Here is a 55797-nt window from a genome sequence, read left to right as displayed (position 1 = left end):
CCGGGTGGACGGCCTGGTCAAGACCGGCGGGGTGGTCACCGGGGTGCGGGGACGCACGCTGGCGGCCAGCGGGGTCCGGCGCGGCGAGTCCAGCTCGCGGGAGGAGACCGGCGATTTCTCGTACGAGGCGCAGGCGGTGATCGTCACGTCGGGCGGCATCGGCGGCGACCACGACCTGGTCCGCAAGGCCTGGCCGGACCGGCTCGGGACCCCGCCCAAGCGGATGGTCGCCGGCGTCCCGGCGCACGTGGACGGCCGGATGCTGGGCATCACCGAGCAGGCCGGCGGGCGCATCGTCAACCCGGACCGGATGTGGCACTACGTCGAGGGCCTGCGCAACTGGGACCCGATCTGGCCGCAGCACGGCATCCGCATCCTGCCCGGCCCGTCGTCGCTGTGGCTGGACGCGACCGGCCGCCGGCTGCCGGCGCCGCTGTTCCCCGGCTTCGACACCCTCGGCACGCTCAAGCACCTGATGGCCACCGGCTACGACTACAGCTGGTTCGTGCTGACCCAGAAGATCATCGAGAAGGAGTTCGCGCTGTCGGGCTCGGAGCAGAACCCCGACCTGACGAACAAGAGCATCCGGCAGGTGCTGGGCCGGGTCCGGGCGGGCGCGACCCCGCCGGTGGAGGCGTTCAAACAGCACGGCGCCGACTTCGTCGTGGCGCCGAGGCTGGCCGAGCTGGTCACCGGCATGAACAAGCTGGCCGCGGAGAGCGACGGCCCGGCGTTGGAGCTCGATGCGGTACGCCGCACGATCGAGTCCCGCGACCGCGAGCTGACCAACCCGTTCAGCAAGGACGCACAGGTCACCGCCATCCACGGGGCCCGGCGCTACCGCGGCGACCGGCTGATCCGGGTGGCGACGCCACACCGGCTGCTGGACCCGGCGGCGGGCCCGCTGATCGCGGTCCGGCTCAACATCCTGACCCGCAAGACCCTCGGCGGCCTGCACACCGACCTCTCGGCGCGGGTCCTGCAGGCGGACGGCTCACCCCTGCCGGGCGTGTACGCGGCCGGCGAGGTGGCGGGGTTCGGCGGCGGGGGCATGCACGGCTACAACTCGCTGGAAGGCACCTTTTTGGGCGGCTGCCTGTTCTCCGGCCGCACCGCCGGCCGGGCCGCGGCCGCCGCGACCGCCTGACGCCGCGACCGCCGCAACCGCCTGACGACGCGGCCCGCCACGCGGCGGGCTGCGTCGCGGTCGCCTGGCCGCCCCCGGTCGCCTGGCCGCCCCCGGTCGCCTGGCCGCCCCCGGTCGCCTGGCCGCCTCCGGCGGCCTGGCCACCCCCTGGATCCGCTGGGCGATCAGCCGGCGGCGCGTCCGGTAGCGCGCCGCCGGGAGCCGTCGGACCCGTCGCGCCGGTGGTGCGGTTGTCAGTCCCGTTCGCCGTACCGTTGGGGTGCGGGGCAGTTTCCCGGCGCGATGCCGCGCAGCACCCGCTCGCTGATCTCGCCCAGCTGGCGCAGCTGCGCCGGGGTGAGCGCGTCGACGACCATCCGGCGCACCCCGGCCACGTGCTCCGGCGCGATCTCCACGATCTTGGCGTAGCCCTCGTCGGTGAGGATCGCGTTGGTGTAGCGCCCGTCGGCCGGGTCCGGCTCGCGGCGCACCCAGCCGCGCCGTTCCAGCCGCTTGATCAGGTGGGACAGCCGCGACAGCGAGCCCTGGGCGAACTCCGCGAGGGCGCTGATCCGCATCGTGTGCCCGGGGGCCTCGGACAGCCCGGCCATGACGCCGTACTCGAACTGGGTGATGCCGGCCAGGCGCTGCATCTCGCCGTCGAGCGTGGCCGGCAGGACGACCAGGAGCGCGGCGAAGTTCTTCCATGCCCGTAGCTGCTGCTCATCGAGCCAGTTCACCTCGTCGCCCACCCGGCCATCGTAGCTGAACGTTCACGTCACCCTGGGTTGACCGTTCAAGTTCGAGGGCCTACGGTTCACTAGAACGTTCAACTCTCGAAGGGCTCTCCATGAACATCGTGCTGTGGATCGTCGCCGGTCTGCTGGCTGCCGCCTTCCTCGCCTCCGGCATCATGAAGGTGCTGCGGCCCAAGGAGGAGCTCAAGAAGGCCGGCATGGCGTGGGTCGACCTGTTCTCGCCCGGCGCGGTCAAGGCCATCGGTGCCGTGGAGGCCCTCGCCGCGATCGGGCTGATCCTGCCCGCGGCCCTCGACATCGCCCCGATCCTGGTCCCGCTGGCCGCGCTCGGCCTGGTGCTGGTGATGATCGGCGCGGCCATCACCCACGCCCAAATGAACGACTACAAGGGCATGGTGCCCAGCATCGTGCTGTTGCTGCTGGCGGCCTTCGTCGCCTGGGGCCGATTCGGACCGTACGCGTTCTGAACGGTTCCAGTTCGCGGCAAGCCGCTTCGATCCGTGCCACGATGAACGCGATAGTTCTGGTCCAGGCGGGAGTCAAAGGCAATGAGCGAACACGTTTCCGACAGCGCCGAATGGCAGGCAGTGCAGGGGCACGCCGAGAAGTTCTCGAGTGTGCACCTGCGCGAACTGTTCGACAGTGATCCCCGGCGCGGCGAGCGGCTCACCGCCCAGGTGGCGGACCTCTACGTGGACTACAGCAAGAACCTGGTCACCGATGAGGTCCTGGCCGCGCTGGTCGCGCTGGCCGAGCGGGCCCGGCTGCGCGAGCGCACCGCGGCCATGTTCGCCGGCGAGCACATCAACCTCACCGAGGACCGGGCGGTGCTGCACACCGCGCTGCGGCTGCCCCGGGAGGCCACTCTGGTCGTCGACGGCCAGGACGTCGCCCACGACGTGCACGAGGTGCTGGACCGGATGGGCGCGTTCACCGACCGGGTCCGCTCCGGCGAGTGGACCGGCGCCACCGGGCAGCGGATCAAGACCGTCGTCAACATCGGCATCGGCGGGTCGGACCTCGGGCCGGTCATGGCGTACGAGGCTCTGAAGGCGTACGCCGACGCGGGCCTGGAGTGCCGCTTCATCTCCAACATCGACCCCACCGACCTGTACGCCAAGACCCACGACCTGGACCCGGCGACCACCCTGTTCGTGGTCGTGTCCAAGACGTTCGGCACGCAGGAGACCCTGACCAACGCCACCGAGGCCCGCAACTGGCTGCTGGCCGGGCTGGGTGGCGACCAGAGCGCGGTGGCCAAGCACTTCGTCGCGGTCAGCACCAACGCCCAGCGGGTGGCCGACTTCGGCATCGACACCGAGAACATGTTCGGCTTCTGGGACTGGGTCGGCGGGCGCTACTCGCTGCCCTCGGCGGTCGGCCTGTCGGTGATGCTGGCGATCGGCAAGGAGCGCTTCGGTGAGCTGCTCGCCGGCTACCACGCCGTGGACGAGCACTTCCGCACCACGCCGCTGGAGCGCAACGTGCCGGCCCTGCTCGGCCTGCTGAACGTCTGGTACGACACGTTCCTCGGGGCCCAGTCGCACGCCGTGCTGCCGTACTCGCAGTATCTGCACCGCTTCCCGGCGTACCTGCAGCAGCTGACCATGGAGAGCAACGGCAAGCACGTACGCCTGGACGGCTCCGCCGTGGACTTCCAGACCGGCGAGGTCTTCTGGGGCGAGCCCGGCACCAACGGCCAGCACGCCTTCTACCAGCTGATCCACCAGGGCACCAAGCTGATCCCGGCCGACTTCATCGGCTTCGCCGTGCCCAACCACGACACCGGCGAGATGCACGACCTGTTCATGTCGAACTTCTTCGCCCAGACCAGCGCGCTGGCGTTCGGCCGCACCGCCGAGCAGATCGAGGCCGAGGGCGTGGCCGCGGAGATCGTGCCGCACAAGGTGATGCCGGGCAACCACCCGACCACCACCATCCTGGCCGAGAAGCTGACGCCGTCGGTGCTGGGCCAGCTCATCGCGCTCTACGAGCACATCACCTTCACCCAGGGCACCATCTGGCAGATCAACTCGTTCGACCAGTGGGGCGTCGAGCTGGGCAAGGTGATGGCCAACCAGCTCGCACCGCTGCTGACCGCGGCCGAGGCCCCGGGCGCGGACAACGACTCCTCGACCGACACGCTCATCGCCCGGTACCGCACCCAGCGCGGCCGCTGATCGCTCAGGGCGCCCCTTTCTGTCGGAGGGGCGCCCTAAGCTGCGTCTGTGGATCTGACGACGACGCAGGCGCTGGCCCTGCGCATGCGCAGCTTGCTGCTCACCCCGCCGCACCCGGTCACGGACGTCGCCGGGGTGGTCGAGTGGTTCGGCGCCATGCAGGCGCAGGACATGGCGAGCGGCCTGTGGTCGCTGGGCGTGCGCCTGCCCGGCTGGACGGTCGGCGACGTCACGGCCGCCCTGGAGCGCCGCGAGGCGATCAGGACGTGGCCGATGCGCGGCACCGTGCACCTGGTCCCGCCGGCCGACGCGCGGTGGATGCTCGAGCTGATGGGCGTGCGCGCCCTGGCCGGGGCGGCGAAGCGCCGCGAGACGATCGGCCTGTCCGAGGCGACGGCCGAGCGCGGTGTCGAGGTCCTGGCCACGGCCCTGAAAGGCAACCGGCTGACCCGCGCCGAGTGCCTGGCGGCCCTCGCCGACGCGGGCGTCGAGCTCGGCCCGCAGATGGGCTACCACCTCCTCTGGTACGCGAGCCAGCAGGGCGTGTCCTGCATCGCCCCGCACATCGGCAAGGAACAGACGTTCGTGCTGCTCGACGAGTGGGCACCCGAGCCCAACCGGCCGGAGCGCACCGAGGCGCTGGGCATCATGGCACTGCGCTACTTCCGCAGCCACGGCCCGGCGACCAGGGCCGACTTAGCCCGCTGGACCGGCCTGACCATGGCCGACACCCGGGCGGGCATCGCGGCGGCCGGCGACCAGCTCACCACCGTCCGGGTCGACGGCACCGAGATGGTCGCCGACCCGGCCCTGCTCGACGTCACGCCGGCCGACGTGGCCGACGACTGGGCCGCGCTGCCCGGCTTCGACGAGTACATCCTGGGTTACAAGGACCGCTCGCTGATGATGGACGACGAGCACCTGGCCGCGGTCGTCCCGGGCGGCAACGGCATCTTCCGCTCCACCCTGGTCCGCGGCGGCCGGGTGGTCGGCACCTGGACCCGCACCCTGGGCAAAAAGGCCGTGACCGTCGAGATCCAGCCGCTCACCGACCTCGGCCCGGCCGAGCGGGCCCGGGCGGAGGAGGCCCTCCAGCCGTACGCGGCCTTCGTCGGCCTGCCCGCCCAGATCCGCTGGCCCTAGACCAGCGTCCGGACGATCTCCAGCACGCTGTCGGCGCAGCCCCACGAGAGGCTGACTCCGGCGCCGCTGTGCCCGTAGTTGTGCACCACGTGCCGTCCACCGAGCCGCACGTGCTCCAGCCGGATCTCCGGCCGCTGCGGCCGGATGCCGGTGCGATGCCCGAGCACCTCGGCCTCGGCGATGGCGGGCACGATCCCGGCGCACCGGGCGATGATCCCGGCGGCCACCTCCGGATCCGGCTCGGGGTCGCTCTGTCCTTTGTCGGCATTGCCGCCCAGCAGCAGCACGTCGCCCTGGGGGAGCAGGTAGGTCATCTCCTCCAGCTCCTCGGTGTGCTCGGCGAAGAACTCCCGCACCCCGGGATTGCGGACCGCCACGAGCTGGCCGCGGATCGGCTCGACCTCCGGATCGGGCACCAGCTCACGCGCGCCGATCCCGCTGCAGTTGACCACCACGGGCGCCGGCCCCTCGTCGAGCGACCGCACGTGCCCGATCTCCACCGTCCCGCCCGCGGCCACCAGCCGCCGCTCCAGATGGGCCAGGTACGGCGGCATGGCGATGATCGGCGCGGTGTACCGCCAGCCGCTGGCGAAGCCGTCGGGCAGCTCGGCGGCGGCACACTCACGGAAGCCGGGCAGGTCGTGCGCCCAGCCGGGGGACGGGATGCGCCGTCGCGAGGCCTCCACGCCGGCCACGAGCTGCACCTCCGGCCGGCCCGCGTGGACCATGTCGCGGAAGACGTCGTAGCTGCGGGTGCTCCAGCGCAGCACCAGCGGATGGTTGGCGTAGATGGGGTCCCAGATCGCCCCGGCCGCGGCCGAGGTGGTCTGTTCGGGTCTGCGCTGCGCGCGGACCTGGACGTGGAGTCCCGCCTCGGCGAGCCGGACGGCCGTGGTCAGGCCTGATACACCGGCGCCGATGATCAGGACATCGGGTCGGGCAGAGGTCATCGTCCGACGCTAACCGGGTACCGGCCGTTGTCCCGTCGAGGAACGTAAATGTACGGCGATTGCGGACAATGGCCTGCGAAGGTTGTCCGGCCCGCCCATCAGGTGCTAGCGAACTCTACCGGCTGTTTGATTCCGGATACTGAGCGTGTTGCATTCCGGGATCGGATGCGGTGCAATCGACAGGCTGGCGACACGCGTGGCACGGGGCCGCGCCGCTGGGGAGTCATCGGTCACCGCTGACCCTTGCGCGCCGTCCGGTGACTCCCCGGTGCTCCGTACCGCCGTGCATGGGGGAGCCGAATGCTGATCGCGGGCGAGGTGCACACCGGACTGCTCCGGGCACCCGACCCGGTGACCGCCGACCAGGCCCGCCGCCTGGTGGACCTCGTGGTCGGCGAGCCGGTCCTGGTGTCCCACCGCCCGATCGCGTATGCCCGTTCACCGGAGATACCCGTCGGGGTCGACTGTGGACTGGGTGCAGCGGCCGACACCCGACGGGTGCGCGGCGTCGGCACCGCCCTGCAACGGGCCGCGATCACCGGTGGCCATGTCGTGCAGGGTTCCGCGGTGACCACGCTCGTTCGGGGTGAGGGCAGTGCAAGGCAGCCGTGGTCGCACTATCTGACCCGTCCGGGCGTCATCGAGACGCTCGGCCGTACCCGGTGGGACGAGGTCGCCGCCGCGCTCGGCGGCCCCGACCGGCCGGGCGACTCCCTCGACCTGGGTGCGATGGCCGGCCGGGTGGCCGACCGGGTGCAGCGCTCGGCCTCGCGCGGCGGCACGGTGCGGTTGCGGGCGCCGCGGACCCGGCTGCGCTGGACGGCCCGGTTCGATCCCGGTCCGGCGGCCACGCCCCGGGTCCGCTACTCGGTCCGGTCCGACGACCTGCGCATGCTGGAGCTGTCGGTGCCGGACGGCCAGCCGGCGCCGGTGCCGGAGCTGACCGCGCTCGCTGAGGACGTCGCCCTGCACGACTGGCTGCTCAGCACACTGCTGGAGATCGTCGGCAAGAGCGCCATCGGGGTCGTCGAACGCAGCGCCGCCCTGGAGCGGCTGTTGCCGGCAATCGACTATCTGCTGCACCTGTGGATGCCCACCGCCCGGGGCGAGGAGATCTCGGCCGCCGTCTGGGCCGCCCTGGACCGCCGGCCCGGTTTCAGCCGGCAGTGGGACACCCTGGTGCACCGCATCCGCGACCAGCTCTCGGTGGGCGCGGTCACGGCGCTGGCCGCGGCAGGTCCGCGGTGATGTCGCTGGTCGGACAGTCGTCCGAGCATTCGAGCGTCACCCGCAAGGCGCTGCTGACCGTCGGCCTGGGCGGGGCGACCTTCCTGATCACCAACGCGCTCAACCAGCCGCAGCACGTGCAGATCACGCTGTCCATCCTCATCGGTGGCATCGCGCTGATCCTGCGGTTCCTGGTCGACTTCGAGAACAGGCTCGCGGCGGTGGAGCAGCTCGAGAAGGACGGCATGACCGAGATGCGGGCGATGGTCGGCTCGGCCTTCTCCGAGATCAGCGAGGCCACCGAGCTCTTCGGACTGATCGAGGCGTCGGCGCTGCAGACCGACCTGGTCACCCAGCTGGTGCGCAACTCGACGCAGATCTCGCCGGCCTCGCCGCCGATCGTCTACCACTTCGTGCAGAACAAGATCAGGGAGACCTCGGACTTCCTCAAGCAGCTCGCCGAGGGCGGCACGGTCACCTACTACGGCGAGGACCGGGACTGGCTGCTGGGCCTGACCCGCAACGCCACGATGAGCATCGACGCGATCAGCATGACGGCAGTCGACCACGACCTCTGGCAGAGCGAGATCGGCCAGCGGTATCTCGACGCCCAGCGGCGTGCCGCCGGCAGCGGCAAGCGGGTCCGGCGCATCTTCGTGCTCGACTCGCCCGCCATGGCCGACGATCCGGCCATCCGGCGGGCCTGCGAGGAGCAGCGGGAGATGCGCATCGACGTGCGGCTGCTGGACCGGGCGGCGGTGCCGCCACCGCTGCGGGTCCAGGTCCGGGACCTGATCATCTTCGACGACACCCTGGCGTACGAGACCAACCCGACCACCACCGCCGACCCGAAACACGCCCAGATCGCCGAGACCCGCCTGGTGCTGACCGACTCGCGGGTCAAGGAGTGCGCGCAGCTCTTCCGCGAGCTGTGGGAGGTCTCGCGCGGCGCCGACGGCGGACCGGCGCCCTACAGGAACGCGTAGCGGATCCGGTCGACGACCTCGCCGGGCAGGTCGACGCCTTCGCCCGTGGCCCGCTCCCGCACCTGCTCCGCGACCGCGGCGTCCACCGCCACCTGGCCCAGGATCGTGCGCACGGCCAGCTCGATCGGCAGGAACCGGGCGGCCATCGCGGTGAACGTCCGGTACGCCCGGAACGGCGCCGCCCGCGGGTTGAGCTGCACGACGGCCGGCATCCGCTCCCACTCGGCCGGCACGTCGGCCACGCTCATCAGCTGCGGGTCGCCGACCGGCTCGCCCAGGTGCCGGATCAGTCCCAGCCGCTGCAACTGCCAGACGGCCGCCAGGAACGGGCACGACCAGTACGGCTGATCCGCGGGCCCGCTCCACAGCTCGATGTCGACGAAGATGGAGTGGTTCCGCACCGCGCTCTGCCGGGGTGGCCGCCACGCGCGCGGGGCCGCCATCGCCGACGCCGGCGCCGTGCCACCGCGTTCGCCGTTGCTCAGCCAGCCACTCACGGCCGTCGGTGGCCGGCTGCCGTTGTCACCCTCGGGCGGCTCGGCCACCAGGTGCTGGCGTACGAGCGTCGCCACGTCGACGCCGTCGGCGGTGGCGCACCCCGACTCGCGGGCCACGTAGTCGATCTCGACGCCCGCCGCCTGCGCGGCCTCGACCAGGTCACCGATCACTGCCCGGGGCGTGCTGAAGCGGGTGAAGTAGTCGTCGATCAGGAAGCAGGTGCTCACCCGGGGCGGCCGCTGCCCCAGCTCCTCGGCGCACGCCCCCCGCGCGGCGTGGGCCCACGGGCGGACCGCCTCGAACTGGGCCGCCAGCCGGGCCCGGCCGGCGGTGAAGTCGTCCATGTAGAGGTGACCCAGCTCGATGGACAGATGCGCGAGCGGGACCCGGCGCACCACCGGTGTGGCGCTCTGCTCGACGAACACGCCGTCGTAGGCGGTCACAGCCCGATCCAGGCGGAGTCGTCCACGACCTTCTTCGCCAGCGCGTCGAAGGCGTCCACGGTGCGCTGGTTGGCCGTGCGGTGCAGCCACACGTCGTCGTCGGACAGCAGCTGCTCCTGCCACTGCAGCACCGGGTCGAGCGGAATCTCGCCCAGGACCGTGGTGCGCCCGACCCTGTGCCGGCTGGCCAGCTCCTGCAGCCGCCCGTTGCAGACGTCCAGCCAGGCCAGCTGCTCGGGGCGCAGGCCGGCCTGGTCGGGGGAGGCCAGGTCGACCACCGCCGTACGGACGAAGCGGATCGCGTCCTTGAGAGCCGAGGGGTCGTGGCCGTGCTGCACGCCGGACTCCAGGATGCCCTGCTTGCCGTGCACCAGGCCACTCGCCGCGATGATGTGCTGGCGCGTCCAGCGGTGGTACACCAGCCAGCGGGCCTCGACGTCGGGCAGCGCCGCGGTCGCGGCGAGCACGATCTCGGTCGCGTACGACCGTCCGGCGCTGAGATCGACGATGACCAGGTCGAACTCCTCGTCGGCGCGGACCAGCAGCTCGATACAGCGCTCCACGATGCCGGGGTGGGCCTGGAACTCGCCCTTGCCGCGGTCACCCGGGAACAGCGTCAGCCGCCCGGCTCCCGCGGGCCGGCCGCGCAGCACGTCGCGTTCGGACTCGGTCCAGATGTCGATCCGGCGGGGCGGGGCGACGCCGTCCACGAGGTAGCTGTGCAGGCCCTCCTCCGGCACCCCGGCGAACGCGCCGGGCAGGTCGAAGATCGCGCCGGAGGTCGGGGAGCCGAAGTCGAAGTCCAGGTAGCAGCAGTCGCCGCCCTGCAGAGCGTGCCGGTAGGCCACGTTGCTGCTGGTGACCGTACGCCCGGTCCCGCCCTTGTCGGAGGTCGCGAAGACGAGCATGGTCAGCTGCGCCCGATAGTGGCTCGGCGGGCCGCGGACAGGTGATCGAGACGGCGCAGGACCTCCTGGGTCACCGCGACGGCCACGCCCGGACGCTCGCGCCGTACGGTCCGGGCCCGTTCCAGCTCCACGCCGATCTGCTTGAGCTCCTCGCGCAGCGACTGTCCACTGTAGGTGGAACCGTTGAGCCGCTCCCGGTCGTACAGGTGGTCGGCCTCGTTGAGCAGCTCCGCCGCCAGCTGGGCCAGCACCTCGCTGCGCAGCGGCGGCTCGTTGATCACCCGGGCCGCGGTGACCAGGCAGTCGACCACCCGCTTGGTGTAATACCAGGAGGCCTCGGTCATCTTCACGTTGAGCTGGGGGTAGGCGCCGGCCGGCTGGTCCCACAGGCCGTGCTGCGGGCCCTCGGCGATGAGCCGTTCCTGCAGGTGCTTCCACAGCTCGCCGGAGAGGTCGAGCAGCCGGCTGCGGGACGTGCCGTCCGACAGCAGGCTCGCGAGGTTGAGCGTGCGCTTGAGCAGCAGCGGCGAGATGTCGGCGACCGTCCAGGCCAGCCGGGGCCCGCCCACACTCTCGCTGCCCTCCAGCACGAAGCGCAGGCCGGGGTGGTGCACGTCCAGCGCGGACTCGCGTTCCGAGGAGCGGCGGGTGATGCGGCTGCGGTTGGCCAGCTCGTCCAGCACGCCCGCGACCCGGGTGAGGTCGGCGTTGGTGGCGCGCACGGCGACCATGTTCTGCACGACCATGCCGCTGACCAGCAGGCTGAAGTAGTCGAACTCCACGCCGTCGGTGGTCCGCCAGGGCAGGTCCTCCAGCGGCCAGCGGCCGGAGCCGAAGGTGGCCACCGTCGCCCAGTACGAGCGGGTCAGCTCGAAGCGCAGCTGCAGCGCCTGGGCCAGCTTGAGCTGGGCCTCGTCCAGCAGGCCGAGCAGCCGGGTGCGTTCGGAGGACAATGCCTGGATCGCGTCCAGCGCCACGGTGGTGAAGTAGAGATAGGGGGCGTTCTGCGCCACGCCGGCCCGCTGCACGCCGACGTCGGAGGTGGTCTCGATCTGCGGGGCGTCGCTGACCAGGCCCCAGCTCCAGCCGCACTCGAACAGCCGGTTGGGCAGGTCCAGCTCGCTGCCCTCGGCGGCACCGGAACCGATGGTGACATCGTCGCGGAGCCGGGCGTTGATCTCCCGCAGGGCCTCGCGCAGTTCCTCGACCACCTGCAGGGTCGGGCGGCGCTCCTGGTTGACCGTGCGGATCAGCTCGCGGCCGTACGGTTCGTCGGCCGGGAAGACGTTGACGGAGAAGCTGCGCAGCAGGCCCACCATCGCGGCGGTGAGGCGCTGGCTGGCCCGCTCCTCCAGCTCGGTCACCTGCTCGATGAGCCGGGGCCGGCTGACGATCTGCCGGAAGACCTGGGTGAAGCCGAGGATCGCCAGCATCAGCGTCACGGAGATGGAGAACGAGTCCACCACGTCGAGCTCGCGCTGCTGGATCTTGATCTCCTCGCCCTCGAACTCGGGAAGGAAGTACGAGCCGCCGGAGAAGCTCGGTGTGCCGTCGGGTGCGGTGTAGCGCTTGATGTACGAGGTCAGGGCCTCCATCAGCCGCTGCGGCACCTGGATGTCGTCACCGAGGGCGTCCAGCGCGTCGAGCACGTCGCGGTTGGCGGCGTCGGGATTGTCCAGCCGGAAGATCGGGATCTCCGTGGCCGGTGCCATCAGGCACAGCAACTGCTCGGCGTCGCTGATGGAATTGGCGCCGTCGCGGCCGCCGAACCGCCAGTCACCGTCCGCATAGGAGACGCGGGCGATCGCCCGCCAGATGTCGAGGAGCTGTTGACGTGGCTGGATCTGCATCGGTGCGCCGTCACCTACCCGTCCGTGGGTCTGGTTACGCCTTCTTGAAGCCGGTGGCCACCATCATTCCGCAATAGCCGTCGCGCAGGCTCTTGCTTTCCACTGTCTGGATGGTGACACCGGCGGCCACCGGTGCCAATGCCGACCGGACGTCGTTCTCGTCGACCGAGCACGCCGGGAAACTGCGGTTGCCGACCCGGTAGCCGGACGAGTCGCGCATGAATGCCGCCGCGAACGGGGCCCTCGGCTTCAGGGAGCCGATGAACGAGCGGGTCGCGCGGACGAACTCGGACTCGCGGTTGGTGATCGACTCGGCGACGAAGAACATCGTGCCGATGTCGTAGCGGCCGGGCCGGAGGCTGAAGATGTTGCCCTTGGTCACCTGCGCGCGCCGTCCGAGCAGATCGAACGGGCTCTTGATCGGCTGGTAGGCCGGGCGCCCGGCGTTGATGTGCGACCAGAACTGCCACCACGACGGGTGCGGCGTGAAGATCTCGGCCTCGAGCCACTGCCGGTTGGAGAAGGCGCGCTCGCAGAGCGTCAGCTCGGCGGCGAAGGGCAGCATCGTGAGGGCCGGATAGAGATTGGCGCCGGCGCCCACATCGATCGCCTGGGCCCGCAACCGGCGCTGCTCGTTCGCCTGGAAGAAGCCGGCGACGATGTCGATGATCTGCTCGTCGTCGCTGCGCAGGGAGCTGTAGTTGTGCTCGAAGTACGCGTCGGAGTCGAAGGCGTCCCAGGGAAAATCGGCATTGACCGACGGCTCGGCATCGACCCGCGGCGGCGCGATGTCGATCGCCGAGTCGAAACGCGGATCCCGTATGGGCACGAGACTTCCTCCGGCGATGGTATTGGTCGCGGTCGTGGAAGCTGCCCCGAGAAGGCGACCTACTCCACTCTAGTACCTCGGTACACCCCGAGTTCTGCGGTGCAACTTACGACATAGGCGCGTGCGGTAGCACGCGCCGCGCAGCACGGTTTCCTTACATCTTGGACTACCACCCCAACGGGCGTCGCCCACTCGGGCGAACTGCTCCCGAGATCGGGGCAGCGAACCAGAAAACGGCGGTGTCGTCAATGGAGATCATCGGGGCGACCGCTTCTGTTAACAACCCTTGATATTTAAGTTCATGACCGTGAGGATAGGGAGGACCGGGCAGGTCATCGATGGGTCAGGAGCGGCCATGAGCAGACGTCGTACCCTTGTCGCGCTGGTAACCGGCGCGGCCGTGACCATGGCGACGGCCGTGGCCCTCGCACCGAGCAGCATGGCGTCGGTGACCGCCGCTCCGGTGCGCGCCGCCGCGGTGGTCTGTTCCGCGCCGGGGTGGGCCGAGGGCAACACCTACCCCGCCGGCACCCAGGTGACCTACGCCGGCAAGCTCTATTCGGCCCTGGTGACGCACACCGCGTACGCCGGAGCGGGCTGGAACCCCGCCGCCACCCCGTCCCTCTGGCGCGACCTCGGCTCCTGTACCGGCGGCACCCCGACGACCCCGCCGCCCACCACCCCGCCGCCCACCACTCCGCCTCCGACCACTCCACCGCCCACGACCCCGCCGCCGACGACCCCGCCGCCCGGCAGTTCCACCTGCGCGGGGAAGTCGCGGCCGGCCGGCAAGGTGCTCGTCGGCTACTGGGAGAACTGGGACGGCGCGAGCAACGGCGTGCACCCGGGCCTGGGCTGGGTCCCGATCAACGACAGCCGGCTCGGCCAGCACGGCTACAACGTCATCAACGCGGCGTTCCCGGTGATCCGCTCCGACGGCACGGTGCTGTGGGAGAACGGCATGGACGCCGGTGTGAAGGTCTCCACCCCGGCCGAGATGTGCGCGGCCAAGGCCGCCGGCGCGACCCTGCTGATGTCGATCGGCGGCGCGGCGGCCGGCATCGACCTGAGCTCCAGCGCGGTCGCCGACCGGTTCGTGGCGACGATCGTGCCGATCCTGCAGCAGTACAACTTCGACGGCATCGACATCGACATCGAGACCGGGCTGACCGGCAGCGGCAGCATCACCACCCTGTCGGCCTCGCAGGCCAACCTGATCCGGATCATCGACGGCGTGCTTGCGCGGATGCCGGCCAACTTCGGGCTGACCATGGCGCCGGAGACCGCGTACGTGACCGGTGGCAGCGTCACGTACGGCTCGATCTGGGGTTCCTACCTGCCGATCATCAAGAAGTACGCGGACAACGGCCGGCTCTGGTGGCTGAACATGCAGTACTACAACGGCAGCATGTACGGCTGCGCCGGTGACTCGTACGGCGCCGGCACGGTGCAGGGCTTCGTCGCCCAGACGACCTGCCTCAACAGCGGCCTGGTCATCCAGGGCACGACGATCCGGGTGCCGTACGACAAGCAGGTCCCCGGCCTGCCCGCGCAGGTCGGAGCGGGCGGCGGCTACATGACGCCGGCGCTGGTCACGCAGTCGTGGAACAGCTTCAACGGCAGTCTCAAGGGCCTGATGACCTGGTCGGCCAACTGGGACGGCTCGAAGGGCTGGACCTTCGGCGACAACGTGAAGCGCCTCCAGGGTCGCTGAGTCACCTCCGCCGCCGGGCGATCACCAGCCCGGCGGCGAGGAGGGCTACCCCCGCCCCGGCCGCGAGCCACCACCCCCAGGTCGAGGACTCGGCGGCGGGCGCAGCCACCGGCGCGGCCGCCGGAGGCGCGGACACAGCGGCCGGCAACGGGCTGACGCCGGTGCACAGTCCCGTGGCACCGTCGATCGAATTCACCCGGTAGCGGCCGCCGGCCCGGAAGTCGTAACCGCAGCTCGCCTCGCCGCGGCCCACCTTCAGGCGCAGGCTAGCCGCCGCCGCGGCGCCCTTCTCGACCGACTCGACCGTCATCCGGATCCCGGTGTCCGAGACGTCGGTGACCGTGCCGACGACGATCAGCTCGGCCCGTTCGTCCTGTTCATCGAAGGACACGCAGGAGCAGGCCCAGGCCGGCGGGGCGGGGGAGACGAGGACGACCAGGCCGAGGCTCAGCAGGATCAGGGTGAGCAGGCTCGAGAGGCGCAGTTTCATACCGGCACCGACGCGCGCGGGCGCCGGGCGGTTCCGCCGCGGGTGTGACGGGGACCCCACTTCCCCCGAGTTGTTTGAATCTGAAATAGTTGACGAGTCAAAGGCGTTGTGCGGGGCAGTGCGGGACGTCAGGTTCCGCCCCGGAGCTCAGGAGCGGTCATGCAGTTCGGGATCTTCACCGTCGGCGATGTCACGCCGGACCCCACCACCGGGCGGCAGCCGACCGAGCACGAGCGGATCAAGGCCATCGTCGCCATCGCGGAGAAGGCCGAGGAGGTCGGTCTCGACGTCTTCGCGCTGGGTGAGCACCACAACGAGCCGTTCGTGCCGTCGTCGCCCACCACCCTGCTCGGCCACGTCGCCGCGCGTACCCAGCGGCTGCTGCTGTCCACGTCCACGACGCTGATCACGACCAACGACCCGGTCAAGATCGCCGAGGACTACGCGATGCTGCAGCACCTCGCCGACGGCCGCGTCGACCTGATGATGGGCCGCGGCAACACCGGCCCGGTCTACCCCTGGTTCGGCAAGGACATCCGCGCCGGCATCCCCCTGGCCATCGAGAACTACGCCCTGCTGCACCGCCTCTGGCGCGAGCACACCGTCGACTGGAAGGGCAAGTTCCGCACCCCGCTGCAGTCGTTCACCTCGACCCCGCGCCCGCTGGACGGCATCCCGCCGTTCGTCTGGCACGGCTCGATCCGCAGCCCCGAGATCGCCGAACAGGCCGCCTTCTACGGCGACGGCTTCTTCGCCAACCACATCTTCTGGCCCAAGGAGCACACCCAGCGGATGGTCGCCCTTTACCGCCAGCGCTACGCCCACTACGGCCACGGCTCCGAGGACCAGGCCATCGTCGGCCTCGGCGGCCAGGTGTTCATGCGCAAGAACAGCCAGGACGCGGTCAAGGAGTTCCGGCCGTACTTCGACAACGCGCCGGTCTACGGCCACGGCCCGAGCCTGGAGGACTTCACCCGGGAGACGCCGCTGACCGTCGGCAGCCCGCAGCAGGTCATCGACCGTACGCTGGGCTTCCGCGACTACGCCGGCGACTACCAGCGCCAGCTGTTCCTGCTGGATCACGCCGGACTGCCCCTGAAGACCGTCCTGGAGCAGCTCGACCTGCTCGGCGAGGAAGTCGTACCGGTGCTGCGCAAGGAATTCGCCGCGCTGAAGCCGGCCCACGTGCCGGACGCGCCCACCCACGCCTCGATGCTCGAAGCCGCGGCGGAGACGAAGGAGAAGGTGCAGGCATGAAGCAGCGCACCCTCGTCGTGGTCTCGGCGGGGCTGAGCCAGCCGTCGTCCACCCGCCTGCTCGCGGACCGCCTGTCCGCGGCGGCGGAGACGGCGGCCGCCGGCCTCGGCGTCCAGCTGTCGGTCCAGGTGATCGAACTGCGCGACCTGGCCCACGACCTGATGAACCACCTGCTCACGGGCTTCCCGCCGGCACCGCTGAAGCGAGCCCTGGACACCGTCGAGTCCGCCGACGCGATGATCGCGGTCACGCCGATCTTCAACGCCTCCTACAGCGGCCTGTTCAAGTCGTTCTTCGACGTGCTGGGCCAGGACGCCCAGACCGACAAGCCGGTACTGATCGCGGCGACCGGCGGCTCGGCCCGGCACTCGCTGGCGCTCGACCACGCGGTCCGGCCGATGTTCGCCTACCTGCGGGCCGTCCCGGTCCCGACGGCGGTCTACGCGGCGTCCGAGGACTGGGGTGGCGACGAGAGTGAGGGTCACCTGCGCGGCCGGATCGGCCGGGCGGCGCTCGAACTCGCCCGCGAGATCGAGCGGCGCGAGCCGGTGACGGTCCAGGACCCGTTCGCGCTCACGACCTCGTTCGAGGATCTGCTGGCCGGCGGCTGAGAGATCCGCGAGATCAAGATCTGAGATCAAGATCTGACGGCGGTCGTGCCTGGTTGCATGGTTCTGACCGTCGCTCCCGCCGAATGCCAGGTCCGTGCGTGGTCGGCCGGTGGCCGCGCCCACCGACCCGCCGCCGGCACGCGCCCGCCTCGGGCACGGGTGCGGCGCGGTTGGCGGGTGCGGGACCCGGCGTCTTCGGCCTGGCAACGGGATGGACGGGGCGTGGGCGGGGTAGGAACAAGCGGGACCGAACAGGGGGCGTCATGGCGGAGATCGTGCTCATCCGGCACGGGCAGACCGAGTGGAGTGCGGTGGGTAAGCACACCTCGTACACGGATCTGGATCTGACCGGAACGGGGGAGCGGCAGGCCCGGGTCGCCGGTGAGCGCCTCGCCGGCCGCAGCTTCGCGGCCGTCATCTCCAGCCCGCGCAAGCGGGCCCTGCGCACCGCCGAGCTGGCGGGGCTGGCCGTCACGGAGACCACCGAGGACCTCGCCGAGTGGAACTACGGCGAGTACGAGGGCATCACCAGCGCCACCATCCACGAGACCAGCCCGGCCTGGTCGCTGTGGACCGACGGCGCGCCCGGCGGCGAGTCCCCGGCCGAGGTCGGCGAACGGCTGGACCGGGTGCTCGCCCGGGCCCGCACCTTCCTGGACCGGGGCGACGTGGCGCTGATCGCCCACGGGCACTCGCTGCGGGTGGCGGGCGCCCGGTGGATCGGGCTGCCGGCCAGTGGCGGCGGGCTGTTGAAGCTGGGTACGGCGACCCTGTCGACGCTGGGTTTCGAGCACGGCAACCAGGTCATCGACACCTGGAACGGTTGAGCCTCAGTCGAGCAGTTCGCCGCAGGTCACGTTGGTGATCGAGGCGGTGACCGCGGCGGCTTGGTCGCTGGCCAGCCACACCGCGACCTGAGCGACCTCGGCCAGGCTCGGCAGGCGCCGCAGCAACGTCCTTCCGGCCTTGGCGGCGTCGAAGTCCTCGCGGGTCGTGCCGGCGTTGCGGGCGTGGACGTCGAAGACCCGGTCGACGCCGCCGGCGTCCGGCGAGCCCGCTGACCGCAGGCAGGCGACCCGCACCCCGTACGGGCCCAGCTCGATCGCCAGCGCCCGGCTCAATGACTCGACGGCCGCGCACTGCACCCCGAAGCTGCCCGCCATCGGGATGCCGGTGCGGTCCGGGCTCGCGGTCAGCATGAGGATCGTCCCGCCACCGCGCGCGGCCATGGGCCGGGCGGCCGCGGTCGCCGTGATGAAGTGGGTGCGCGCCCGGGCGTCGAGGCCGCGGGCGAAGTCATCGGCGGACATGTCGACGAGCGCAACACCCTGCACGTGGTCGACCGAGATGAGGTTGATCGACACGTCGAGCCGCCCGTGCCGGTCCACGACGTCGCGCACATCGCGGTCCACCGCCGCAGGATCCAGCGCGTCCACCTCGGCGATCTCCGTGCGTCCGGCGATCTTCGCGGCGACCTCCCGGAGCGCCTCCGGCCTGCGCCCGGCCAGATGTACCAGAGCCCCTTCGACGGCGAATGCCTGCGCCACCGCGCTTCCCGCTGCGCCCGCCGCCCCGTAGACGACGGCGACCTTGTCCTTGAGCATCATCACGCCATGGTTGCAGAGAAGGACTTGTTAGTACAGATCTAGGACTAGATAGTATCGGGGGATGACGACGACGGCGCGTTCGTACGGTGACGGGTGCGGTATGGCCCACGCGCTCGACCTCATCGGCGAGCGGTGGGCACTGCTGGTCGTGCGGGAGCTGCTGCTGGGCCCGTTGCGGTTCAGCGATCTGCGGACCGGCCTGCCCGGGGCGAGTCCGAACGTGCTGTCGCAGCGGCTGCGCGACCTCGAGCACGTCGGCGTGATCCGGCGGCGGCGCCTGCCGCCGCCGGCCGCGGCCAACGTGTACGAGCTGACCGAGCACGGCGCCGAGCTGGAGCCGATCCTGATCGCCCTCGGCTCCTGGGCCCTGCGCTCCCCGCTCGCACCGGCGGGACACCTGAGCGCCGTGTCGGCCATGCTCACGTTGCGGACCTACTACCGCGCGACCGACGACTGGGCCACGACGCTCCAGGTGCACCTCGGCGAACGGTCCTACGTGGCCCGGATCGCCGGGGAACAGGTCGAGGTGAGCGCCGGCCAGGCCGCGGCGGAGACCACTGTGGATACCGACCCGGCCACGCTGGTCGCACTGCTCGTCGGGGAACGGGAGCTGGCGGACGCGGGGGAGGTGCGGGTGACCGGGGACGTCGGCGCGTTCCGGCGGGTGCTGGCCGGCATCAGCATGGCCGGCAACCGGTGAGCCCGGCCGGCCTTGGCAGCGATCGGCGCGGTGAGCCCGGCCGGCCTTGGCGGCGATCGGCGCGATGAGCCCGGCTCATCGGCCGACCGCGTCGCTCGTCGGAGCCGCTGCGGGCGACGGACCGGCCGACGCGGTGTGTTGCGGTCCGCGCGCCAGGACGTAGACGAACAGCACCGCCATGACGCCGACGCCAGCCCACATGGCCTGCTGCCAGCCCTCCACGAAGGACTCCTGGGCGGCCCGGATCAGCGCCGGCGCCTGGCTGCCGGCGCTGTCGGCGGCGGCGAGGGCGTTGGCGATGCCCTCGCGGGCGGCGCCGGCCGGGACCGCGTCGAGCCGGGAATCGACAGCGTTGCGGTAGCCGGCGGAGAGGACCGCTCCCAGCAGCGCGACGCCGAGTGCCGTACCGAATTCTCTGGTGACGTCGTTGAGCGCGGACGCGACGCCTTGCCGTTCGCGGGGCAGGGCGGACGTGATGGCTTCGGTGGCGGGCGTCTGGGTCAGGCCCATGCCGAGCCCCATGGCCAGCATGCCGGGCAGCACCGAGAGGTAGCCGTCCTCGATGGAGACCGAGGTGGCCATGAGAGCCAGCCCCACGCCGCCCAGCAGGATGCCGGTCGCCATCGTCGAGCGGCCACCGAGACGGGCGGCCACCCGCGGGGCGAGACCGGAGGCCAGCATCATCATCGCCGCCATCGGCATGAGCGCCAGCGTCGAGCGCAGGCCGGACCAGCCGAGCACCGCCTGCAGGAACGGGAACAGCACCACGAAGATCCCGGCCGGCACGCCGAACACCGTCAGCAGGGCCAGCGAGCCACCGGCGAGGCCACGCTCGCGGAACAGACGCACGTCCAGCAGCGGAGCGGTCCGGCGCAGTTCCCACGCCACGAAGCCGGCCGTGCCGAGGATGCCGATCAGCAGGCTCACCACCGTCACCGGGGCGGTCCAGCCCCGTACCGGGCCCTCGTGGAGGACCAGGACGAGGCCGACCACGGCGACCACGGAGGCCAGCGAGCCGACGATGTCGAAGCCGTGCGCCGACTCCTCGCGGGAGTCCGGGACCGACCGCAGCGCCAGGGCGACGGCCACCGCGACGAGTGCGACCGGCAGCACGAACAGCCACCGCCAGTCGGCCAGGTCGACCAGGACCGCCGACAGGTACATGCCGAGGATGCCGCCACCGCCCGCGACGGCGGTCCAGACGCCGATCGCCTTGGAGCGTTCCTCGTCCGGGAACGTCGAGGTGATGACGGCCAGGGTGACCGGCATGATCATCGCGGCGCCCACGCCGCTGAGCAGCCGCGCCACGATCATGACCTCGGTGGACGGGGCCAGGCCGGCCACCGCGCTCGCCGCGCCGAAGACGATCAGGCCGGCCAGCAGCACCGGCCGGCGGCCCCAGCGGTCGCCCAGGGCGCCGAGCGGCAGCAGCAGCGCGGCGAGGCTGATCGTGTACGCGTTGATGATCCACAGGACCGTGCTCTGCGAGGCGTCGAACGCGACCGCGATCTGCTGCTGCGCGACGTTCAGCCCGGAGACCGAGGCGATGACCGCCATGAGAGCGATGCACACCGCGACCAGGATCGCGCGGCGGCGGCGCGGGTCGTGGATCGTCGTGCCGGTGGCGCTCATCGTCCGGACCGCCGGGTGGCCCGTACGACGACGTCCTGCAGCGGGTGCTCGCTGACCGTACGCACGTGTTCCTCGGCGGTCGCGATGTGCCACTGGGCGCTGTCCAGGCTCGCGGTGATGTCGGCGAGCTTCACCACCGCCTCGGCCGGCGGGTGGTGCCCGTGTCCCGGCGCGGCCGAGGTGTGCAGGTGGCCGACGATCAGCAGCGTGCCGCCGGGCGCCACCCAGTCGGAGATGCGCTGGTAGAACGCGAGTTGCGGCATCGCCGGGTGCGCGTAGTGGGTGGTGACCAGGTCGAACCGCGTGTCCGGGTGCCAGGTGGTCAGATCGGCCCGGACCCAGCGCACGTTCTCGGCGGCCGGCTGCTCGGCGGCGCGGGCGAGGGCGGCGGCGGAGATGTCGGCCGCGGTGACCTGCCAGCCGTGCGACGCGAGCCGGACCGCCTCGGCGCCGGTGCCGCATCCGGCGTCCAGTGCCGTGCCGGGGATCAGGCCGCTCGTCTCGCGGTCCAGGTAGGGGTGCATGGCCGGAGCCCCCGGGTGTGCCCGGTGCCAGTGGTGTTCCCAGTAGTTCCTGTCGAATTCCATACCGGTGAGCGTGCGGCGTGACCGAGCAGATGTGCAAAGATCTTTGCCGAATGGAAAACTGAGGGCATGGATGAGGAACTGGACCGCACCCTCGACGCCGTCGGGCCCCGGCTGAAGCAGCTCCGGATGCGGCGCGACATCACGCTCACCGCGCTCGCGGAGGAGACCGGCATCTCCGTCAGCACGCTGTCCCGGCTCGAGGCGGGGCTGCGCCGCCCGACGCTGGAGCAGCTCCTGCCGCTCGCCCGCGCGCACGGCGTCACGCTCGACGAGCTCGTCGACGCACCCCTGACCGGCGACCCGCGGGTCAACCTGCGGCCCATCGCCGGCGGTGACGGGTCGGTCGTGCTGCCGCTGACCCGCAGGCCGGGCGGCATCCAGGCGTACAAGTTCGTGCTGCCGGCCGGCGACGACGACCGCGAGCCCGACCTGCGCACCCATGAGGGCTACGACTGGGCCTACGTCCTGAACGGCACGCTGCGCCTGGTGCTCGGCGAGCACGATCTGATCCTGCGGCCCGGGGAGGCAGCCGAGTTCGACACCCGCACACCGCACTGGTTCGGGGCCACCAGCGCCGGGCCCGTCGAGTTCCTCAGCCTCGTGGGCCGGCAGGGGGAACGGGCGCACATCCGCGCCGCCCCCCGGTCGGCTCAGGCCGGGTGAGGCGTCCGGGCCCCGCTGACTCCGGCGGAACCAGATCCGGGATGCCGTAGCGGGAGTCCAGGACCTGCATCGCGGCGCCGGCCGCGATCACGTCCGCGCCGAGGCTCGACAGCGTGATCCCGGCTGTCTGCCAGTCGGCCCGGGGGACCTGCGTACGGATCGCCTCCTCGGCCTCGGCCCGGTAGATCTCCGCATGGGTGAGCAGGTCCGCGCCGGCCAGCACGACGTGGGCCACGTCCAGGGTCTGCACCAGGTTGACGATGCCGACAGCCAGGACCCGCGCCGCCGCCCGGATGTCGCCGTCCGCCACCGCCCGGTCGTGGACCGCCTCCAGGCAGCCCCGCCGCCCGCACACGCACGGCGGGCCGGACAGCTCGACCACCGTGTGGCCGAACTCGCCCGCGTTCGTGTGGGAGCCGCGATGGGCCGCCCCGCCCAGCCACAGACCCGCACCGACACCCGACTCCACCATGATCAGGGCGGCGTCCCGGAAGGCCGGGCCGCGCCGCCACGCCTCGGCGGTGACCCCGGCCGTGACGTCCTTGTCCAGGTGCACGGGCCGGCCCAGGGCCTGCTCGGCCAGCTCCCGCAGCGGTACGTCGTGCCAGTGCCGCAGCCGGTGCGCGTCCCGGACGGTGCCCTGGGCGTGGTCCAGCGGCCCGATCATACCGATGCCCACCCCGGTCAGCCGCGCGCCGAGCTCGTGCGTGGCGGCGATCCGGTCCACGCCGGCGGTGAGCTCGTCCAGCAGCGTTCCGGGAGTGAAATCCGCCGGCAGGGGAGTCACCACCGAATGCCGGACGGCGCCGGCCAGGTCGGTGAGGACCAGCCGCAGGGTACGGCGGGCCACGTGCGCGCCGATCGCGTACCGGCTGTGCGGGACCAGCTCGTACCTGCTCGCCGGTTTGCCGATCGCCGGTCGGCGCACGCCCGCGGGCGCGATCAGGCCGTGCTCGGCCAGCCGGGCCAGCACCTTCGACACCGCCTGCGGGGTCAGCCCGGTGGCGTCGGCGATCGTCGCGCGTTCGAATGCCGGCCGGGTGCGGGCGACGGCCATCACCAGGGCCTCGTTGTAGCCGCGCAGGAACGTGAGGTCCGCCATGTCGACACCCTATTACGCAACGGCGTTGCTAAAGTCGGCGCTCGTGGAAGATCTGAGCCGTAGGCACCGCTGGGCCGCCCTGCTCGCGCTGGCCCTGGGCGGGGTGGCGATCGGGCTGACCGAGTTCGCCGCGATGGGACTGCTGCCCGAGGTGGCCCGCGACCTGCTGCCCACGGAGTACGCCCGGTCGGCGCCGGACGCGGTCGCGCAGGCGGGGTGGACGATCACCGCGTACGCGCTCGGGGTGGTGGTCGGTGCGCCGACGATCGCCGCGCTGTCTGCCCGCGTACCCCGCAAGAAGCTCGTGCTCGGCCTGCTGGTGCTGTTCGCGGCCGGGACCGTCGCGTCGGCGATCGCGCCGACGTTCGAGCTGGTGCTGGTGGCGCGGTTCGTGGCGGCGCTCCCGCACGGGGCCTACTTCGGTGCGGCCGGCCTGCTCGCGGCCACCCTGATGGGCCCCGGCAACGCCGCCCGCGGGTACGCCGCCGTGCTCAGCGGGCTGACGGCGGCCAACGTGGTCGGCGTACCGCTGATCACCCGGCTCGGGCAGGCAGCCGGCTGGCGGGTCGCGTACCTGGTCATCGCCCTGGTCTTCGGGGCGACCCTGGTCGCCGTGCTGATGATCGTGCCCGCGGTGGCCGCGGTGGCCGACGGCTCACCGCGGGCCGAGCTGCGCTCGCTGCGCAAGCCGCAGGTCTGGCTGGTGGCGGCGACCGCCGCGGTCGGCTTCGCCGGCTTCTTCGCCGTGGACAGCTACATCGCGCCCGTCACGACCGACGTCACCGGCCTGGCCGCGAGCACCGTGCCGTGGGTGCTGGTCGCGGTCGGGCTCGGCATGACCGTCGGCAACGCCCTGGGCGGCTGGTTCGCCGACCGGGACCTGCGGCGCAGCATGCTGATCGGCTTCGGCTCGGTGATCGCCGCGGTGATCTTCTTCGGGCTGGTCGCGGACACGACCCCGGGCCTGTTCGCCGGGGCGTTCCTGATCGGCGCGACCAGCCTGTTCCTGGGCCCGGCGCTGCAGGCCCGGCTGATCGCGGTGGCCCCGGGAGCGCAGCTGATGGGCGCGGCGGTCAACCAGTCCGCGATGAACGTGGCCAACAGCCTGGGGGCGGCGCTGGGCGGGGTGGTGATCGCGCGCGGGTACGGCTACCTCGCGCCGACCTGGGTGGGGGTGGGTCTAGCGGCGGCCGGCCTGGGGCTGGCCGCGCTGAGCTTCACCGCCGAACGCCGCGCCCGCCGCCCGGTCCCGGCCACCGCCTGACCACGAGCGAGCCCGCCAGGCCCCGCCGGGCCCCCGCCCGGCCGGGCCTCGCCCGGGCGATGCGGCGGGAACCCGCGGGGCATCTCGCGGTGTCACTCGTGGAAAGCTCACACACCAGGGGTGACCATGCGACGAATGGGATGGGCGGCGCTCACCGCCGCGAGTCTCCTGCTGGTGACGGCTGGATGCACGTCCGACAGCAGCGCGGCCACCGCACCGACGGCATCGCCCACCCAGGGACCGTGCCGGTCGGAGGTCACCCGCGACGCGCTGCCGGCCTGGGCCAGGGCCGGGTTCAGCGACGACGGTTCCGGCGTACCCCATGTCTTCAGCGAGCACGGCGACCTGCTCGCCGTGCTCCTCAAATATCCGCCCGCCTCCTCCGCCGATCCGCAGGACGGCACGAAGATCCTCTGGGTGTCCCGGCTCCCGCGGGAGCCGGCACAGCCGCTGGTCATCGAGGCGACCCTCGAGGGCACGACCACCACCCTGACCCGCGAGGTCCCCGGCGGCCCTGGCCCCTCCTCGATCCAGCTGCCCACCGCCGGCTGCTGGCGGCTGGCCCTGAGCTGGTCCGGGCATCAGGACCGGATGATGCTGCAGTTCAGCTGACCGGCAGTTCGATGGTGGCCCGGATGTCGCCGAGACCCCGCGCGATCAGCAGTTCGCCGCCGGCGCCGACCGAGTCCCATGCTCCGGCCGCGGCGTCCCACCGGCGCCACATCCGGGCGTCCGGCGTGATCGTCACCCGGGTCGAGGCGCCCGCGGGCACCTCGACGCCCTGCCAGCCGACCAGGCGCACCGGCTCGTCGGGGCCGGCCGGCTGGAAGTAGACCTGCACGACCTCGCGGCTGTCACGGGCGCCCGTGTTCGTCACCGTCACGGTCACGGCCGGGGCGTCGCCGGAGATCAGCCGGGCGTCCGCGTACTCCCAGGTGCTGTAGCCCAGGCCGTGGCCCAGCCAGAACGCCGGGGCCGCCGGTGCCCGGCCCGCGTAGTGGCCGCGGTAGCCGATGAACCGGCCCTCGGCGTACTCCAGTTTGCCGTCGACCGGGGTGACCGACCACGCGGGTGATGTGCCGTCGGCGGCCGGGAACGTGGTGACGAGCCGGCCCGCCGGCTCGATCTCGCCGAGCAGGGCCGCCGCGATCGCGTGGCCGCCTTCCTGGCCGGGCAGGCCCGCCCAGAGGACGGCGTCGACCCGCGACAGCCACGGCATGATCACCGGCGTGGCCGCGTTGACCACCACGACGGTACGGCGGGCAGCCCCGGCCACCGCCTCGATGAGGGCGTCCTGCGCGCCCGGCAGCTTCAGGGTGCTCTTGTCGACGGCTTCGGTCTCCTGCTCCTCGGTGAGGCCGACCACGACCACCGCCACGTCGGCGCCGGCGGCGGCCCGGACCGCGTCGTCGATCACGTCGACGGTCTCCCGGGAGGCCTGGTGGCCGATGAGCCCGAACAGGCCCGCCCCGGCGAACTGGTCGCCGTTGAGCAGGGTGACGGTCGCCTCCAGCAGCTCGCCCTCGCCGACCTCGTAGAGCTGGGTGTGCAGTGGCGGCGTGAGCACCTCCTCGCCGAAGCCCTTGCCGGACACGCGCAGCTCCGGACGCGACTCGGTGTGGCCGACCCGGATCCACCAGTCGCCGACGCCGAGCACGCCGAGCTCCACCCGGCCGGCCCTGGTGATCCGGCCGTGCAGGACCGCGGAGGCGACGGTGCCGGTGAAGTCGTCGTCCATGCCGACCATGGTCGTGGCGTTGGCCGCGTGCCGTTGCTCCAGCTCGTTGCCGTCCGCGTCGAGCAGCGTGACCCGGATGCCGGGCTCGCCGGTGACCGGGTCGACCAGGAAGCCGCCGCGGGCCGGCACCGGTTTGGTACGGACCTCGACGCCGTCGACCACCGTGACGCGGTCGCCGAGCCGGGCGCTCAGGCCCTCGGCCACGCTGACCTGGTACGGCGGGTTGACCTGGGCCGAGCCGCCACCCATGTCGATGGTCTCGACGGCGTGCCGGCCGATCAGGGCCACGGTCTGCGCCGGCTCCAGCGGCAGCACGTCATTGTTGTTGGTGAGCACGGTGATGCCCCGCGCGGCGAGCCGGGTCAGCTGTTCCTTGCGGACAGCGCTGTCCGGCGCGGGCAGGTCGGCCGGGTAGTCCCGCGGCGTGCCCAGGGCGCCCACCCGCTCGGCGAGCAGCAGCAGCCGGCTCAGGTGGTCGTCGATCACCGCTTCGTCGACCTCGCCGGCGCGTACGGCGGCCACCAGCGCGTCGCCCCACGGGCCGCGCGGGCCGGGCATCACCAGGTCGAGGCCGCCGTTGGCGGCCGGGCCGGCGCTGCGGGTGGCGAACCAGTCGGACATGATCAGGCCGCGGTAGTCCCACTCGCCCTTGACGATCTCGTTGTTGACGTGGGTCTGCTCGGTGGCGGCCCGGCCGTTCACGTCGTTGTAGGCCGCCATCATCGACCACGCGTCCGCGTCGGCGACGGCGATCTCGAACGGCAGCAGGTACAGCTCGCGCAGCGTCGCCTCGTCCACGACGCTGTCCACGGTGTTGCGGTCGGTCTCGCTCTCGTTGGCCACCAGGTGCTTGAGGGTGGCGCCGACGCCGAGCGCCTGCATGCCGCGCACGTACGCGGCCGCCAGCCGGCCGGTCAGCAGCGGATCCTCGGAGTACGCCTCGAAGAGCCGGCCGCCCAGCGGGGTGCGGTGCAGGTTGATGGTCGGGCCGAGCACGACGTGGATCTGCTGGGCCAGCGCCTCCTCGGCGAGCAGCCGCCCGGTCTCCTCCAGCGCGCTCTCGTCCCAGGAGGACGCCAGCAGGGTGGCGTTCGGGAACAGCGCGACGATCCGGCCGCCGCTGAACTTCAGCCCGCGTACCCCGGTGGGCCCGTCGGAGAGGCGCACCTCGCTCAGGCCGATGGCCGGCTCGGCGGCCAGGGTGAACGAGGTGGCGCCGGTGAGCAGCGCGACCTTGGCCGGCAGATCCAGCGACTTGAGGAGCGGGGCGTGCTCGGACACGGGTGCTGTGGTCATGGAAGCCTCTTCGCCAGGGGGAGCTGACACGTGTAACTTGCTCGTGTCAGTAACGTAAACGGCAGCGGCCGCGCACGGCAAGAGGTGTCCGTCATGACAGACAGCACGACCCGCCGGGTGACCAGCGCCGACGTCGCCAAGCTGGCCGGGGTCTCCCGGGCCACGGTCAGCTACGTGCTCAACGACACCCCGCACCAGACCATCTCGGCGGCCACCCGCGGCCGGGTCATCGACGCGGCGACCAGCCTCGGCTACGCGCCCTCGGCGGCCGCGCGGGCCCTGCGCACCGGCCGTTCCGACGTCGTGCTCTGCCTGCTGCCGGACTGGCCGATCGGCCCCGAGGTCGGCACGCTGCTCGGCAACCTCTCCACCGAACTGGCCCGCAGCGGCATGACCTTCGTGGCGCACCCGGGCAGCCAGGCGGACCGGCCGATCGCGGACCTGTGGAAGGCGATCACCCCGGCCGCGGTGCTGGCGTTCACCGACTTCTCCCCGGCCGAGATCGCCGCCATGCGCGCGGCCGGGGTCGCGCTGGTCGTGGGCCTGCTCGGCCGCAGCACCTCCCCGCGCCGCGAGCTGGAGGTGCCCCAGCAGCGCGTCGGCCGCCTGCAGGCGGAACACCTGGTGGCGGCCGGGCACACCACGATCGGGTACGCCTACCCGGACGACGACCGGGTGCGCATCTTCGCCGAGCCCCGCCTCGAAGGCACCCGGCTCGCCTGCGCCGCCCGGGAAGTGGCCGAGCCGTCGGTCCGCGTCGTGCCCCTGGACGCCGAAGCGGCGGCACCGGCCGTGCGGGCCTGGCACGACGAGGGCGTGACGGCGGTGTGCGCCTACAACGACGACGTGGCGATGGCGGTGCTGGCCGGGATGCGCCGGCTGGGCCTGCACGCCCCGGCGGACCTGGCGGTCATCGGCGTCGACGACATCCCGGCGGCGCGGCTGGCCGTACCGGCGCTGACCACGGTGACCACCGACCAGGCGGCGGTGGCCGCCCACCTGGCCACGACGGTGCTGGCGGCGATCAACGGCCGCCCGGTCCCGCCGTCCGAGCTGGCCGGGATCGTCCAGGTCGTCCAACGCGAGTCCGCCTGACCGGCGCAGCCCCAGGAGGTGTCAGACGGCCTCGGCGAAGGCAGCCGCGACCTGCTCCCGGTCGCCGCCTCCGGCCAGGACGGCGAGCAGCAGGATCCGGGCCTTGGCCGGATCGAGGAAACCGGCCGGGATCAACGCCCGCCCGATCAGGTCCCGCTCGGATCCGGGATAACTGTAGGTGCCGGTCAGCACCGGCCCGGCCAGCGTCCGCGAAGCCAGCACGACCGGCATCCGCCCGGCCAGCTCGGCCAGCGGCTCCGCCCACCAGTCCGGCAGGTGCCCGGCCCCGAGGGCGGCCACCACCAGCCCGTCCGCTTCGAGGTCCCGGTCCGGCGCGTCGGCGCCCAGGGCCGCGACGATCAGCGGTACGCGGGGCAGCACGTCCCCGTCCGGCCGGGGCAGCACCACCCGGTGCCCGGCCGTTCCCCAGAACCGCGCCCGCCCTTCGACGACCTGTCCCACCGGCCCGCCCGGCGCCGACACGAAGGCCGCCACGCTGGTCGTGTGCGTCTTGCGGACCCGCGCCGCCGCGTGGATGTCGTCCGCGAACGTCACCAGCACACCTCGCCCGCGCGCTTCCGGTTCGGCCGCGACCGTCAGGGCGGCCAGCAGGTTCGCCGGCCCGTCCGCCCCGGCCACCAGCGCCGGGCGCATCGCCCCGGTCACCACCACCGGTTCCAGCCGCTCGTGCAGCAGATCCAGCAGGTACGCGCACTCCTCGAGCGTGTCGGTGCCCTGGGTGACCACCACGCCGTCCGCCCCGCCCGCGAGCAGGTCGCTGATCCGCCGCGACAGCGCCACGATCTCCGCCGGGCGCAGGGACGCACTGGGTACGTTCGCGACGTCGACAAGCTTCAGGTCGAGTCCCAGGGCGGCCGCTCCGGGCACCGCCGAGACCAGGTCGCCCGCGCTCAGCGCCGGTGCGGCCCCGCCGTCCGGTGTCGCCGTCATCGCGATGGTTCCGCCCAGCCCGCACACCACGATCTTCGTCACGGCCGCCACCCTACGCACTGACAACAGACGCACAGGCTGGGCACATGGCCGGCCCAGGCGGACAGCGTTGGGTGGGTGGTAGCACGCGAAGAGCGAGACCTGGGGGTCATTGAGATGCTTGTGCAGCTGAACCGGAACGAGACCAACCGTACGTTCACCCCGAACTCCACCGCGGTGCCGGTGCCCGACCTGAACTCGCTGCGGCGCAGTCCGGTCGTCGCCGTTCTCGGGCAGCGGGGCCGGGTCGCCGCGCTGCGCGCGCACCTGCCGGCCGGGTGGGTGCTGCGTTATCCCGGCAGCCTGGACGGGGTGCGGCCCGGCGAGATCGTGCTGTTCAGCGGGGCCACCGAGGCCGATGTGCTGGCCGCGCGGGCGTTGCTGCCGGGGCGTACCCGGGTTGTCGCCCTGGTCAACGAGGACGCCCCGGCCGAGCTGGTCGCCGCCGTGCTGACCGCCGGCGCGGACGTCTGCGTCCGCGGCGGGCTGGCGGCCATCCTGGCCAGTCACCTGGTCGCCTGCCGCCGCCGGCAGCTCGCCGAGCGGTGGAGCGACCTGCGGGACTCCCTGCCGGCCTCCTGAACCGGACCGGCGCCGCACGGGGCGACGCCGGTCCGCTCGGGGCACCGCGCGATCAGGACGCGGGAGCCGCGCTCGCAGTGGGGGCCAGCGCCTGGCAGGCCTCGACCGCCTTCTGGACGGCCGGGTCATTGGTGGCCGGTGCGCCCTGACCCAGGGTGACGCCGTTGTCCTGCAGGCAGTTGCGGTAGGCCGCGCTCATCCCGTTGCCCCGGCCGTTGCCGCCCGGGCGTCCACTCGGCAGCACCGATGCGCACGCCTGCCGCGCCTTCTCCCACGTCGCGTCGTCGACTCCCTCGGGCTTGCCGAAACCGCCACCGGGGAAGCCACCGCCACCGGGGCGGGCGCTGCCGGAGGGTCGCGGCATGCCGGACGGGCCGCCCGAGGGGCGGACGCGGGGGCCGCCGGAGGGCATGGTGATCGTGACGCCGTTCCTGGCCAGGCACTCGGTGTACGCGGCGAAGGCGGTGTTGCGCCCGCCGCCGTCCTGGTTGTCACCTCCGGTGGCCGGGGTGCCGTCCGACCCGCCGCCACACGCGGCCACGGAGAACAGCAGCGCCGCGGATGCGACGACCAGCCCGGCGATGCCTCGGGGGGACGTGATTCTGAGCTGCGGCACGGTCTCTCTCCTCGTTCAAGCGGACACGACGGTCCAGACAAGACTGCTGACCTCGCCGCAACCTTCGACCGTCCTCGGAATCGGCTATGAGAAAGCGGCTCGGCTCCGAGGCAACTGTGAGGTGGGACCGAGCCGGCGGCGAGGACGTGCGGCAACACTTCCCGACCATGGGTAACGGCCTGACCGCCTGGCGCGGAGTGAACCGGCGGTGGGGGTGGCTGGTGGCCGCGGTCGTGGTGGCTCTGCTGCTCGCCGCCGGAGTGACCCGCGCGTTGACCGCGGGAGCGGACGAGCGGCCGGTGGCCGTGAGCACGGTGCAGGTGGACCGGGGCGCGGTGACGACCGAGGTGGCCACGACCGGCACCGTCGAACCGGCGCAGACCCGCAGCCTCTCGTTCGCGGTCGACGGCACCGTGGAGAGCGTCAAGGTCCGGGCGGGCACGGTGGTGACGGCCGGGCAGCAACTCGCCTCGATCGACGACACCGATGCGGCCGAGGCGGTCGACTCCGCGCAGGACACGCTCGCCGACGCGCAGGACGCCCTGGCCGACGCCAAGGAGAGCGCCACGGCGAGCCCGGACTCCTGCGGGGTGCAGCCGGCGGCGTACGCCGTACCGCCGACCACCACGAGCAGCCCGGCGCCGGCCACGACGAATACACCGACCCCGACCCGTACCGCGGCACCGACCCGGACCGCTTCTCCCACCCGCACTGCCTCTCCCACCCGGACCGCCGGGCCGGCCCGCACCACCGCGCCGGCCCGGCCGGGCGGCACCGCGACGACCTGCGCCCAGGGCGGCGGCGCGAACTCAAGCGGCCAGAATTCCGGCGGCCAGAACTCCGGGGGCGGGGGAGACCCGGTGCTCAGCGCCCAACAGCGGGTCAACCAGGCCGAGGTGGCGTTGCGCACCGCCGAGGACCGGCTCGAGGGCACCACCATCACCGCGCCGATCGCCGGGCGGATCCTGTCGGTCGGCGGCAAGGTCGGCAGCCAGGTCAGCGGGGGCAGCGCCTTCCTCACCCTGGCCGACGTCTTCGACATGCAGATCAGCGCCGACTTCCCGGAGGCCGACGCGGACCGGCTGGCGGTGGGCCAGAAGGCCACCGCGACCCTGGCCGACCGGGCCGGCGAGGACTTCGGCGCGACGGTGGTGCAGGTCGACCCGGTCGGCACCGATGACGGCACGATGGTCCGGTACGGCGTGCTGCTCTCGTTCACCGACGCCCCCGAGAACCTGCTCGTCGGGCAGAGCGCCGCGGTCCGGGTCACCACCGGCTCGGCCGATGACGTGCTGCGGCTGCCGAGCACCGCCGTGCACGACATCGCCGGTGACACCGGCACGGTGCTGCGCGCGGGACAGCGGGTCACGGTCGGGGTGGGGCTGCGCGGCGACCAGTACACCGAGATCACCTCGGGTCTCGCCGAGGGTGCCGCGGTGGCCCGCAGCTGGTGAGCGTGGTGCGGCCCAGCTCCCTCCAAGCGGATTCATACGCAATTCAAAGGAAGCGCTGATATTCCTTTGCGGTGCATTCCGATAACCGTGGTTCCGTGGCCCTCAGCGATCCGCCGGCCGACCGGGCGACCCGGGTCCTGGTCGTCGACGACGAGCCCAACATCTCCGCGCTGCTCTCCGCCACGCTGCGGCTGGTCGCGTTCGACGTGCGGGTCGCCGAGTCCGGGCACGGCGCGCTGGTCGCGATCGAGGAGTTCGAGCCGGACCTGGTGGTGCTCGACGTGATGCTGCCCGACCTGGACGGCTTCGACGTGGCCCGGCGGCTGCGCGCCTCCGGGCGGGCCACCCCGGTGCTGTTCCTGACCGCGCGCGACGCGGTCGAGGACCGGGTGGCCGGGCTCACCGCGGGCGCCGACGACTACGTGACCAAGCCGTTCAGCCTGGAGGAGGTGGTGCTGCGGATCCGGGCGATCCTGCGGCGCAGCCGGCCCGAGCTGGTGCCGGGCGACGCCGGGGTGCTGCGCTACGCCGACCTGGAGCTCGACGAGGACGCCCACGAGGTGCGCCGGGCCGGCCGGCTCGTGGACCTGTCGCCGACCGAGTTCAACCTGCTGAAGTACCTGCTGATCAACGCCGGCCGGGTGGTCAGCAAGGCGCAGATCCTGGACCGGGTCTGGAAGTACGACTTCGGCGGCGACGGGCGCATCGTCGAGTCCTACGTGTACTACCTGCGCCGCAAGATCGACAAGACCGATCCGCCGCTGATCCACACCGTCCGCGGTGTCGGGTACGCGCTGCGCCTGCCCCGCGGCGGCGAGGAGTGAGCAGGCCATGAGGGCCGGGCTCCGCTGGCGTCCGCGGCGGTGGGGCCACTGGACCCTGCGCTCCCGGCTCGTGCTGGTGGTCGGCGCGCTGGCCGCGATCGCGCTGATCGTGGCCAACGTGGCCGGCCTGGTGCTGATCCGCGGCTACCTGCAGGACCGCATCGACGAGCAGCTGGTCGCCATGTCCCGCCCGTTCGCCGGGTCGCAGCGCCTGGCCCTGCCACCGCCGAACGGCGCCACGCCCCGCAACCGGCAGCTGCGCCTCGGCGCCGACTCGGTGGTCTACGTCTACACGCCGGCCGGCCCGCTCGACCCGGACCGCAGTTCCGTCGCCGAGGCGCAACGGCCCGCGGTGGCGCCGCTGGCCGAGGTGCTGGCCCACGCGCGGACCGGGCGGCCGTACACCGTCGCGGCCTCGGACGGCAGCGCGGACTGGCGGCTGCTCGCGGTGGCCCTCGCCGACACGGGCGGGGTGGCGGTCATCGGATCGTCGCTGGTCGAGGTGGAGGAGACCGGCGACCGGCTGCTGCTGATCGACGCCGGGGTCACCGTGCTGATCCTGGTGCTGCTCGGCGCCGGGGCGGCGTTCGTGGTGCGGCTCGGGCTGCGGCCACTGACCGAGATGGAACGCCTGGCCACCGACATCTCGGCGGGCAACCTCTCCGGCCGGGTGGCCGACACCGATCCGCACACCGAGCCGGGGCGGCTCGGCGGCGCGCTCAACCTGATGCTGGCCCGCATCGAGGCCGAGGTCTCCGCCCGTACGGCCTCCGAGCAGCGGCTGCGGCAGTTCGTCGCGGACGCCTCGCACGAGCTGCGGACCCCGCTGACGTCCATCCGGGGTTTCGCGGAGCTCTACCGGCGCGGCGGCGCCCCGCCCGGACCGCAGCTCGACGAGACCATGAGCCGGATCGAGGGCGAGGCCGGCCGGATGGGTGTCCTGGTCGAGGACCTGCTGATGCTGGCCCGGCTCGACCTGGAACGGCCGCCGGTGCTGCGCCCGGTGGACCTGCTGGAGATCGCCGCCGACACCATCCGGGACGCGTACGCGCGGATGCCGGACCGCCCGGTGCGCCTGGCCGCCCTCGACGACGACTCGGACACGTTCGTGCCGCCGACGGTGCTGGGCGACGAGCACGGGTTGCGCCAGGTGGCCACGAACCTGGTCGCCAACGCGTTGCAGCACACCACGGCCGGGGCCCGGGTCACCGTACGGGTGGGACGGGTCGCCGGGCACCGGCCGGCGCCCGGGGCCGTGCACGCGGGGACGGTCGTCACCGGCGTACCGCTGGCGGTTCTGGAGGTCGGCGACGACGGCCCGGGCGTGCCCGCCGAGCACGCCCCGCGGGTGTTCGAACGGCTCTACCGGGCCGATTCCAGCCGCAGCCGGGGCCGGGGCGGCGGTTCCGGGCTGGGCCTGTCCATCGTCGCGGCGATCGTGCGCGGTCACGGCGGCTGGGTCGAGCTCGACCCGTCCCGGGGTCGCGGGGCCACGTTCCGGGTCCTGCTGCCCACCTCGGACGCCGACGCGGGCTGACCCGATTTCCGAGGTGGCTCCCAGCCAACCCCGAACCTCCTCCGAGCAGGTGTCGCCACAGTGTCCGTCATGCCTGCGCCCCGTCTGGGTTCCCTGCGCCGTCCCTCGGTGGCGATCAACGCCGTCCTGGTCCTCGCGCTCGTCGCCGGTGCCTTCTGGGCGTACGAGATCGTGTCCGGTCCGGACACCGGAAACGCGGCCGCCGCGTCCGTGCGGTCCGTACCCGTCCAGCAGGGCACCGTCACCGCCACCGTCACCGCCGACGGCTCCCTGGAGAGCGCGAGCTCGGCCGGCGCGAGCTTCACCACCGGCGGCACCGTCACGTCGATCTCGGTCCGGGTCGGCGACAAGGTCACCAAGGGTCAGGTGCTGGCCAAGGTCGATCCGGCCGCCGCGCAGCGGACCCTCGAGGCCGCCGAGGCCGACCTGGACGCGGCCCGGGATGCGCTGGACCGCGCCGAGGACGCCGGCTCGGACACCTCGTCGGCGCAGAACGAGGTCACCCAGGCCGAGCTGGCCGTGGACGAGGCCGAGGCGGCGGTGGCCGGGACGACCCTCAAGGCGCCGATGGCCGGCACGGTGGTCGCGGTCAACGGCACGCTCGGCAGCTCGTCGTCGGGCTCCTCTTCCTCCTCGTCCTCGTCGTCCGGGGGCAGCACACCCGGCGACGGCTCGTCGTCCACCTCAGCCGGCTCGGCGAGCAGCGGCTTCATCGACCTCGCCGATCTGGGCAAGCTCCAGGTGACCGCCGCCTTCGCCGAGGCCGACGCGACCAAGCTCAAGGAGAAGCAGGCGGCCACCGTCACCTGGAACGCGCTCAGCGGCACCCGGCAGAGCGCCAGGGTGGTCGCCGTCGACCCGCAGGCCACCACGGCCAACAACGTCGTCACGTACGGCGTCACGCTGAGCCTCGACAAGGTCCCCACCGGCGCCAAACCGGGCCAGACGGTCTCCGTCTCGGTGGTCACCGGCGAGGTCGGCGACGCCGTCCACGTCAACGCGGCCGCGGTGACCACGGTCGGCAACCGGCACACCGTCACCGTGCTGGCCGACGGTGTGCAGGAGGTCCGCGCGGTGGAGATCGGCCTCGAGGGCGACCAGGCGACCCAGATCACCTCCGGGCTGACCCCGGGGGAGCAGGTCGTGATCACCACGCCCAGCACCACGACCGGCGGGACCACCGGCGGCTTCCCGGGCGGCTTCACCGGCGGCGGCGCGCCGGGCGGCGGGTTCCCCGCCGGCGGCGGTACGGGCCGGGGCACCCGATGAGCCGGCCGGTGCTCGAGGTCTCCGACCTGACCAAGGTCTACGGTACGGGCGAAGCCACCGTGCACGCCCTGCGCGGCGTCTCGATGCTGGTGGAACGCGGCGACTACGTGGCCATCATGGGCTCGTCCGGCTCCGGCAAGTCCACTCTGATGAACATCCTGGGCGCGCTGGACGTGCCCAGCGCGGGCACGTACCGGCTGGACGGGGTCGACGTCAGCCGGCTCGCCGACCGGCAGCTGGCCCTGGCCCGGAACCGGCTCATCGGCTTCGTCTTCCAGGCGTTCAACCTCATCCCGCGGACCTCGGCGGTGGCCAACGTGGAGCTGCCGCTGGCGTACGCCGGGGTCAGACCGCGGCAGCGCCGGGAGCGCGCGATGGCCGCCCTCGACGTCGTCGGGCTCGCCGACCGCGCCCGGCACGAGCCCAACCAGCTCTCCGGCGGCCAGCAGCAGCGCGTCGCGGTGGCCCGGGCGCTGGTCACCGAGCCGGCCCTGCTGCTCGCCGACGAGCCGACCGGCAACCTGGACACCCGCTCCACCGCCGACGTGCTGGAGGTCTTCGACCAGCTCAGCGCGGCCGGCCGGACCATCGTGCTGATCACCCACGAGCCCGAGGTCGGCGACCGGGCCAAGCGGCTGGTGCGCCTGGTGGACGGCCGGATCGTCACCGACGTACGCCAGTCGCCGCTGGACCGGATCCCGGTCGGCGCCCGGCAAGGACGGCACAGCCGATGAGTTTTTACGAGGTCCTCCGGTTCGCCCTGCGGGGGCTGTCGGCGAACAAGCTGCGCTCGGTGCTGACCATGCTGGGCATCCTGATCGGGGTCGCGGCGGTGATCCTGCTGGTGGCGGTCGGCAACGGCTCCGCGCAGTCGATCAACCAGCGGATCGAGGCGCTGGGCACCAACACCATCACCGTGATGAGCGCCGGGCGTGGCGGCTCCACCAGCACGGCGCTGACCACCGCCATCGCCGACGCGCTGATCGACCCGGCGCTGGCCCCGGACGTCGCCTCGGTCTCGCCGGTGGTCAGCGCCGCCGCGACGCTCACCTACGAGGGCACCGACCACGACGTCAGCCAGTTCGTCGGCACCACGCCGAGCTGGTTCGCCTCCTCCAACACACCGGTCGGCACCGGCGCCGGCTTCACCGCCGACGACGAGGCCCAGGGCCGCCGGGTGGTGGTGCTGGGCCGGACCGCGGCCGAGGAGCTCTTCCCCGGCACCGACCCGCTGGACAGGCAGGTCACCGTCGGCGGCGCGCTGTTCACCGTGGTGGGCGTGCTGGCCGAGAAGAGCTCGACGGGCTTCCAGGACAGCAACGACACCGCGATCGCCCCGCTCTCCGCGGTGCGCCAGGTGCTCACCGGGTACGGCGCCCTGACCTCGATCCTGGTGCAGGCGCGCGGCCCGGACCGGGTGGACGCCGTGCAGTCGCAGGTGGCCACCATCCTGAACCAGCGGCTCGACGTGTCTGCCGGGGCCACCACGCCGTACCGGATCCAGAACGCCTCGCAGCTGCTCGCCACCCAGACCGAGACGGCGGACACCTTCACGACTCTGCTCGGCGCCGTCGCCGCGATCAGCCTGCTGGTCGGCGGGATCGGCATCACCAACATCATGCTGGTCACCGTCACCGAGCGGACCCGCGAGATCGGCATCCGCAAGGCCCTGGGCGCGCCCCGCCGGGTGATCCTGACCCAGTTCCTGATCGAGGCGACCCTGCTGAGCGTGCTCGGCGGCGCGCTCGGCGTCGCCGCCGCGCTGATCGGCAGCAGTTTCGAGATCGTCGGCGTGCAACCGGTGATCGTGCCCAGTTCGATCGGGCTCGCCCTGGGCGTGTCCATCGCGATCGGGCTGTTCTTCGGCGGCCTGCCCGCCGGCCGCGCGGCCCGGCTGCGCCCCATCGACGCGTTGCGCTACGAGTGAGGACCCCGTGACTCCTTCTTCCGACGACACCGCCGTCCTGTCCGCTGTCCCGGCCGTTCCCGAGCCCCTCGACGACCGCGACGACGGCCTGGCCAGTGCACTCGCCAAGGCGGCACCGCGGCGCTGGTGGAACCGCGGCACGCTGGTGCTGGGCGCGTTCGCGTTGCTGCTGGGCGGCTTCCTCGGCGGCCTGGAGGTGCAGAAGCACTACGGCACCAGCACCACCGCCGCGACGGCCGGCCGCGCCGGTGCCCGGACCGGCGGTTTCCCCGGGGGAGCGTTCGGTGGCGGCGCGGCCCCCACCGCGGCCGCGACCGCTGCCGCCGGGCCGACCAGCGGCAAGGTCAAGCTGGTCAACGGCACCACCATCTACGTCGAGAAGGCGGACGGCGAGGTGGTGACCGTACGGACCGGCGCCGGCACGACGGTGCAGAGCGCCACCAAGGGCAAGCTCAAGGATCTCAAGGCCGGTGACACGGTCAGCGTCCAGGGCACGGCCGACACCGAGGGCACCGTCACCGCGACGACCGTCACGGAGAGCAAGGGCTGACCCGGCCGGTGATCCGTGGTGTCATGGCCTCGTGAACCGCGCTGTCGAGCAGAGCAACCGCCGGATGCTGCGGGCCCGCGACGCCATGGACCGCGCGTACGCCCAGCCGCTGGACGTCGCCGCCCTGGCCCGGATCGCCCACGTATCGCCGGCGCACTTCACCCGTACGTTCCGGGCCACCTTCGGTGAGACGCCGCACCGCTACCTGCAGCGCCGCCGGGTCGAGCGGGCGATGTTCCTGCTGCGCGAGACCGGCGGCAGTGTGACCGACATCTGCTTCCGGGTGGGCTTCGGCAGCCTGGGCACGTTCAGCCGCACCTTCCGCGACATCGTCGGCCGGTCGCCGCGCGACTACCGCCGGCAGGTCACGGCGACCGGCGTGCCCACGTGCTTCACCAAGGTGTGGACCCGGCCGAGTGAGCAGTTTCGGAGAAGTTCCGCACCGGCCGGGCCGCTAGCGTGAGGCCCATGTTCACCGCGATCACCCACTCCCAGATCTACGTCCTGGACCAGGACGAGGCCCTCGACTTCTACGTCGGCAAGCTCGGGCTGGAGGTCAGCTCCGACGTCGACCTCGGCTTCATGCGCTGGCTCACGGTGCAGGTCCCGGGCCGCCCGGAACGCCAGATCCTGCTGGAGAAGCCGGGCGGTCCCTCGATGTCCGAGGAGACCGCCCAGCAGGTCCGCGAGTTGCTGAGCAAGGGCGCCACCGGCGGGCACCTGATCTTCAGCACCGACGACTGCCGCAAGACCTACGAGACCCTCAAGGGCCTCGGCGTCGAGTTCACCGACGAGCCCACCGAGCGCCCGTACGGCATCGACTGCGGCCTGCGCGACCCGTTCGGCAACGCGATCCGGTTCACCCAGCCGTTGTCCTGAAGGAGCGGCGTACGGCCTCGGGCACCACGGCGGAGCTGAGTGCGGACGCGGCGGACGCGCTCAGCGCCGAGGCCGGCGCCGGATCGAAGGGTGAGCCTTCCGGCCGGCACACCGTGCCGGCGGCCGGCACCCGGCTGGTCAGCAGGTACTGGGTCACCTTCGTGTCCACGCACGTGTTGCCGGCGATGAAGTAGGCGCCGTGCCCCCACCCGGCGTAGGACAGCAGCCGGGAGTTCGGCAGCAGCCGGGCCGCCGCGACAGCGCCCTGGTAGCGGGTGGCCGGGTCGAAGTAGTTGCCGACAACCAGCACAGGCGCCGAGGTCCGGGCCGTCCACGGGCCGAGGTGCCGGTCCTGTCCGGCGGTGCGCGGCCAGGAGCCGCAGGCACTCCAGGCCCAGTTCCAGATCCGGCCGAAGTAGCCGTAGCGCTGCTCGGCGCGGTCGGCGGACCGCTGCCAGTCCGCCAGGGACCGCGGGTTGACGGTGTCGGAGCAGGTGACGCCGGGAGAGCCCTCCACGTCGTTCGGATACTCCTCCTGCGGCTGGGCGGCCAGGCCGAGCCCGGCGCGGACGGTGGCGAGCCGCTGCCCGAGGACGGCCGGCGTCAGCTGATCGTGCACGGCGTCGAGGAAGAACGCCAGGTCGGGCCAGATCTGCGGGCTGTACAGGGCGCCCAGCGTGGTGGCGATCAGGTCACTGTGGGAGAAGGTGTAGGTCTCGCCGGAGAACGGGTCGACGATGGTCGCCGGGTGCCCGCGCAGACGGTGCGACAGCTGCGCGTACCGCTTGCTCGCGTCGCCGGAGAAGGCACAGTCCGGACCGGCCGCGTCGCACAGCCGGAAGAACTCGCCGAGGGTCCGCCGGGCGCCGTCGGCGCTGGCGATCCGGGTACCGACCGGCACGGTACGGGCATCGCGGCCGTGCCCGGTGGACCAGGCCACGGGATCGACCACAGCATCGATCACCAGGGCGCGGACCCGGGACGGGAACAGGTTGGCGTAGTTCTGGCCGAGCAGCGAGCCGTACGAGTAGCCGAGATAGCTCAGCTTCTGGTCGCCGAGCACCTCGCGCAGCAGATCCATGTCGCGGGCCGCGTCGGCACTGGACATGTGACTGAGAATGGCCCCGCCGTGCCGGGCGCAGGCGGCGGCGAGCTGGTCGTCCGACACCCGCTGCCGCCGTTCCTCGGCCGTGGTCTCCGGGTACGCGAACGGCGGCAGCACCGCGATCGCCTGCTCGTAGGTGTCGAAGCAGCGCAGCGGTGTGCTCCGGTAGATGCCCCGCGGATCGAAGCCGACGATGTCGAAGCGGGCCCGAACCTCGGCCGGCAGACTCCGGGCCACCGCGCGCGCGAAGTCCACACCGGACCCGCCCGGGCCGCCGGGGTTGAGCAGCAGCGAGCCGATCCGCCGCCCGGGATCGGCGGCGCGCAGCCGCAGCAGCGAGATGCCGATCTGCACGCCCCGCGGCCGGTCGTGGTCCAGCGGGGCCGGCACGGTGGCGCACTCGAACCCGTCCTCGCACGCCGCCCACGCCACCCGGGGTGCGGGCGCGGCGGCGGCGTGGGCCGGGGAGTACGGAACCGTGGTGAGGGCGGCGGTGACGGTTGCGGCGGCAGCGATTGCGATTCCGCGGCGCCATTGCTTCGGATGGGTCATGAGCACTCCCGTGACGGGTCCAGTGACTGACTACCTTCGCGAGCTCCGCCGCCGAGGATAGTCGTCACTGTCTATATGGGTCACGGCTCTCGCCGGCGGCTACCAGGGCCAGTCGGCGACCAGGCCCTGGACGCGTTCGCCGGGCCGGACCACGAACACCTCGTCGGCCGAGTCGTCGTAGACGAGCTGGGCACCGGCGACCGGCGTGAGCGCGCGCATCGCCGCCAGGACCGCCATGCGTCCGGCTTACGCGCTTCCCGTGGCGCCGACCGTGAACCACGGCGTCCCGGTCCGCCATGCCGTCCTCGGCGAGATCGTGCACTGGCACGGCGTACATCGACCAGCTCACCGCCGCGGCGCCGGGCGGACCGTCAGGATCTGCTCCGCGCGGCCGACCGGCCCGTCCACGTCGTGCAGCGTCGTCGTGGTCAGGCCGTGACCGCGCGGCCCGAACACCACCGACGTGTCCAGGCCGACCCAGCGCCCGCGGGGCTGCCGGTGCAGGTGGATCGACAGGTCCAGGTTGGGGAAGAGCCATTCCTTGGGGGACTCGCGGATCGCGATCCCGTTGGCCGTGTCCACCAGAGCCAGGTAGCTCGCCAGGTCGCTGACCGGCTCACCGGCCAGCAGGTCCAGCCCGGTGGAGATCCAGGCGGTCGTGCGGCCCGGCCGCACCGGGCCGATCGGGCGTACGTCCAGCGTGGTGATGAACTCGCCGGGCCACGCGTCGGACATCGGCCACCTCGGCACCGACCCGGGGCCGGGCAGCGCCGGGGCCCCGCCACCGGCCACCCCGGCCGTGTCCAGCTCGGCCAGGCGCCAGACCCGGGCCCGTACGGCCGGCCGGCTCCGGGCGATCACGACGGCTTCCAGGAGCTCGATGGTGCGCCCCGGCCGTACCGTCTCGACGTGGATCTCGAAGTCCTCCAGCTTGAGCACGCCGAGGATGTCCATGCTGACCCGGGCGACCACCAGGCCGTCGGCGCCGCGGGCGGCGGTGAACTGCTCGACCGCGTGCACGATCAGGCCGGTCATCGGGCTGATGTGCTGCTCGTCGACGGCCCAGGCGCCGCCGGTCGCGGCGGTCGGCCGGAACCGTCCGTCGCCGGCCCGCTCGAAGTAGCTGATCATTGCCTGACCCTACGGGCCGCGCCGGGCGTGGATCCGGCCGCCCGGGGACCCGCGGCCCGCAAGAACCGGGGCGCCGGCCGGGTCCGGCCGTAAGAAATCACATATGCGCAAGCATTGATGCTTGGCGGCCGGGTTCCTAGGCTGAGCATGCTCGATCAGGCCAGGGGGGTGTTTCGTAGATCATGGCGTCGCCGAGGCGAGGTCCAGGTTTCGGGTCGCAAGCGGGACGGAAGGCCGGATACCCGGGTTGTATCCGGCCTTTCGGCCCTCGCCGCGAGGCGGAAGCTGGGCCAGGCGCAGGCCGTCATGATCTACGAAACACCCCCTAGCTGGGGAGTCGGCCCTGGATACGCGCGTGCAGCCCGGCACGCCCACCCTGTTCGGCCGGGCGTCGCTGCTGGCCGCGGTCGAGGCCCGGCTCGGCGCCGGCGGCGGGGTGGCGTTGCACGGCCCGGAGGGCATCGGCAAGACCGCTCTGCTGGACGCTGTCGCCGCCGCGGCCTCCGCGCGGGGAGAGCTGGTCGTGCGGCTGCGGCCTGCGCCTGCCGAGCGCCGTCTGCCGTACGCGGGCATCGCCGACCTCGTGGCGCAGCTGCCGCCGGCGTCCCTGGCCGCCCTGCCACCCGCCCACCGCACCGCCCTGGCCGTGTTGCGCCAGGGCACCGCTCCGCGCGCGGGTGCTCCCGCCCTGGCCCGCCGTCTCGTGCTGCCCGGCCTGCTCGCGCACTGCGCCCGCGCGCAGTGTGTGCTGCTCGTGATCGACGACGTGCAGTGGCTCGACGCCGAGTCCGCCGAGCTGATCGGTTTCGCCATGCGCCGGCGCCCGGGTCCGCGGGTGCGGGTGGTCGCCGCCCAGCGGTTCCCCGACCCGGTCGGGCGGCACCGGGCGGCCCGGCTGTGTCCCGCGCCGGTCGCCGATCTGCTGGTCCCGCCGCTGGCCGCCGACGAGCTGACCGGGTTGCTGGAGGCGCGTGGCCTGCCCTGCCGGACGGCCAGCCGGTTGCACGAGGCCAGCGGCGGCAATCCGTTCCTGGCGCTGGCCCTGGGCGGGGCGGTCACCGCCGGTCCCGCCTGGCGGCCCGCGCCGCTGCCCGAGCCGGCCCGGGCGCTGCTGCGGCGGCGCCTCGACGCGCTGCCCGCGCCCGTCATCGGCACCCTGCTCGTCGCCGCGCTGGCCACCGAGCCGACCGTCACGGCGCTGATCCGGGCCGGTCACGAGGACGCGGACCGGGATCTGCGCGCCGCCGCGACCGCCGGTCTGATCGAGGTGCACGGCGGGACGGTCCGGTTCGTGCCGCCCGCGCTCGCCGCCGTGCTGGCCGAGGACGCCGGGGCGGCCCGCCGGGCCGGGGTGCACGACGCGCTGGCCAACGCGGCGCTGGACGAGACCGACAACGTCCGGCACCGGGCGCTGCGCAGCGGCCGGCCGGACGCCGATGTGGCCGTCGATCTGGTCGCCGCCGCCGAACGGGCGCTGGCCCGCGGCGACGGTCGCACGGCCGCCGAGCTCTATCAGCTGGCGGCCGACCGGTGCCCGCGCAGCCTGGCCGCCGAACGCTTCGACTGGCTCGCCGCCGCGGCCGGCACGGCCCTGACCGCCGGGGTGCCGGCGCTGGCCGGGCGGGCTGCCGAGGCGCTGCTGGCCGCCGCCGACTCGCCGGCCCGGCACCGGGTCACCGCCCGGCTGGTGCTGATCGATCTGGCCGGCCAGGCGCTCGCCGACATGGGGGAGACGTTCGCCGCCGCGTTGCACGAGGCCGGGGACGACGTCACCCTGATCGGGCCGGTGCGGTTGCGGCTGACCTGGGCGGCGATGCTCGCCGGCGATCCGGGCACGGCGGCGGACTGGGCGGTGGGCGCGGCCGCGGCGGCGCGGCAGGCCGGTGACGCGGCGACCGGGGCGATGGCGCTCAGCGCGCTCGCCCAGATCCAGCGGATCCGCGGCGAAGCGCGCTGGACGCGGACGCTGGAGCAGGCCCTGGCGCTGCCGGCCCCGCAGGCGCCCGGCTGGCTGCACATGGGCCCGCGTTACCTCGCCGCGCGTTTCGCCATGGTCGACGACCGGCTCGACGAGGCCCGCGCCGAACTGCTCACCCTGCTGGCCCTGGCCGAGCACGACCGCACCGGGGAGGCCCTGGTCGAGGTGCTGCGCAGCCTCGCGGAGGTGGCGACCCGGGCGGGCCGCTGCCGCGACGCCCTGCGGTACGCCCACCGGGCTGTAGCCGCCGCCCAGCGGGCCGGGCTGAGCCCCGGTCCGACCTGGTACACCGCGGCGGTGGCCGAGCTCGCCGGGGGCAGCCTGGCCGCCGCAGCCGGGTACGCCCGCCGTGGGGTGCGCGCCTCCGAGCAGGAGGGTGACAGCCTCTACCTGCGCCGCAACCTGCACGCCCTGGGCCAGGCCGAGCTGCGCGCCGGGGAGACCCGGGCCGGGGTCGCGGCGCTGCGCCGGCTGCGCGAGCCGGCCGATGGTGCGACCGATCCGATGATCGTGCGCTGGCGCGGTGATCTGGCCGGTGGGCTGGCCGCGCTCGGGGAGCACGACGAGGCCGCGCGGATTCTCGCCGAGGCGCGGGCGGCAGCGACCCGGCTGGGCGAGAGCCCAGGTGTCACCGGCTATCTGGACCGGGCCACCGCTGTCGTGCTCTCCGAGTGCGGTCAGGCCGACGCGGCGGTCGAGCTGTCGGCGGCCGCGGCGGCACATTTCGCCGAGTTGCGCCAGCCGGTCGAGCAGGCCCACGCGTTGCTGGTGCAGGGTGGCGCCGAGCGGCGCCGGCGCCGGTATGCGGCCGCCCGGGTGGCGATCGGCGCGGCGCTGGCGCTGTTTCTGGCCGCCGACGCCAGGCCGTGGACCGAGCAGACCGAACGGGCGCTGGCCCGCACCGAGGGCAGTTCCGCCCCGCCGGCCGACCTCGGGCTGACCTCGACCGAGGCGCGGATCGCCGGGCTGGTCCGCGACGGCGCCAGCAACCGGGAGATCGCCAATCAGCTGTACCTGAGCGTCAAGACGGTCGAGGCGACCCTCACCCGGGTCTACCGCAAGCTCGGCGTACGCTCGCGCACCCAGCTCTCGTCCCGGCTGCCGGCGGCCGAACCCGCACCGACAAGGGTTTTCCCTGATTCGGTGACGGTCGTCGATGCATAGCGTCACTGCTCAGTCAGCCTGGTGCCTCCCGACCCCGGGACACCGCGCCCAGGCCTCGCCCTGACCGGGTCGAGTTAAGGAGTACGAGCGTGGGACGTCAGAAACTCATCACAGCCTCGGTGGCCCTGGCCACCGGCGCGGCGCTGGCGCTGGCGGCGACGCCCGCCGGCGCGAGCCCCCAGCAGGCGCCCAGCCCCAGTCCCGCCCCCGCGGCCCTCGCCGCCGCCTCCGCCGACAGCCTCGTCGACAGCGCCGGCAAGGCCACCACGCTCCGGCGCTCCGCCGGTGACGACCTCAAGCGCACCGGTGTCGTGCAGGGCACCCGCGGCCTGCAGTACGTGACCTACGCCCGCACCTTCAAGGGCCTGGCCGTGGTCGGCGGCGACGTCGTCGTCACCACGGACGCGGCCGGCACGGTCAAGGACACCGCGGTGGCCGAGACCGCCGCCATCTCCGTCGGTACCACCGCGAAGATCACCGCGGCCCGGGCGGCGGTCATCGCCAAGAGCCGGCTGGCCAAGGTGGAGAGTGCCGGTACGCCCGAGCTCAAGGTTCTCGCCGGGGAGAGCCCGAAGCTGGCCTACGAGGCCGTCGTCGAGGGCCGTACGGCGCAGAACAAGCCGAGCAACCTGCACATCTTCGTCGACGCGGCCACCGGCGCGGTGCTCGACGAGATCGACTATGTGCGTGAGGGTTCCGGCAACGGCTACTACTACGGCAACGTCACCATCAACACGTCGGGCTCCGGCTCCTCGTTCTCCATGACCGACTCCACCCGTCCCGGCCTGAAGTGTGGCGGGCAGAACGGGTCGGCGTACACGGGCACCGACGACGCCTGGGGGACCGGCGCCGGCACCAACCTGGAGACCGCCTGCGTCGACGCCCTGTGGGGCGCGCAGCGTGAGGTCGACATGTTCTCTTCCTGGTTCAACCGCAACGGCATCCTGGGCAACGGCAACACCCCGCCGATCCGGGTCGGGCTCGCCGACGTGAACGCGTACTGGAACGGCTCGTACGTCAACTTCGGCCACAACCAGGCGAACACCCGCCAGGCCACCCCGATCGACGTGGTCGGCCACGAGCTCGGTCACGCCGTCTTCCAGACCACGCCGGGCGGAGCGGGCAGCGGCAACGAGAACGGCGGCCTCAACGAGGCCACCGGCGACATCTTCGGCGCGCTGACCGAGGCCTACGCCAACAGCCCGCTCGACCCCCCGGACTACCAGGTCGGCGAGGAGGTCGACCTGGTCGGCCAGGGCCCGATCCGGTACATGTACAACCCGTCGCTCGCCGGCGACCCGAACTGCTACTCGTCGTCGATCCCGTCGACCGAGGTGCACGCCGCGGCCGGTCCGCTGAACCACTGGTTCTACCTGACCGCCGAGGGCTCGAACCCCACCAACGGCCAGCCCGCCAGCCCGACCTGCAACTCGAGCACGGTCACCGGCCTGGGCATCCGCAAGGCCGGCGAGATCTACTACAACGCGATGCAGTCGAAGACCTCGACCTGGAAGCACGCCGGGGTCCGGACCGCGACGCTGGCCGCCGCGAAGAACCTGTACGCCCCCAGCTGCGCCGAGTTCAACGCCGTCAAGGCGGCCTGGGCCGCGGTCAGCGTCCCCGCGGTGAGCGGCGAGGCCACCTGCAGCACCGGTACGCCGGCCAACGACTTCTCGGTGTCGGTGTCGCCCACCTCGGGCACCGTCGCGGCCGGCTCGTCGGCCAGCACCACCGTGGCCACGGCGACCACCTCCGGTTCGGCGCAGAGCGTGGCGCTGACCGCCGCCGGCCTGCCGAGCGGGGCGACCGCCTCGTTCAGCCCGGCCTCGGTGACCTCCGGCTCGTCGTCGACGCTGACGATCAGCACCACGGCGGCCACCCCCTCGGGCAGCTACCCGATCACCGTCACGGGCACCGGCTCGGCGACGCACACCGCCACCTACACGCTGACGGTCACCGGCGGCGCCGGGGGCAGCTGTGCCGGCACCAACGCCACCGATGTGTCCATCCCGGACGCCGGGTCGGCCGTGACCAGCACGATCACGATCGCCGGCTGCGCCCGGTCGGCGTCGTCGGCCTCCACCGTGGCGGTCACCATCGTCCACACCTACCGCGGTGACCTGGTCGTCGACCTGGTGGCGCCGGACGGGACCGCGTACCGGCTGAAGAACAGCAGCAGCTCGGACAGCGCGGACAACGTCGCCACGACGTACACGGCGAACCTGTCCGCGGAGGCCGCCAACGGGGCCTGGAAGCTCCAGGTCCGTGACGTCTACAGCGCCGACACCGGCTACATCAACACCTGGACCCTGACTCTCTGATCCGAAGCACCACTCCGGAGGCCCGCGGCGAGTGCCGCGGGCCTTCGTTGTGTCCGGGAACACGGCGCGCCGGCGCAATAGTCTGACCAGGACATTGGCTACGCCGAGTGACCTGGACTACAGATATCCGGTGGTCCCCATCACTTCTGTAGCGAGGGTTTTACCTGGTCGGTTTGTTGTGGAAGCCCGCAGTGGGGATGGTTGTTGCAGGAAGCGACGACGCTTTCGCCGTCACTCATCGTGAGGAGAAGGATCATGCCTTTCATCACCCAGCTGCGCGACGTCCGCGTGAACCTGGCGAACCGTCGCACCGAGCGGACCGCCCGGCGCCGGCTGAGCGCCGAGCTCGCGGCCTTCCAGACCCCGGCCGAGCGCGCCGAGCTCGACTTCATCCTGGGCCGGCACACCCAGGAGGAGACGCGGGAGATCCGCGAGATCCTCAACCAGCAGGACTACGAGCGACAGCGGGCCGGCAGCGGCCTCGGCGGTTATCGCGGCTGACGCTGAGCACCGGACACAGGAACGGCCCCGGCACTGTCGCCGGGGCCGTTCTTGCTGGGTCAGTCCTGGTCGGACCGGTCCTCGCGGGCGCGCAGGGCGCCCGCGTGCGCGATCGTGTCCGGGTCCTTGCGGACCTTGATGAGGCTGGCCACGGTCGTGATGATCAGCACCGCGACGATGACGCCGAGCGAGACCGGGGTGCTGACCTCCGGCACCGCCGTGCTGATGTCCTTGTGCGCCCAGTGCAGCACCAGCTTGACGCCGATGAAGGCCAGGATGATCGACAGTCCGGTGGAGAGGTAGACCAGCCGGTCCAGCAGGCCCTTGACCAGGAAGAACAACGCCCGCAGGCCGAGCAGGGCGAACGCGTTGGCGGCGAAGACGATGAACGCCTCCTCGGTGACGCCGAAGACCGCGGGGATCGAGTCGAGCGCGAACAGCAGGTCGGCGCTGCCGATCGCGATCAGCGTGATGAACAGCGGGGTGGCCGTCCGCTTGCCGTCGATGCGGGTGAACATCTTGCCGCCGACGAAGTCCTTGGTGACCGGGAAGAGCCGCTTGGCCCCGCGCACCACGGCGTTGTCGGGATCGGGGTCCTCGTCGCGGTGCCGGAACAGCTGCACCGCCGTGTAGATCAGGATCAGGCCGAAGATCAGGAACATGAACGAGAACAGCGACAGCAGCGTCGCGCCCAGCGCGATGAAGATGACCCGCAGCACCAGCGCGATGATGATGCCGAAGGTCAGCACCTCCTGCTGGTACTTCTCCGGCACCGCGAAGGTGCCCATGATGATCACGAAGACGAAGAGGTTGTCGACCGACAGGCTCTTCTCGACGATGTAACCGGCGAAGTACTCCGTGCCGTAGTCCCAGCCGGCGATCGCGGCGAAGACGAAACCGAACGCGATCGCGATCGCGATGTAGAAGACCGACCAGGCGGTGGCCTCACGGAAACCGACGGCGTGCGGGCGCAGCACACCGAGGGTCAGGTCGAGGGCGAGCAGGGCGACGATGACCGCGATGGTCAGCGTCCAGCCGAGCGCGGTGACCTCCAGCATGGGGAAGGAACCTCCGGGCGTGAGTCAGCAGGGGCGGTTGGCGGAATGTACCCACAAGGTTCCCTGGTCAGGCTGGGAAGATCCTGAATCCTCGCGCCGGTGGCTCAGGCGACCTGGAACGAGCGCTTGGACAGCCCCATCCAGAATCCTTCGATGGGCTGCTCCGGGCTCCGCTCGGGGTCGGCCGCGGCGCCCAGGGTGAGGAACATCGGGGCGAAGTGCTCGATCGTCGGGTGCGCGTACGGCATCCCGGGCGCCCGCTTCCGGAAGTCGGCCAGCTCGTCGATCGCCCCGCGGGCCAGGGTCTCGGCCGTCCAGGCGTCGAAGTCCCGCGACCAGCCCGGCGCCGCCGCCTCCGGCCGGAAGTCGCGCAGGAACGGCAGCCCGTGGGTGGTGAAGCCGGAACCGACGATGAGCACGCCCTCCTCGCGCAGCGGCGCCAGCCGGCGGCCGATCTCCAGCAGCCGGTCGGGCTCGAGGGTGGGCAGCGACATCTGCAGCACCGGGATGTCGGCGTCCGGGTACATGACCGTGAGCGGCACGTACGCCCCGTGGTCGAGCCCCCGGCCGGTACGCGTGACGCGCTCGCGGTCGGGCATGAGCTTCTCGATCCGCGTGGCCAGCTCGGGCGCGCCGGGCGCCCGGTACTGCACCTCGTAGTAGTGGCGGGGGAAGCCGCCGAAGTCGTAGACCAGCGGCACCGTCTCGGTGGCGCCGAGCATCAGGGGCGCCGACTCCCAGTGCGCGGAGGCCATCAGGATCGCCTTGGGCCGGGGCAGGTCCCGGGCGAGTTCCTGGAGCTGGCCGACCCAGGTGGGATCGTCGACCAGCGGCGGCGCGCCGTGGCTGATGAACAGGGCGGGCATGGCGCTCATGGAAACCTCCGAGCTTGACGCTTCAACTAACAGGCTCCACGATACGGAGCTTTAGTTGAGTCGTCAACTAAATGTGAGACGGCCGCGCCAGCCGTCCAGGATCCGTTCCGGGTCGGCGCCCAGCACGTCGGCGAGCAGCATCGCGTACACGTCCCGGAAGTCGACCGTGTGGCGCAGGTCGCCGTCGTCGAGGTCGGTGAGGCTCGGCGCCGCGCCGTACAGGCCGCCCTTGATGCCGGCGCCGAGCAGCAGGACGTTGGAGGCGGTGCCGTGGTCCGTGCCGTCCGAGGCGTTGGCCTTGACCCGGCGGCCGAACTCCGAGTAGACCGCGACCACCACGTCCCGCCCGGCCTCGGTGCCGGCCATCCGCTCCACGAAGGCCGCCAGCGGCTTGTCGAGCTTGGTCAGCAGTGCCTCCTGGGCGGTCTTCTCGTCGGCGTGCAGGTCGAAGCCGCCGAGCGACACCGAGTAGACCCGGGTGGCCGCACCCGCCTCGACGCAGCGGGCCACCAGGGCGAGCTGCTGGTCCAGCGGCGGTGCCTGGCCGCCGGTCGCGGTCGCCTGACCCTCGTCGTCGTCCTCCGCCTCGGCCGCGACGTCGGTCATCAACCCCTGCACCCGGACCAGGTCGGCGAAGCAGGCCGCCGCCCGTGCTCGGGCCGGCGACTCACCGGCGGCCGCGGTGCCGAACCCGTCGAGGACCGGCTTCGTCACGCCCTTCGGCAGGGTCAGCGCTCCGCCGGGGACGGTTGCTCCCGCACTGGTGGCGCCGGCCAGCAGCGGCGGCAGGACCGGCTCGAACGAGATCGCCAGCCGCGGGTCCCCGCCCGCGGTGTCCAGCCACCGGCCCAGCCAGCCGGTGGTGCCGGGGCGCTCGGGGGCGGCCGTCTGCCAGATGTCCATGGAACGGAAGTGGCTGCGGTCCGGCTTCGGGTAGCCGACGCCGCGGACGACGGCGAGCCGCTGGTCGCCGTACAGTTTGTGCAGGCCCTTCAGTCCGGGGTTGAGCCGGAACCGTCCGCGAGCGCGAGCACCTGCCCCTCGTCGTAGGCGAGGCCGGGCCGGGCCGCGGCATAGGCCGGATCCGCGTACGGGATGACGGTGTTCAGGCCGTCGTTGCCGCCGTAGAGCGTGACCAGCACCAGGATCTTGCCGGGCTCCCGGTCTCCGGCGGTGGCGAGGATGTCGCGCAGGGCGTAGGCGGAGCCGCCGGCCGCGAGCGCGCCGGCCCCGACGACGCCGCTGGCGGTCAGGAATCGGCGCCGGGTGATCGTGTCCATGGTTTCGCCTTCAGTCCTTTCAAGGGTGGCGGAGGGGCGGTCGGACGGTCCCTTCAGTGGACGGCGTATTCGGGGCTGGCCAGGCCGAGGGCGAGCAGCCGCCGCGGGTCCGCCGCCGCGGTCCGCAGCACGGCCGCGGTCCGGTCGGTCCAGGCGTCGACGACGAGCAGCCGTGCCAGCGCCTCGACGCGGGCGTCCCGCCCGGTGTCCGCGAGTTCCTCGACCGTGGCGCCGGCCAGCGCGGTCAGGGTCTGGCCGTGCTGGAGCCGGGACCGGGTCGACGAGGTCGTCAGCCAGGCCGCGCCGACCGGCCAGCCGCCCACGCTCGGCGGCCGGAACGGCACCTGCCCGAGCGCGCGCAGACCGGCGAGGAGCTGCTTCTGCTTGTTCTCCGGCAGCTCGGCCACGTTGATGCCGAGCTGCCGGACCGCGCCGACCAGCCACTCGACCGGCTGCTTGACGAGCTGCCCGGCCGTCGCCGCGAAGGCGGGATCGGTCGCGAGCGCCCGCAGCATGGCGCTGGTGCCGGTGCGGCCGGCGGCGGTCAGCCGGGCGGTGGTCTCCGGCCCCGGTGCCGTGCCCGAGCCGTAGCGCACCCAGAGGCGCTGGGCCAGGAAGGGCGCGTGCGCCGGATGCCGGACCAGCAGGTCGGCATAGGAGTCGACGTCGAAGCGGCCGGTGCTGCCGAGCAGGGTGACCGGCGAGTCGTCGTGGCGGCGGAGTAGCAGCTCCGCGGTGCCGGCCGCCCGATCGACCTGCCAGCCGGTGAGCACCCGGGCCCCGGCCTTGACGTCGGCCTCGCCGTAGCTGCCGACGCCGAGGGTGAACAGCTCCATCAGCTCCCGGGCGAGATTCTCGTTCGGTGCCTTGCGGGTGTTCTTCTGCCCGTCGAGCCAGAGGATCAGCGCGGCATCACGCAGCATCGCCCGGACCAGTGGGCCGGTCGCCCCGCCGCCGTAGCGCCGGAGCGTCTGCTGCTGGGCGAGCATCAGCGGCGCCGAGCGGACCTTCTGGGCCGACGTCGCCCAGTGGCCGTGCCAGAAGAAGGTGAGCTTCTCGGCGGCGCCGGACTCCGCGGCCATCCGGGCCAGCCACCATCGGGTCGCGGTGGTGAGCTGGGCGCGGGCGGTCTGCCGGGCCTTCTGCTTCTCCTCGCGGCCGGCGCCTTTCGGCGGCGTGCCGCCAGGAGCCAGGTCGGGCAGCTCGACGGTACGGCCGGTCGGCTCGAGCACGCTGTCCAGCGTGGCGCCGGCCCCCGCGCGTTCGGCCGCGTCGACCTCGGCGGCCGTCGGCCCGAAGGTCAGCCGGCGCAGGAGATGGGACACCGCGACACGTTCGGTCATGCTGCCGACGGTAGGGCCGGCGGGTAAGCGTTCGGTAAGGGTCGCGTTCGGGCCGGGTTCGCGTTCGGCAGATGAAGACGATGTTAACTTTCTCGATCTCACGAGCGGCATAACAGCAGCTCAGCGTGGTCGTGCAGGATGCATTTCGGATCCGGCCACTCTGGACATTGCGCGTCGCCCGGGGCGCTGGCAAGCTACGCGGTGTTGCTTGGACGCCGCTGACCGTAACCGGTCGTGGCGCCGCCGTCATGCCTCGGTCAGCATGCCCTCACCGCCCGTCATCACGGCCCGCGGTCGCTCGGCCGTGTCCGCGTACGAGGGAAAGGAGACCGTCGAGTGGCGACCACCCAGCTGCCGCTCGCCGACGACCTGTACCTGGCCGCCCACGACGCCGCCCGCGGCCGTTGCCTGCTCACCCCGGCCACCCTCGGCCTCGGCCTGGCCGCCGGCCTGCTCGGCGAGCTGGTCTTCTGGCGCCGCCTGGAGCTGTACGACAACCAGGTCACCGTGCTCGACGACCGGCCCACCCCGGAACCGGCCACCGCCGCCGTCCTGGAGCAGCTGCTGCGCGAGAGCCACCACCGCCAGATCCGCGACTGGATCGCCTTCCTGGCCACCGGTGTCTCGACCGAGCTCGTCGAGCGGCGCCTGGCCCGCGCCGGGCTGGTGCGCCGGGTGGAGAAACGCGGCCTGCTCGGCACCAAGGTCCGCTTCGTGCCGACCGACCCCGCGACCGCCGCCTGGCCCGGCACCCGGATCCGGATCGCCGCCACCCGCGGCGAGCTGCTGGACGGCCCCGATCTCGTGCTGGCCGGGCTGGTGCTGGCCACCGGCCTCGACCAGCACGTGCTCGTCACGCTCGAAGCCGGTGAGCGTGACCACCTGTTCGACCAGCTGCGCCGGCGGATGCCGGCCACGCTGCAGCATCTCGTCGGCCACGCAGAGGCCGCCGTCGGCGACGCCGTGATGGCCCGCCGCGCCTGACACCCCCTCCGTCCCGTTGGGAGATCCCCGAGTGCCCAGCACCTCCACCCCCGCCAGACCGAGCCAGCTCTCGACCGCCCTGGCCCGCGACCGCCTCGGCGTCGCCGCCGTCGTGTTCTTCGTGATGTCGGCCGCCGCGCCACTGACCGTCGTGGCGGGCGTCGTGCCCACCGGCCTCGCGGTCACCGGGCTCACCGCCATCTCCATCGCCTTCCTCGCCGTCGCGCTCGTGCTCGCCGTCTTCGCGGTCGGCTACGTCGCCATGGCCCGGCACATCGCCAACGCCGGCGCCTTCTACGCCTACATCGCCCGGGGCATCGGCCGCCCCTTCGGGGTCGGCGCCGCGTGGGTCGCGCTGCTGGCCTACAACAGCTTCCAGGTCGCCTCGTACGGCGGCTTCGGCGCGATCGCCGCCCCGCTGTTCGCCGACTGGTTCGGCGTCGACCTGCCGTGGTGGGGCATCTCGCTGGTGGCCTGGGCGCTGGTCGCCGTCCTGGGCGTCCGCGACGTCGCGGTCAACGGCAAGGTGCTGGCCACCCTGCTGGTCGCCGAGATCGTGCTCGTGGTGATCTTCAGCTTCGCCGACATGCTCACCCCCGACTTCGCGGCCTCGTCCGCCCCGCTCAACCCGGGCAGCCTGGTCGGCGCGGGCGCGGGGGCGCTGCTGGTCATGGCCGTCACCGGCTTCGTCGGTTTCGAGCAGTCCGTGGTGTTCAGCGAGGAGTCCCGCGACCCGCGCCGTACGGTGCCCCGGGCCACGTACATCGCGGTCGCGCTGATCGCGGTGCTGTACGCCTTCTCCGCCTGGGCGATGATCTCCGCCGCCGGGCCAGACCCGGTCGCCCGGGCCGGCGCCGAGGGCCCGGAGCTGTTCTTCAACCTCGCCTCCGACCGGCTCGGCGGCACCGCCCTGCACCTGGGCCACGCGTTGTTCCTGACCTCGCTGATCGCCGCGATGATCTCGTTCCACAACATCATCGCCCGCTACACCTTCTCGCTGGGCCGCGAGGGCGTGCTGCCCCGCGCCTTCGGCCGCACGGTGCCGGCCACCGGCGCGCCGAAGAACGGCTCCCTGGCCCAGTCGGCCGTGGGCCTGGCCGTGATCCTGGTGTACGCGCTGGCCGGCTGGGACCCGCTGGTGCAGCTGTTCTTCTGGGGCGGCACCACCGGCGGCATCGGCGTGCTGCTGCTGATCACGGTCACCTCGGCCGCGGTGATCGGCTACTTCGCCCGCAACCCCCAGGGCGAGGACGTCTGGCACCGCATCGGCGCCCCGGTGCTCGGCACGGTGCTGCTGCTGGTGGTGACGTACCTGGCGCTGACCAACATCGCCGTGCTGTTCGGCGTCGAGCCCGGTTCCCGGCCGACCTGGGTCGTCCCGCTGGCCTACGCGGTGCTGACCCTGGCCGGCGTGCTCTGGGCGCTGATCCTGCGCCGCGGCCGCCCGCAGGTCTACCGCGGCATCGGCATGGGCGCACGCAGCGCCGGCACCGGCCACTCCTTCCGCGACGCCACTTCGGAGGCCCACCAGTGACTCCCGTGATCCGCCCCGCCACCGAAGCCGAACTGCCGGCGGTCGGTGCCCTCATCGCCCTGTCCTTCGACGACCTGGAGCAGAACAGGTCGCTGGTCCCGGACCCGCAGTCCCGGCTGCGGGTGATGGGAGACTTCTTCACCCTGCTCACCGAGCACGCGCCGCTGTGCGGCAAGGTCGAGGTGATCGACGACCCGGCGGGCGGCCTGGCGGCGGCCGCGGTGTGGTTCGACCGTACGCACGAGATGCCGGAGATCCCGCACTACGACGAGCGCCTGGCCGCGCTGGCGGGGGAGTGGCTGCCGCACTTCCACGAACTGGACGAGCTGTTCGACAAGCACCACCCGGTGGACCCGCACTGGCACCTGGCCTTCCTGGCCGTTCATCCGGACCACCAGGGCCACGGCCTGGGCGGTGCGCTGATGGACAGCACCCATCAGGACCTGGGCGGCACGGCGGCGTACCTGGAGGCGACCAACGAGGACAACATCCGCCTCTACCGCCGGTACGGCTACACCGACATGATGCCGTTCGACATCCGGATGCCGGACGACACACCGTTCTACCGGATGTGGCGGGCCTGAGTCCCCCGGTCGTGGGGGGGGGGGGGGGGGGGGGGGGGGGGGGGGGGGGGGGGGGGGGGGGGGGGGGGGGGGGGGGGGGGGGGGGGGGGGGGGGGGGGGGGGGGG

Annotated in this window: 53 protein-coding genes (1 of these 53 only partly in view); 31 read left to right on the top strand and 22 right to left on the bottom strand. The window is 72.7% G+C overall.

Annotated features, from left to right (window positions below; all coding sequences use genetic code 11):
• A protein-coding gene (locus ACZ6S4_RS04610) for an FAD-binding dehydrogenase (protein ID WP_465473559.1) crosses the window boundary here: on the top strand, window positions 1-1147 show its 3' portion. 512 nt of this gene lie to the left of the window's left edge; the window shows 1147 of its 1659 coding nt (coding positions 513-1659); the start codon falls outside the window, past its left edge; the stop codon is at window positions 1145-1147.
• Between the two features lie 233 nt (window positions 1148-1380).
• Here ACZ6S4_RS04610 and ACZ6S4_RS04605 read toward each other — a convergent pair whose 3' ends face one another.
• Window positions 1381-1878 (bottom strand): MarR family winged helix-turn-helix transcriptional regulator, encoded by a 498-nt coding sequence (locus ACZ6S4_RS04605; RefSeq protein ID WP_465473558.1) that lies wholly within the window; start codon window positions 1876-1878, stop codon window positions 1381-1383.
• Window positions 1879-1976: 98 nt separating this feature from the next.
• Here ACZ6S4_RS04605 and ACZ6S4_RS04600 point away from each other — a divergent pair, with 98 nt between their 5' ends.
• The 3 genes from ACZ6S4_RS04600 to ACZ6S4_RS04590 all read left to right on the top strand — a co-directional run bounded on the left by ACZ6S4_RS04600 (window position 1977) and on the right by ACZ6S4_RS04590 (window position 5207).
• On the top strand, window positions 1977-2351 hold the full coding sequence (locus ACZ6S4_RS04600) for a DoxX family protein (protein WP_465473557.1): 375 nt from the start codon (window positions 1977-1979) through the stop codon (window positions 2349-2351).
• 81 nt (window positions 2352-2432) lie between these two features.
• The gene (gene pgi, locus ACZ6S4_RS04595) at window positions 2433-4064 is read left to right on the top strand and encodes a glucose-6-phosphate isomerase (RefSeq protein ID WP_465473556.1); all 1632 of its coding nucleotides are present in this window, start codon (window positions 2433-2435) and stop codon (window positions 4062-4064) included.
• An 84-nt stretch (window positions 4065-4148) separates the two neighbouring features.
• Complete coding sequence (locus ACZ6S4_RS04590) at window positions 4149-5207, top strand: winged helix DNA-binding domain-containing protein (RefSeq protein ID WP_465474136.1); 1059 nt, start codon at window positions 4149-4151, stop codon at window positions 5205-5207.
• On the opposite strand, the gene ACZ6S4_RS04585 is transcribed toward ACZ6S4_RS04590, so the two are convergent.
• On the bottom strand, window positions 5204-6157 hold the full coding sequence (locus ACZ6S4_RS04585; protein WP_465473555.1) for an FAD-dependent oxidoreductase: 954 nt from the start codon (window positions 6155-6157) through the stop codon (window positions 5204-5206). The genes ACZ6S4_RS04590 and ACZ6S4_RS04585 overlap by 4 nt on opposite strands.
• A 300-nt stretch (window positions 6158-6457) precedes the next feature.
• Here ACZ6S4_RS04585 and ACZ6S4_RS04580 point away from each other — a divergent pair, with 300 nt between their 5' ends.
• Window positions 6458-7405, top strand: a complete 948-nt coding sequence (locus tag ACZ6S4_RS04580) for an SCO2521 family protein (RefSeq protein ID WP_465473554.1) — start codon at window positions 6458-6460, stop codon at window positions 7403-7405.
• Window positions 7405-8370 carry a DUF6879 family protein gene (locus ACZ6S4_RS04575; RefSeq protein WP_465473553.1) on the top strand — a complete coding sequence of 322 codons (966 nt, stop codon included), beginning with the start codon at window positions 7405-7407 and terminating at the stop codon, window positions 8368-8370. The genes ACZ6S4_RS04580 and ACZ6S4_RS04575 overlap by 1 nt, the downstream gene beginning before the upstream one ends.
• Here the strand turns inward: ACZ6S4_RS04575 and ACZ6S4_RS04570 are convergent.
• The 4 genes from ACZ6S4_RS04570 to ACZ6S4_RS04555 are packed head-to-tail and all read right to left on the bottom strand — an operon-like array spanning window position 8355 to window position 12898.
• Complete coding sequence (locus tag ACZ6S4_RS04570; protein ID WP_465473552.1) at window positions 8355-9311, bottom strand: SCO2522 family protein; 957 nt, start codon at window positions 9309-9311, stop codon at window positions 8355-8357. The genes ACZ6S4_RS04575 and ACZ6S4_RS04570 overlap by 16 nt on opposite strands.
• Complete coding sequence (locus tag ACZ6S4_RS04565) at window positions 9308-10219, bottom strand: SCO2523 family variant P-loop protein (RefSeq protein WP_465473551.1); 912 nt, start codon at window positions 10217-10219, stop codon at window positions 9308-9310. Before ACZ6S4_RS04565 ends, ACZ6S4_RS04570 begins: the two co-directional genes overlap by 4 nt.
• Before the next feature lie 2 nt (window positions 10220-10221).
• Entirely contained in the window at window positions 10222-12069 is a 1848-nt protein-coding gene (locus ACZ6S4_RS04560; RefSeq protein WP_465473550.1) for an SCO2524 family protein, read from the bottom strand.
• Between the two features lie 34 nt (window positions 12070-12103).
• Window positions 12104-12898, bottom strand: coding sequence for an SCO2525 family SAM-dependent methyltransferase (locus tag ACZ6S4_RS04555; RefSeq protein ID WP_465473549.1), 795 nt, complete (start codon window positions 12896-12898; stop codon window positions 12104-12106).
• 355 nt (window positions 12899-13253) lie between these two features.
• On the opposite strand from ACZ6S4_RS04555, the gene ACZ6S4_RS04550 reads away from it, so the two are divergent.
• Window positions 13254-14612 carry a carbohydrate-binding protein gene (locus ACZ6S4_RS04550; RefSeq protein WP_465473548.1) on the top strand — a complete coding sequence of 453 codons (1359 nt, stop codon included), beginning with the start codon at window positions 13254-13256 and terminating at the stop codon, window positions 14610-14612.
• Window position 14613: 1 nt separating this feature from the next.
• On the opposite strand, the gene ACZ6S4_RS04545 is transcribed toward ACZ6S4_RS04550, so the two are convergent.
• Entirely contained in the window at window positions 14614-15102 is a 489-nt protein-coding gene (locus tag ACZ6S4_RS04545; RefSeq protein ID WP_465473547.1) for a hypothetical protein, read from the bottom strand.
• Window positions 15103-15261: 159 nt separating this feature from the next.
• Between ACZ6S4_RS04545 and ACZ6S4_RS04540 the strand changes: the two genes are divergently transcribed.
• The 3 genes from ACZ6S4_RS04540 (at window position 15262) to ACZ6S4_RS04530 (ending at window position 17797) form a co-directional block, all read left to right on the top strand.
• Complete coding sequence (locus ACZ6S4_RS04540; RefSeq protein WP_465473546.1) at window positions 15262-16359, top strand: LLM class flavin-dependent oxidoreductase; 1098 nt, start codon at window positions 15262-15264, stop codon at window positions 16357-16359.
• Window positions 16356-16970, top strand: coding sequence for an FMN reductase (locus ACZ6S4_RS04535; protein ID WP_465473545.1), 615 nt, complete (start codon window positions 16356-16358; stop codon window positions 16968-16970). Before ACZ6S4_RS04540 ends, ACZ6S4_RS04535 begins: the two co-directional genes overlap by 4 nt.
• Window positions 16971-17233: 263 nt before the next feature.
• Window positions 17234-17797 carry a histidine phosphatase family protein gene (locus tag ACZ6S4_RS04530; protein WP_465473544.1) on the top strand — a complete coding sequence of 188 codons (564 nt, stop codon included), beginning with the start codon at window positions 17234-17236 and terminating at the stop codon, window positions 17795-17797.
• A gap of 3 nt (window positions 17798-17800) precedes the next feature.
• On the opposite strand, the gene ACZ6S4_RS04525 is transcribed toward ACZ6S4_RS04530, so the two are convergent.
• Window positions 17801-18577, bottom strand: a complete 777-nt coding sequence (locus ACZ6S4_RS04525; RefSeq protein ID WP_465473543.1) for an SDR family oxidoreductase — start codon at window positions 18575-18577, stop codon at window positions 17801-17803.
• A 61-nt stretch (window positions 18578-18638) separates the two neighbouring features.
• Between ACZ6S4_RS04525 and ACZ6S4_RS04520 the strand changes: the two genes are divergently transcribed.
• Complete coding sequence (locus ACZ6S4_RS04520) at window positions 18639-19277, top strand: winged helix-turn-helix transcriptional regulator (protein WP_465473542.1); 639 nt, start codon at window positions 18639-18641, stop codon at window positions 19275-19277.
• Between the two features lie 75 nt (window positions 19278-19352).
• Here ACZ6S4_RS04520 and ACZ6S4_RS04515 read toward each other — a convergent pair whose 3' ends face one another.
• Window positions 19353-20909 carry an MFS transporter gene (locus tag ACZ6S4_RS04515; RefSeq protein WP_465473541.1) on the bottom strand — a complete coding sequence of 519 codons (1557 nt, stop codon included), beginning with the start codon at window positions 20907-20909 and terminating at the stop codon, window positions 19353-19355.
• On the bottom strand, window positions 20906-21496 hold the full coding sequence (locus tag ACZ6S4_RS04510) for a class I SAM-dependent methyltransferase (protein ID WP_465473540.1): 591 nt from the start codon (window positions 21494-21496) through the stop codon (window positions 20906-20908). Before ACZ6S4_RS04510 ends, ACZ6S4_RS04515 begins: the two co-directional genes overlap by 4 nt.
• A 66-nt stretch (window positions 21497-21562) precedes the next feature.
• On the opposite strand from ACZ6S4_RS04510, the gene ACZ6S4_RS04505 reads away from it, so the two are divergent.
• Window positions 21563-22159: a helix-turn-helix domain-containing protein gene (locus ACZ6S4_RS04505; protein ID WP_465473539.1), complete on the top strand. Its 597-nt coding sequence runs from the start codon at window positions 21563-21565 to the stop codon at window positions 22157-22159.
• On the opposite strand, the gene ACZ6S4_RS04500 is transcribed toward ACZ6S4_RS04505, so the two are convergent.
• A complete protein-coding gene (locus ACZ6S4_RS04500) occupies window positions 22089-23261 on the bottom strand; it encodes an ROK family transcriptional regulator (RefSeq protein WP_465473538.1) in 1173 nt (390 codons plus the stop codon). The two genes, ACZ6S4_RS04505 and ACZ6S4_RS04500, sit on opposite strands and share 71 nt — an antisense overlap.
• 43 nt (window positions 23262-23304) lie before the next feature.
• On the opposite strand from ACZ6S4_RS04500, the gene ACZ6S4_RS04495 reads away from it, so the two are divergent.
• Both ACZ6S4_RS04495 and ACZ6S4_RS04490 read left to right on the top strand, forming a co-directional pair.
• A complete protein-coding gene (locus ACZ6S4_RS04495) occupies window positions 23305-24525 on the top strand; it encodes an MFS transporter (RefSeq protein WP_465473537.1) in 1221 nt (406 codons plus the stop codon).
• A 126-nt stretch (window positions 24526-24651) separates the two neighbouring features.
• Window positions 24652-25137, top strand: coding sequence for a hypothetical protein (locus ACZ6S4_RS04490; protein ID WP_465473536.1), 486 nt, complete (start codon window positions 24652-24654; stop codon window positions 25135-25137).
• Here ACZ6S4_RS04490 and ACZ6S4_RS04485 read toward each other — a convergent pair.
• Entirely contained in the window at window positions 25130-27559 is a 2430-nt protein-coding gene (locus tag ACZ6S4_RS04485; RefSeq protein ID WP_465473535.1) for a beta-glucosidase, read from the bottom strand. The genes ACZ6S4_RS04490 and ACZ6S4_RS04485 overlap by 8 nt on opposite strands.
• Window positions 27560-27652: 93 nt before the next feature.
• On the opposite strand from ACZ6S4_RS04485, the gene ACZ6S4_RS04480 reads away from it, so the two are divergent.
• Window positions 27653-28654 carry a LacI family DNA-binding transcriptional regulator gene (locus ACZ6S4_RS04480; RefSeq protein WP_465473534.1) on the top strand — a complete coding sequence of 334 codons (1002 nt, stop codon included), beginning with the start codon at window positions 27653-27655 and terminating at the stop codon, window positions 28652-28654.
• A 21-nt stretch (window positions 28655-28675) separates the two neighbouring features.
• Here the strand turns inward: ACZ6S4_RS04480 and ACZ6S4_RS04475 are convergent, their stop codons facing one another.
• Complete coding sequence (locus tag ACZ6S4_RS04475) at window positions 28676-29647, bottom strand: asparaginase (RefSeq protein WP_465473533.1); 972 nt, start codon at window positions 29645-29647, stop codon at window positions 28676-28678.
• A gap of 114 nt (window positions 29648-29761) precedes the next feature.
• Between ACZ6S4_RS04475 and ACZ6S4_RS04470 the strand changes: the two genes are divergently transcribed.
• Window positions 29762-30226, top strand: a complete 465-nt coding sequence (locus tag ACZ6S4_RS04470; RefSeq protein ID WP_465473532.1) for a hypothetical protein — start codon at window positions 29762-29764, stop codon at window positions 30224-30226.
• 52 nt (window positions 30227-30278) lie between these two features.
• Here the strand turns inward: ACZ6S4_RS04470 and ACZ6S4_RS04465 are convergent, their stop codons facing one another.
• Window positions 30279-30842, bottom strand: a complete 564-nt coding sequence (locus tag ACZ6S4_RS04465) for a hypothetical protein (protein WP_465473531.1) — start codon at window positions 30840-30842, stop codon at window positions 30279-30281.
• A gap of 167 nt (window positions 30843-31009) precedes the next feature.
• On the opposite strand from ACZ6S4_RS04465, the gene ACZ6S4_RS04460 reads away from it, so the two are divergent.
• The 9 genes from ACZ6S4_RS04460 to ACZ6S4_RS04420 all read left to right on the top strand — a co-directional run bounded on the left by ACZ6S4_RS04460 (window position 31010) and on the right by ACZ6S4_RS04420 (window position 39282).
• Window positions 31010-32296: an efflux RND transporter periplasmic adaptor subunit gene (locus ACZ6S4_RS04460; protein WP_465473530.1), complete on the top strand. Its 1287-nt coding sequence runs from the start codon at window positions 31010-31012 to the stop codon at window positions 32294-32296.
• A gap of 95 nt (window positions 32297-32391) precedes the next feature.
• Window positions 32392-33120 (top strand): response regulator transcription factor, encoded by a 729-nt coding sequence (locus tag ACZ6S4_RS04455; RefSeq protein WP_465473529.1) that lies wholly within the window; start codon window positions 32392-32394, stop codon window positions 33118-33120.
• Window positions 33121-33127: 7 nt separating this feature from the next.
• Entirely contained in the window at window positions 33128-34657 is a 1530-nt protein-coding gene (locus ACZ6S4_RS04450; protein WP_465473528.1) for a sensor histidine kinase, read from the top strand.
• Between the two features lie 69 nt (window positions 34658-34726).
• Window positions 34727-35926, top strand: a complete 1200-nt coding sequence (locus ACZ6S4_RS04445; protein ID WP_465473527.1) for an efflux RND transporter periplasmic adaptor subunit — start codon at window positions 34727-34729, stop codon at window positions 35924-35926.
• The gene (locus ACZ6S4_RS04440) at window positions 35923-36660 is read left to right on the top strand and encodes an ABC transporter ATP-binding protein (protein ID WP_465473526.1); all 738 of its coding nucleotides are present in this window, start codon (window positions 35923-35925) and stop codon (window positions 36658-36660) included. Before ACZ6S4_RS04445 ends, ACZ6S4_RS04440 begins: the two co-directional genes overlap by 4 nt.
• Window positions 36657-37853 (top strand): ABC transporter permease, encoded by a 1197-nt coding sequence (locus ACZ6S4_RS04435; protein ID WP_465473525.1) that lies wholly within the window; start codon window positions 36657-36659, stop codon window positions 37851-37853. Before ACZ6S4_RS04440 ends, ACZ6S4_RS04435 begins: the two co-directional genes overlap by 4 nt.
• A 7-nt stretch (window positions 37854-37860) precedes the next feature.
• A complete protein-coding gene (locus tag ACZ6S4_RS04430) occupies window positions 37861-38403 on the top strand; it encodes a hypothetical protein (protein WP_465473524.1) in 543 nt (180 codons plus the stop codon).
• Window positions 38404-38434: 31 nt separating this feature from the next.
• The gene (locus ACZ6S4_RS04425; protein WP_465473523.1) at window positions 38435-38866 is read left to right on the top strand and encodes a helix-turn-helix domain-containing protein; all 432 of its coding nucleotides are present in this window, start codon (window positions 38435-38437) and stop codon (window positions 38864-38866) included.
• Between the two features lie 5 nt (window positions 38867-38871).
• Window positions 38872-39282 carry a VOC family protein gene (locus ACZ6S4_RS04420; RefSeq protein ID WP_465473522.1) on the top strand — a complete coding sequence of 137 codons (411 nt, stop codon included), beginning with the start codon at window positions 38872-38874 and terminating at the stop codon, window positions 39280-39282.
• On the opposite strand, the gene ACZ6S4_RS04415 is transcribed toward ACZ6S4_RS04420, so the two are convergent.
• The 3 genes from ACZ6S4_RS04415 to ACZ6S4_RS04405 form a co-directional block, all read right to left on the bottom strand.
• Window positions 39263-40939, bottom strand: coding sequence for an alpha/beta hydrolase (locus tag ACZ6S4_RS04415; RefSeq protein WP_465473521.1), 1677 nt, complete (start codon window positions 40937-40939; stop codon window positions 39263-39265). The two genes, ACZ6S4_RS04420 and ACZ6S4_RS04415, sit on opposite strands and share 20 nt — an antisense overlap.
• A gap of 99 nt (window positions 40940-41038) precedes the next feature.
• Window positions 41039-41176 carry a hypothetical protein gene (locus ACZ6S4_RS04410; protein WP_465473520.1) on the bottom strand — a complete coding sequence of 46 codons (138 nt, stop codon included), beginning with the start codon at window positions 41174-41176 and terminating at the stop codon, window positions 41039-41041.
• A 108-nt stretch (window positions 41177-41284) separates the two neighbouring features.
• Window positions 41285-42070, bottom strand: a complete 786-nt coding sequence (locus ACZ6S4_RS04405) for a thioesterase family protein (RefSeq protein ID WP_465473519.1) — start codon at window positions 42068-42070, stop codon at window positions 41285-41287.
• Window positions 42071-42425: 355 nt separating this feature from the next.
• Between ACZ6S4_RS04405 and ACZ6S4_RS04400 the strand changes: the two genes are divergently transcribed.
• The 3 genes from ACZ6S4_RS04400 (at window position 42426) to ACZ6S4_RS04390 (ending at window position 48034) form a co-directional block, all read left to right on the top strand.
• On the top strand, window positions 42426-45212 hold the full coding sequence (locus ACZ6S4_RS04400) for a helix-turn-helix transcriptional regulator (protein WP_465473518.1): 2787 nt from the start codon (window positions 42426-42428) through the stop codon (window positions 45210-45212).
• An 89-nt stretch (window positions 45213-45301) separates the two neighbouring features.
• Entirely contained in the window at window positions 45302-47533 is a 2232-nt protein-coding gene (locus tag ACZ6S4_RS04395; protein ID WP_465473517.1) for a M4 family metallopeptidase, read from the top strand.
• 255 nt (window positions 47534-47788) lie between these two features.
• Window positions 47789-48034: a hypothetical protein gene (locus ACZ6S4_RS04390; RefSeq protein ID WP_465473516.1), complete on the top strand. Its 246-nt coding sequence runs from the start codon at window positions 47789-47791 to the stop codon at window positions 48032-48034.
• Window positions 48035-48093: 59 nt separating this feature from the next.
• Here the strand turns inward: ACZ6S4_RS04390 and ACZ6S4_RS04385 are convergent, their stop codons facing one another.
• The 5 genes from ACZ6S4_RS04385 to ACZ6S4_RS04365 all read right to left on the bottom strand — a co-directional run bounded on the left by ACZ6S4_RS04385 (window position 48094) and on the right by ACZ6S4_RS04365 (window position 52590).
• On the bottom strand, window positions 48094-49092 hold the full coding sequence (locus ACZ6S4_RS04385; RefSeq protein ID WP_465473515.1) for a TerC family protein: 999 nt from the start codon (window positions 49090-49092) through the stop codon (window positions 48094-48096).
• Window positions 49093-49196: 104 nt separating this feature from the next.
• Complete coding sequence (locus ACZ6S4_RS04380; protein ID WP_465473514.1) at window positions 49197-49967, bottom strand: dioxygenase family protein; 771 nt, start codon at window positions 49965-49967, stop codon at window positions 49197-49199.
• 63 nt (window positions 49968-50030) lie between these two features.
• On the bottom strand, window positions 50031-50870 hold the full coding sequence (locus ACZ6S4_RS04375; protein ID WP_465473513.1) for a DUF1501 domain-containing protein: 840 nt from the start codon (window positions 50868-50870) through the stop codon (window positions 50031-50033).
• A gap of 89 nt (window positions 50871-50959) precedes the next feature.
• Window positions 50960-51247, bottom strand: a complete 288-nt coding sequence (locus ACZ6S4_RS04370) for a hypothetical protein (protein ID WP_465473512.1) — start codon at window positions 51245-51247, stop codon at window positions 50960-50962.
• Window positions 51248-51300: 53 nt separating this feature from the next.
• Window positions 51301-52590, bottom strand: coding sequence for a DUF1800 domain-containing protein (locus tag ACZ6S4_RS04365; RefSeq protein WP_465473511.1), 1290 nt, complete (start codon window positions 52588-52590; stop codon window positions 51301-51303).
• A 336-nt stretch (window positions 52591-52926) separates the two neighbouring features.
• On the opposite strand from ACZ6S4_RS04365, the gene ACZ6S4_RS04360 reads away from it, so the two are divergent.
• From ACZ6S4_RS04360 to ACZ6S4_RS04350, 3 genes are read left to right on the top strand one after another with little or no spacing between them, the layout of a single operon-like run.
• Window positions 52927-53574, top strand: a complete 648-nt coding sequence (locus tag ACZ6S4_RS04360) for a GOLPH3/VPS74 family protein (RefSeq protein ID WP_465473510.1) — start codon at window positions 52927-52929, stop codon at window positions 53572-53574.
• Window positions 53575-53605: 31 nt separating this feature from the next.
• Window positions 53606-55108 (top strand): APC family permease, encoded by a 1503-nt coding sequence (locus ACZ6S4_RS04355; protein WP_465473509.1) that lies wholly within the window; start codon window positions 53606-53608, stop codon window positions 55106-55108.
• A complete protein-coding gene (locus ACZ6S4_RS04350) occupies window positions 55105-55692 on the top strand; it encodes a GNAT family N-acetyltransferase (RefSeq protein WP_465473508.1) in 588 nt (195 codons plus the stop codon). Before ACZ6S4_RS04355 ends, ACZ6S4_RS04350 begins: the two co-directional genes overlap by 4 nt.
• The last annotated feature ends 105 nt before the right edge of the window (window positions 55693-55797 follow it).

This window comes from Actinoplanes sp. NPDC051405, from assembly GCF_055586185.1.
This window is presented reverse-complemented; position numbering and strand designations above follow the sequence as displayed.

Coding starts and splice junctions, on each gene's coding strand:
- ACZ6S4_RS04420 (WP_465473522.1), top strand. CDS start 38,872: ATGTTCACCGCGATCACCCACTCCCAGATCTACGTCCTGGACCAGGAC.
- ACZ6S4_RS04490 (WP_465473536.1), top strand. CDS start 24,652: ATGCGACGAATGGGATGGGCGGCGCTCACCGCCGCGAGTCTCCTGCTG.
- ACZ6S4_RS04410 (WP_465473520.1), bottom strand. CDS start 41,176: ATGGCGGTCCTGGCGGCGATGCGCGCGCTCACGCCGGTCGCCGGTGCC.
- ACZ6S4_RS04530 (WP_465473544.1), top strand. CDS start 17,234: ATGGCGGAGATCGTGCTCATCCGGCACGGGCAGACCGAGTGGAGTGCG.
- ACZ6S4_RS04545 (WP_465473547.1), bottom strand. CDS start 15,102: ATGAAACTGCGCCTCTCGAGCCTGCTCACCCTGATCCTGCTGAGCCTC.
- ACZ6S4_RS04380 (WP_465473514.1), bottom strand. CDS start 49,967: ATGAGCGCCATGCCCGCCCTGTTCATCAGCCACGGCGCGCCGCCGCTG.
- ACZ6S4_RS04575 (WP_465473553.1), top strand. CDS start 7,405: ATGTCGCTGGTCGGACAGTCGTCCGAGCATTCGAGCGTCACCCGCAAG.
- ACZ6S4_RS04525 (WP_465473543.1), bottom strand. CDS start 18,577: ATGATGCTCAAGGACAAGGTCGCCGTCGTCTACGGGGCGGCGGGCGCA.
- ACZ6S4_RS04445 (WP_465473527.1), top strand. CDS start 34,727: ATGCCTGCGCCCCGTCTGGGTTCCCTGCGCCGTCCCTCGGTGGCGATC.
- ACZ6S4_RS04405 (WP_465473519.1), bottom strand. CDS start 42,070: ATGATCAGCTACTTCGAGCGGGCCGGCGACGGACGGTTCCGGCCGACC.
- ACZ6S4_RS04520 (WP_465473542.1), top strand. CDS start 18,639: ATGACGACGACGGCGCGTTCGTACGGTGACGGGTGCGGTATGGCCCAC.
- ACZ6S4_RS04565 (WP_465473551.1), bottom strand. CDS start 10,219: ATGCTCGTCTTCGCGACCTCCGACAAGGGCGGGACCGGGCGTACGGTC.
- ACZ6S4_RS04505 (WP_465473539.1), top strand. CDS start 21,563: ATGGATGAGGAACTGGACCGCACCCTCGACGCCGTCGGGCCCCGGCTG.
- ACZ6S4_RS04540 (WP_465473546.1), top strand. CDS start 15,262: ATGCAGTTCGGGATCTTCACCGTCGGCGATGTCACGCCGGACCCCACC.
- ACZ6S4_RS04500 (WP_465473538.1), bottom strand. CDS start 23,261: ATGGCGGACCTCACGTTCCTGCGCGGCTACAACGAGGCCCTGGTGATG.
- pgi (WP_465473556.1), top strand. CDS start 2,433: ATGAGCGAACACGTTTCCGACAGCGCCGAATGGCAGGCAGTGCAGGGG.
- ACZ6S4_RS04590 (WP_465474136.1), top strand. CDS start 4,149: ATGCGCAGCTTGCTGCTCACCCCGCCGCACCCGGTCACGGACGTCGCC.
- ACZ6S4_RS04460 (WP_465473530.1), top strand. CDS start 31,010: ATGGGTAACGGCCTGACCGCCTGGCGCGGAGTGAACCGGCGGTGGGGG.
- ACZ6S4_RS04375 (WP_465473513.1), bottom strand. CDS start 50,870: ATGGACATCTGGCAGACGGCCGCCCCCGAGCGCCCCGGCACCACCGGC.
- ACZ6S4_RS04385 (WP_465473515.1), bottom strand. CDS start 49,092: ATGCTGGAGGTCACCGCGCTCGGCTGGACGCTGACCATCGCGGTCATC.
- ACZ6S4_RS04485 (WP_465473535.1), bottom strand. CDS start 27,559: ATGACCACAGCACCCGTGTCCGAGCACGCCCCGCTCCTCAAGTCGCTG.
- ACZ6S4_RS04415 (WP_465473521.1), bottom strand. CDS start 40,939: ATGACCCATCCGAAGCAATGGCGCCGCGGAATCGCAATCGCTGCCGCC.
- ACZ6S4_RS04600 (WP_465473557.1), top strand. CDS start 1,977: ATGAACATCGTGCTGTGGATCGTCGCCGGTCTGCTGGCTGCCGCCTTC.
- ACZ6S4_RS04480 (WP_465473534.1), top strand. CDS start 27,653: ATGACAGACAGCACGACCCGCCGGGTGACCAGCGCCGACGTCGCCAAG.
- ACZ6S4_RS04390 (WP_465473516.1), top strand. CDS start 47,789: ATGCCTTTCATCACCCAGCTGCGCGACGTCCGCGTGAACCTGGCGAAC.
- ACZ6S4_RS04585 (WP_465473555.1), bottom strand. CDS start 6,157: ATGACCTCTGCCCGACCCGATGTCCTGATCATCGGCGCCGGTGTATCA.
- ACZ6S4_RS04470 (WP_465473532.1), top strand. CDS start 29,762: ATGCTTGTGCAGCTGAACCGGAACGAGACCAACCGTACGTTCACCCCG.
- ACZ6S4_RS04370 (WP_465473512.1), bottom strand. CDS start 51,247: ATGGACACGATCACCCGGCGCCGATTCCTGACCGCCAGCGGCGTCGTC.
- ACZ6S4_RS04365 (WP_465473511.1), bottom strand. CDS start 52,590: ATGACCGAACGTGTCGCGGTGTCCCATCTCCTGCGCCGGCTGACCTTC.
- ACZ6S4_RS04440 (WP_465473526.1), top strand. CDS start 35,923: ATGAGCCGGCCGGTGCTCGAGGTCTCCGACCTGACCAAGGTCTACGGT.
- ACZ6S4_RS04510 (WP_465473540.1), bottom strand. CDS start 21,496: ATGGAATTCGACAGGAACTACTGGGAACACCACTGGCACCGGGCACAC.
- ACZ6S4_RS04580 (WP_465473554.1), top strand. CDS start 6,458: ATGCTGATCGCGGGCGAGGTGCACACCGGACTGCTCCGGGCACCCGAC.
- ACZ6S4_RS04515 (WP_465473541.1), bottom strand. CDS start 20,909: ATGAGCGCCACCGGCACGACGATCCACGACCCGCGCCGCCGCCGCGCG.
- ACZ6S4_RS04560 (WP_465473550.1), bottom strand. CDS start 12,069: ATGCAGATCCAGCCACGTCAACAGCTCCTCGACATCTGGCGGGCGATC.
- ACZ6S4_RS04435 (WP_465473525.1), top strand. CDS start 36,657: ATGAGTTTTTACGAGGTCCTCCGGTTCGCCCTGCGGGGGCTGTCGGCG.
- ACZ6S4_RS04450 (WP_465473528.1), top strand. CDS start 33,128: ATGAGGGCCGGGCTCCGCTGGCGTCCGCGGCGGTGGGGCCACTGGACC.
- ACZ6S4_RS04535 (WP_465473545.1), top strand. CDS start 16,356: ATGAAGCAGCGCACCCTCGTCGTGGTCTCGGCGGGGCTGAGCCAGCCG.
- ACZ6S4_RS04550 (WP_465473548.1), top strand. CDS start 13,254: ATGAGCAGACGTCGTACCCTTGTCGCGCTGGTAACCGGCGCGGCCGTG.